Below are 57671 nucleotides of genomic sequence, written 5' to 3'. Positions count from 1 at the left end.
GGCGGTCAACCGGATTTCAATCCGTTTTTGGAATATTCGGTGCTTTGGATTGCAATTTATATTCTAGCATTTTTAGTGATAATGATAATCATTCAAACAATTGCGTATGCTGTAACAGCCCACTTTTTCCAGGTTTGTAAAAAAGCAGATACAGGAACTCCTGTGGAAATTGGAGGCTATTTTGTGTATTTAAAAAATCATTTCCAAAAGATACTTGTATTGTCGCTTGCTGCCTTTGGGATTACAATGTTAGCCGCTATTCTGTGTTATCTGCCAATCTTTTATGTAATGGTACCGCTGCAACTTATGTTTGTTATTTTCGCTTTTAACCCACAACTTTCTGTTTCTGAGATTGTAAAAGCAGGTTTCAAATTGGGCAATAAGTTTTGGCTAATTGCTTTTGGGTTGATTATTATTTCGTCAATGATTGCCCAATTGGGAATTATTTTATGTGGAATCGGGCTTTTGGCTACCGTCTTTTTTACACACATCCCGATGTATTATTTTTACAAGGAAACCATTGGTTTTGATGACGATTCACCAACAGATGTGCTTCCAAATTCCTTTTAGATTTGTCGAGTGAATTTGGCGTTTGCTGAGACTAATTTTAGTATGAAAAAGTTTCGTATTAAAAAATTCATATACTTTTGCAATCATAACAATATAGGATATGGCAAAGAATTTAGTGATAGTTGAGTCCCCGGCAAAAGCAAAAACCATTGAAAAATTTCTTGGTAAAGATTTCAAGGTTTCCTCCAGTTTTGGGCACATTGCAGATCTTCCGTCCAAGGAATTGGGCGTGGACGTGGAAGGGGATTTCACTCCTAAATATATAGTGAGCAGCGACAAGAAAAAGCTGGTGGCAGAATTAAAGGCACTTTCCAAAAATGCCGATATGGTCTGGCTAGCGAGTGATGAGGACCGCGAGGGAGAAGCCATTGCATGGCATTTGGCCGAAGAATTGAAGCTTGACAAAAACAAAACCAAGCGTATTGTTTTTCACGAAATTACCAAATCTGCCATTTTAAAAGCGATTGAAAACCCACGGCAGATTGATTATAATTTGGTAAACGCCCAACAAGCCCGTCGTGTTTTGGACCGTTTGGTTGGTTATGAGCTTTCGCCAGTTCTTTGGAAAAAAGTGAAAGGCGGACTTTCAGCAGGCCGTGTGCAATCTGTTGCAGTGCGATTGATAGTGGAGCGCGAGCGTGAAATTGAAGCTTTTAATCCAGTAGGTTCTTATAGGATAGATGCAGAATTTACAACGCTTGACGGCAGTAAATTCAAAGCGAAACTTCCAAAGAATTTTGATACGGAAGAAGAAGCGCGCGAGTTTCTTCGAAAGAATTTGGGCGCTAATTATAAAATTTCAGATTTAACTAAGAAACCCGCCAGCAAATCTCCGGCGGCGCCATTTACAACTTCAACATTACAACAGGAAGCAGCCCGAAAATTATATTTTTCCGTAGGAAAAACGATGACAATTGCACAGCGTCTTTACGAAGCTGGACTTATAACCTATATGCGTACCGATAGTGTGAATCTTTCTAACGACGCTAAAAATGCAGCACAGAAAGAAATTACTTCTTCCTACGGAAAAGAATATAGCAAACCACGTGATTATAAGGGGAAGAGCAAAGGTGCACAGGAGGCTCACGAGGCAATCCGTCCTACAGATATGAGCCAGCACAATATTACCGGTGATCATGACCAAGCGCGTTTGTATGATTTGATTTGGAAACGGACGCTGGCTTCGCAAATGAGCGATGCGCAATTGGAACGCACCAATGTTAAGATTGACGTGCTTTCCAAAGAAAAGGTTTCAGAAAATTTCACTGCAAACGGTGAAATGATAAAATTTGACGGTTTCCTAAAAGTGTATTTGGAAGGAACCGATTTTGAAGAGGAAGAGCAGGAAGGTATGTTGCCGAATATGAAAAATGGCGATTCACTTGAAAATAATTACATCACCGCAACCGAGCGTTTTACGCGTCCGCCGTATCGTTTTACGGAAGCTTCGTTGGTAAAACAGTTGGAAGAGCTTGGTATTGGTCGACCGTCAACCTATGCGCCCACTATTTCTACCATTATTAGCAGAAATTATGTTGAAAAGGGAACTGTGGAAGGTGTGGAGCGAAAATATCTTCAGTTAACGCTTCAAAAGGAAAACATAAAAGATAAAACCTTGACTGAAACCGTTGGTTCAGATAAAGGGAAGTTGGTGCCCACGGATATCGGGATGATCGTGAACGATTTTTTGGTGGATCATTTTGAAAATATCCTTGATTACAATTTCACTGCAAAAGTGGAGCAGGATTTTGACGACATAGCCGAAGGAAAAGAGGAATGGACAAAAATGATGAAAGATTTCTACGGAAAATTCCATCCTCGGGTTGAACACGTTGAAGAAAACGCCGACCGCGAAAGTGGTGAGCGCATTCTTGGCGAAGATCCAGAAACTGGAAAAACCGTTTTGGTCCGCCTTGGAAAATACGGCCCGATGGCACAAATTGGTGCCCCGGATGATGAAGAGAAAAAATTCGCAAGCCTTCGTCCCGACCAGCAATTGCACTTGGTTACTTTTGAAGAGGTGATGGATCTTTTTAAACTTCCGAAGACTTTGGGAATTTTTGAAAAAGAAGAAGTTGAGGTTAACAACGGCCGTTTTGGACCATATGTTCGCTTCGGGAAAACTTTTATTTCGCTTCCAAAAGGAATGGATCCGCTGGATGTGGATATGGCTTTTGCGAAAGAGTTGATTGAAGAAAAGAAAAAAGCCGATGCTCCTATATATATGTATGAGGATCTGCCAGTTCAAAAAGGGGTTGGCCGTTTTGGACCATTCATAAAATGGAACAATATGTTCATCAACGTGAATAAAAAGTATGATTTTGACAATCTTTCCAATGAAGATATTGAAGAGTTGATTGAAGACAAAAAACAAAAGGAAATTGATAAGCTAATCAACGAATGGCCCGAAGAGAAAATTCGCATCGAGAAAGCACGTTGGGGGCGTTTCAATCTTATAAAAGGAAAAACAAAAGTGGAATTGCCAAAAGGCACTGAAGCCGATAAAATAACTTTGGAAGAAGCAAAAGATTTGCTTGAAAAGAAAAGTCCGAAGAAGAAAACCACTGCAAAAAAGAAAACCACAACTAAGAAAAAAGCTACAGCCAAGAAAAAATAATGATAGAGTTTTTATCCCCAGTTTCAAAAAAGGTAATGGCAAACCGGGAAATTCTTCCGCCCGGAACTTTGGGAAAACAAATTGAAGCCCATTCCAAAAAAGGAGAATTACCGAATTTAAAAGATGTAAAATTTGCGCTCCTCGGAATTAAGGAAAATCGCGGCGATGTAGATTTTATTGGGGCAGATATTTCTTTTGATGCATATAGAAAAGCGCTTTATTCACTATACCCCGGAAATTGGAACGGAAAAATAATTGACCTTGGTGATATAGAAAAAGGCGAAACTGCAGAAGATACCCGTTTTGCCGCAAAGGAAGTTATTGCTGCGCTTTTGAAAAAAAACATTGTACCTCTTATTTTGGGAGGGAGCCAGGATTTGGCATATGCACAATATAGAGCAAATGATTCTTTGGATCAGATGGTAAATATGGTGAATGTTGACAATCGTTTTGACCTTGGAAATGCCGAATTGCCTATTTCAAATAAATCATACGTGGGAAAAATGGTTGTAGATAAGCCCTACAATCTTTTTAATTACAGTGTTTTGGGGTATCAGTCTTTTTTCAATGCGCCCCAGGAAATTGCTTTGATGGATAAATTGTTTTTTGATGCTTATAGATTAGGCGAAATTACTGCAGATATTACGATAGTTGAGCCCGTAATGCGCGATGCCGATATAGTTACATTGGACGTTACCGCAATAAAAAGCGCAGAATTAAGTTATAAAAACAACGAAAGCCCCAATGGTTTTGACGGACGCGAAATTTGTGCTATTTCGCGTTATGCAGGTATTAGCAATAAAGTTAAATCCTTTGGCGTTTATGAATTAAGCGATTCCATTGAAAGCAAAAGTGGATCAATGTTGGTTGCGCAAATACTATGGTATTTTATAGAAGGCTATAACTTTAGAGTTGAAGATGATGATTTTGACAATGAAACGCTCTTTACCTCCTATAAAGTTCCAGTGGAAGATGAGGTTCTGGAATTCAAAAAAAGTAATAAAACGGAGCGCTGGTGGATTGTTTTGCCATTTATTTCAAATGTTAATAATAAATTAAAAAGACGAACGTTATTACCTTGCACTTATGGCGAATATTTTGGTGCATGTAATCAGGAGATTCCTGAGCGGTGGTTAAAGGCCCGCCACAAGAATGAAGTATAATCAAATAAACCAAGTAAAAACGAGATTAAGGGTTTTTCAAAAAAAAATTGTTTTTTTGAAATTTTATAGATAGGTTTACGCCCTTGAATCTCGAAATTTAACCTAAATACCTATGAAGAAGTTTATTGCATTAACTGCGATTGTTGCCTTTTTGTTCAGTTGTAACTCCGGAGACCGGGGAGAACTGGTTGGGGCAAAAGGTAAAAAATGGTATCCTCAAAAGCCTTACGGAATGACGCTTATCCCAGGTGGATCCTTCATCATGGGTAAAAGTGATGACGATTTTGTTGCTGTAAATGATGCGCCAACAAAGACCGTTACCGTACGCTCGTTCTATATGGACGAAACCGAAATAACCAATGCGGAGTACCGCCAATTTGTAAATTGGGTACGCGATTCTACAGTAAGATTGCGCCTTGCAATTATGGCTGATGAAAATGGAGCAACTCCCGGGGATGGTGGAATTGGTGAATTTGCCTTCGTTGATCAAGAAAATGAAGAAATGACCCCATACCAGCAATATATGTATGATAATTATTTCGGCATGGGTGAAGATTATTACGCCGGAAGAAAATTAAACGACAAAGTTGATTTAATTTGGGACACTGCCGAATATCCAGACGAGTTCTATTCTGAAGTTATGGATACTATGTATATTCCTACTGAAGAAGCATATAACGGGCAGCGCACTATTGATGTTAGCAAATTGAATTTCCAATATACTTATATGGATATCCAGTCTGCCGCAAGAGATAAAACGAAGAGAAGAAAAGATTTCATTAAGAAGGAAGAGCTTAATATCTATCCAGATACAACTGTTTGGATTAAAGACTTTAACTATTCTTATAACGAGCCAATGCACAATGACTATTTCTGGCACGAAGCCTATGGAGATTATCCAGTGGTTGGTGTGAGCTGGAAACAAGCAAAAGCTTTCTGTGCTTGGAGAACACTTTACAAAAATTCTTACCAAAAATCTAAAAAACAAAATTTTGTTAACTCATTCCGTCTTCCGGGTGAAGCTGAATGGGAATATGCTGCACGAGGCGGTCTAGAATCCGCAACCTATCCTTGGGGTGGACCTTATGCTAAGAATGACCGCGGATGCTTTATGGCAAACTTTAAGCCTTTGCGCGGTGATTATGCAGCTGACCAAGCGCTTTATACCGTAGAAGCAGATGCTTACGAGCCCAATGACTATAATCTATATAACATGGCAGGAAACGTATCTGAATGGGTAGCTTCTTCCTATGACCCTGCTTCTTATGATTATACTTCCACAATGAACCCAAATGTTAATGACGAAGACAATATGCGCAAAGTTGTTCGTGGTGGTTCGTGGAAAGATGTGGCTTACTTTCTTCAAGTAAGTACACGTGACTATGAATATGCAGATTCTGCTAGAAGTTACATTGGCTTCAGAACTGTACAGGATTATATGGGAACAGATGTAACTCTTAACGATAAGCTGGGCGACGCACGTTAAAAAATAGCGAATAAACCAAATCAACCCTTAAACTAATTTAACCTTAACTAAAACTAAAAACTTCTCAACTTAAAAATTAACTAATTATGGCACAATCAAGATCATCAAAAAAACTTTTTAACATGGCCTATGGCCTTGGAGCATCCATTGTAATATTAGGAGCACTTTTCAAAATTCTTCACTGGGAACTAGGTCCTCTAAACGGCGGTATTCTTTTAGCAGTTGGACTTATTACAGAAGCAATTATTTTTGCTATTTCTGCTTTTGAACCGGTGGATGACGATTTGGATTGGTCATTGGTTTACCCAGAATTAGCTGGTGGAGTTGGACAGGACAGAAAGAAAAAAGAACCAGAAGATGCACAGGGTCTTTTATCTAAAAAACTAGACGAAATGCTTAAAGATGCTCGTATCGATTCAGAATTGATGAACAGCCTTACTACAAGCATCCGTTCATTTGAAGGAGCTACAAAAAGTATGGCGCCTACAGCAGAAGCTATGAACTCCACTAAAAAATACAGTGAAGAAATGGCACTTGCAGCAGCTCAAATGGATTCATTGAACAGTCTGTACAAAGTACAAATTGAATCAACAAGCCGTCAAGCAGAAGCAAACAAAGAAGTTGCTGAAAATGCGGAACAATTAAAACAACAAATGCAGCACTTGGCTACCAACCTTTCTTCATTGAACGGTGTTTACGGAGGTATGCTTTCTGCAATGACTAATAGAAACTAAGATAGGTTTTCACCTTAATTATTAATCTTTAAAAAGAATAAAAATGGCAGGAGGAAAACTATCCCCAAGGCAGAAGATGATTAACCTGATGTATCTGGTTTTCATCGCGATGCTTGCATTAAACATGTCCAAAGAAGTATTATCTGCTTTTGGATTATTGAATGAAAAAATAACAGATGCCAACGTGGCAACTACACAGCGCAACACCGCTTTTATGGAAGGTTTAGCTGTTAAAGCTTCTGAACAATCGGCACAGTATGCTGGTGTAAAAGCAAAAGCTGACGATATTTCTAAAGTTTCTGACGATTTAGATTTATATATTACTAATCTAAAATCGGCTTCAATTAAAGATATCGAAGATCCAAGGGATTATGAAGTAATGGACAAAGCTGATTTTTTTAACAATCTATTTTTTACCGGAGAAAATTATAAGCCAGAAGGTCAAGAATTTCTTGATAAGATAAATAATTATCGTACAGAAATGATTAAAATTTTGTCTGATACAACATTGACAAAATTTGCTGGTATTGAAGATGTGAAAAAATCCATTGAAACAAATTTTTCGACAGATGAAGTTACAAACAGAGACGGAAAAAAAGAAGAGTGGTTAAAATACAATTATGAAGGTTTTCCTTTGATAGCATCTTTAACTAAGCTTACCCAGATTCAAGCTGACATAAAGACTACCAAAAGTGAAGTTTTGCAAAAAATGTTAGCTGGCCAACAAGCTACTGCTATGTCTTTTACGCAATACAACACATTATTAGAAACTTCTAAAACTGCATACTATGCTGGTGAGGAATTTGATGGCGGTATTGTTCTTGGACGTAAAGATCCAAATACTAAGCCAAACCGTGTAGAGCTTACTTTAGATGGAAGAGCATTAAGTGAAGATCAATATGCTATTGAAAGTGGTAAAGTAATGCTTAAAATAAGCGCTGGTGCTCCTGGAGATCATAAAATTGAAGGGAATTTAATTTTCCTTGAAAATGAAAAAGAAACAAAAATTCCAGTTAGCTTAGGATTTTCAACAATATCAAAACCAAATTCAGCAGTAATTGCTGCAGATAAAATGAATGTAGTGTATCGCGGTGTAGACAACCCAATGACGGTTTCTATACCTGGTATTCCTGATAATAAAGTAAATGCATCCGCTCCAGGTCTTTCCAAGGTTTCTGGAAGTAAATATGTTATGCGACCAGGAGCTGGAAGAACAGTAACAATTACAGCAAGTGGAACTTTGCCTGATGGAACAGGAGTTAGAACTCCAGCTGAATTCCGTATTAAAGATATTCCACCACCAGTGGGAGCCATCCGTGGAGAAACTGGAATCGTTCGAATGGAACGAGGAGGTCTTGAAATTTCAACAATCTCTGCTGTATTGCAAGATTTTGATTTCGAACTGAATATTAACGTTACAGGATTCAGCTTTAAAGTTTCTGGACAACCAACGGTTAAAGTAAACGGAACAAAATTAGATTCAGCAGCTAAAGGTGCGCTAAGAAGAGCACAACGTGGAGATGCTGTTCAAATTTTTGATATAAATGCAAACCTTGCAGGAAATTCAGGTTATAAACTGAAAAAGATTTCTCCTGTAATTATTGAATTGACAAACTAGTATTCGTATAAAACCCTATCGGTATGAATTTTAAAAATGTTGTTTTATGTGTTTTCGGAATTGGAATGATTACTGGTGCTTCTGCACAGGTAAATATTCTAAATGCCAAAACCCCTGAGGATATAGGTAAAAAGACCGAAGCGCAAATTGCTTATGATAATGATGAGCCGTTGCCTTACGGCTACACGGACGAACGTGATGTGCTATGGTCCAAAACAACTTGGGAAATTATCGATCTTGATGAAAGAGTAAACTTCCCGTTGTACTATCCTATAGACACAAACAACATTGGGGCAGACAGACGTTCGCTTTATGACGTTTTGGTGAAAAACATCAAAAACGGAAAAATTGAAAACGTGTACGCAGATTCATATTTTACCGAAAAACGTACCTTAAAGGATATTGAGGCCTCACTGGTTTACAGTGATACTACAGATCTTGGTATTGAGCAATACAATGCCGAGGGAACAGTAGACCCGCAATACGTGCGTCGTTTTTCATTGGATGCAGGTGATATTGAAGAATGGCACATTAGAGGCTATTGGTATTTGGATAAGCGCCAAGGCGAGCTTAAATACAGAATGCTGGGTATTTGCCCAGTAGCAAATGAAGCGCGTTCCAAAGCATATCCAGAGGATGGTATTGATTCTAAAGTTGAATTATTTTGGGTTTGGTTCCCTGGAACCCGCGAAGTTTTGCACGAAGCCAAAGCTTTCAACCGAAAGAATACTTCCCAGCCAATTTCTTATGATCACTTGTTGAACTCACGCCGCTTTAACGCTGTTATTTACAAAGAAGACAACGTGCAAGGTGATAGAAACGTGAAAGATTACATCAATGACAACGCACTTATGCAACTGTTGGAATCTGATAGGATCAAAGAACAAATACGAAATATTGAAATAGATTTGTGGAATTATTAATCAGTTAATGAAAGCCACAATTTGAAGAAAACCCTTCAAGTTCCATTTCGGAAACTGAAGGGTTTTTTTATTACCGTGAAGACGGGAATATTTTAATTGAAAACAGTAAGGAATTTTGGATAATCCAAGTTTGAGAATGAAAAAGGTAGATTATATAATCATCGGTCTTGGTATTGCCGGCATCAGTTTCTGTGAGCAACTTCAAAAGCGCGGGAAGAGCTTTGTAGTAATCGATAATGGCGAAGAAGGTTCTACAGCGAAGTCTGGTGGTGTTTTTAACCCAACGGTGCTTAAACGCTTCACAGCGGCTTGGAATGCTTCTACTTTTTTTCCTGTGGCTGTTAATTTTTATAATCAACTTTCTGAAAAATTGCAGCAAAATATTTTTTCGGAAACGCCAATTCTCAGAATTTTTAAAAGTATTGAAGAACAAAACAATTGGACAGTCGCAAGCGATAAAAAGGAATTGCAAGGTTTTCTTTCTTCGAACTTTTTAAAAAATACAAATGCAGCCATTGAAGCACCTTTCGGTTTTGGAGCGGTTTTGGGAACAGCGCAGATTTATGCAGATAACTTACTTAAAGGATATCGAAATTATTTATTGAATCTTGAAGCACTGCTTTCTGAAAATTTTCAATACGGGTTAATTCAACAGAAAGAAAATAAGGTAGTTTATAAAAACTATTCGGCTAAAAAAATCATTTTTGCGGAAGGTTCAAAAGCAATTGACAATCCATTTTTTCCGAAACAGACAATTGTCGGAAACAAAGGCGAATACGTAATCATTAAAGCTTCTTCCCTAAAAGTGGAAACGCTTTTAAAAGGTTCCATGTACGTTATCCCGATGGGAAATGATGAATATAAAGTGGGCGCAACCTACAGTCGTGATGATTACAGCCTTAATTCAACGAAGGAAGCGAAAGAAGAAATCCTTTCAAAACTAAAAAGTTTTATTAATTGCCCTTTTGAAGTAGTTGGGCAAACCGCTGGAGTTCGGCCCACGACCAAGGACCATAGACCACTTTTGGGAAGTTTGGACGAAAACCCGAATCTTGTATTTTTCAACGGTTTGGGCTCACGCGGATTTTTGATGGCGCCGCTGCTTGCTGAAATTCTTTATGAAAATTTGGAAGAAGAAAAACCAATTCCAAAGGAAATGGACATTAAAAGAATGTTGTAATACTAGTTATTTCGCTTTGTTTTCGTCAAAGTCAACAAAAAAGTTAATCCATATATTTCGTGAAATCCTAACAATCAGCGGAAATAAAACAGCTAAAGTTAGAATGATGGCAAGAAAACTGTAATTTCTGTCCAGGCCAATAAAGAAATAAGAAATAATAAAAGCCGCTACTGCAATAGCCACACCCACGCCGTAACTTACGTACATAGCCCCAAAAAAGAAGGAAGGTTCTATTTTAAATTTTTTACCGCAATGACTGCAATGGTCGTGCATTTCCATCAATTTGGAAATTTTATAGGGATTGTTTTCTAAATACATATCGCCTTTATGGCACACAGGACATTTGCTTGTAAAAATACTGTAGAGTTTGGTGCCTTTAAGGAATTGCATAATGCGTTTTTTTAGCACCACAAAAATAAGCATCTTTGCAAAAATTTTAGCCCTTTTAAATGGTCAATATCCACAATCTTTCAGTTTCCTTTCAAGGTGACTATTTGTTCGAGAAAATCACTTTTCAATTAAAACCTGGTGATCGCGTAGGTTTGGTTGGAAAAAATGGCGCGGGCAAATCTACCTTGCTTAAAATTATTGCTGGTGAACAGGAATATGACACGGGCCAAATTGCAACCGATAAGGAAATTTCAATCGGTTTTCTGAAACAGGATATCGATTTTGAAAAAGGTCGCAGTGTTTTGGAAGAATCCTACGAAGCTTTCACTGAAATAAAAAAACTCGAAAAACAGCTTGCGGAAATTAACAGGCAATTGGCTGAGCGAACCGATTACGAAAGCGATGGTTACCACCAATTGATGGTCGATTTGAATGAAATCCAGCATCAATACGAAATTCACGGAGGCTACAATTATCAAGGCGAAACCGAACGAATTTTGCAAGGTTTAGGTTTTCAACGGGAAGATTTCACAAAACTTACCGAAACCTTTTCCGGCGGATGGCGTATGCGTATTGAATTGGCGAAACTCTTACTTCAAAACAACGATATTCTTTTGCTGGATGAGCCCACAAACCACTTGGATATTGAATCCATTCTATGGTTGGAAGAATTCCTGAAAGGATATGCCGGCGCTGTTGTAATCGTTTCCCACGATAAAATGTTTTTAGATAATGTGACCAATCGAACGATTGAAATCTCCCTTGGGAAGATTTATGATTTCAACAAACCATACACGCAGTATTTAGTGCTTCGAAATGAATTGCGCGAGCAGCAATTGGCTTCACAAAAAAACCAACAAAAACAGATTGAACAGACTGAGAAGCTCATTGATAAATTTCGCGCAAAGGCAAGTAAAGCTACAATGGCGCAGTCGCTTATAAAAAAGCTTGATAAAATTGACCGCATAGAAGTTGATGAAGACGATAATAGTGTAATGACCTTGCGTTTTCCTGTTTCAATTACTCCTGGAAAAGTAGTTATTGAAGCTGAAAATATTTCAAAAAGTTACGGCGATAAAAACGTTTTAAACGGCGTAGATCTTTTGGTTGAGCGTGAAAGCAAGATTGCTTTTGTGGGTCAAAACGGGCAGGGAAAATCTACTTTGGCGAAAATTATTGTCAAAGAAATAGAATACGGTGGAAAACTCGCTTTGGGCCACAATGTGCAGATTGGCTATTTTGCCCAAAATCAAGCAGATTATCTGGATGGCAGCAAAACCGTTCTTGATACAATGATAGATGCTGCCAACGAAAAAAACCGAAGCCGTGTGCGTGATATTCTGGGCTCTTTTCTTTTCCGAGGAGATGAAGTTGAAAAATATGTCCGCGTTTTGAGTGGGGGAGAGCGAAATCGTTTGGCCTTGGCAAAACTATTGTTGCAGCCATTCAACGTTTTGGTGATGGATGAGCCCACGAACCATTTGGATATAAAATCTAAAAACGTGCTGAAGGATGCTTTGAAAAGCTTTGAAGGTACTTTGCTGTTGGTTTCCCACGACCGTGATTTCCTTCAGGGTTTGACCAATAAAGTTTACGAGTTCAAAGATCATCATATAAAGGAATATTTGGGGGATATTGATTATTTTCTTGAACAACGAAATCTTCAAAACCTACGTGAAGCTGAAAAAAGAACAGTTGTTTCCGAAGTAAAGGAAAAAAGAAGTGCCGGCGAGGAATATGAAATTCAGAAAAAACTTAAATCAGTAAAAAATAAACTGAGCAATGTGGAATCTTCCATTTCTACTTTGGAAAAAGAGATTGCAACTATTGATACCGAACTGCTTATCAATTACGAAGAAACCATTGCAAAGCCCCATTTTTTCGACAAATATCAAGAAAAGAAAAAGAAGCTTAAAAAGCTAATGGAAGAATGGGAAATACTTCAGGAAAGTGTGGAATCCCTATCCTAACATACTAAAGTTTTATTCTTTTTTGGGCTATTTTCTTTTTTCTAAATAATACAGCTTATAATATTGTAAACCACAAACCACAAACCACAAACCACAAACCACAAACCACAAACCACAAACCACAAACCACAAACCACAAACCACAAGTATGTACGAACATTTTTTTCAATGTCCCCACTGTTGGGAAGAAATTTCGATGTTGTTGGATTCTTCCGTGCGGCACCAAAAATATATTGAGGATTGTGAGATTTGCTGTAACCCAATTGAACTGGACGTTTCTTTTGAAGATGGGGAACTTATTGGTTTTTCAGCTGATGGTATTGGACAATAACTTTTAATTTGTTAATTTTAACAAAACAAACTAATCCATATCCCCAATATGCTCTCCACTTTTAGTCTTGCTGATAATATTATAGGTTTTATTGTTGATGGCCCTTATGATGAACACGCTGTGGAAAAAATACAATCTGAGGTTAATGAAAAATTGGAGGTGTATGAAAAGGTGAGCCTATATATTGAAGATACCGTAAACGCTGATATTTCTTTGAAAGCGATACTGAAAAGCCTTCCCTTTAAAATTAAAACCGGAAATAGATTTGAAAGAGTGGCGGTAGTTACTGACCGGAAATGGCTTCAAGTAATTAGTAATCTTGAAAAATTGTTTTTCAACGCAGAACTTCGCCTTTTTTCATCCCAGCAAAGATTGGAGGCTATTCAATGGATTAGCCATTAATTTTTTCTTTCTACTAAAGCATCGTTTTAACAAGTGCGTTTTTCACACTAATCCATAAAAAATTGAATACAGATTTGGTCTGGTCGCGAGTAGCGTCTGCTTTGCCTTCCCGGTAATAATCATTTTGTTTTTTGCTGTCTTTCGAAATAAATATATCGGTAATTGTCGAAAGGAACTTGTTTTTCTTTTTTCCGTCCTTTTGTAATACTGTAACCTTAAAATCGGAATAGCTTATTTTCAGGGCTGTATTTGAAGCTTCACGATTGCCGTCTATCGTGAAAAAAGTTTTGTTTGTATTCCCTTCCAGCATTATGTTTAAATTCGGTTCAGTAAAACTGTTCATTTTATTCGCGTTTAGCGAGCCAACGTTAGCCTTAAAAATAAAGGCATCACTTTTATTTTGCACGTCAAAATTCCAATCGACAGAAAAGGGAGTGTTTTCCATAAAATCAGCGGTGATATTTAAAGAAGTTTTTTGCGGGCTTTTATAAGTGTTGCTCACATTTGAGATTGCTGCATCAAGATTTTTAAAATTTATGGAACCGCCCATGTTTTCTTCTTTTTGCCTTTCTTCATACTGTATGTTGCCATCTGAAATTTTTAAGGAATCCACGGTTAATTCAAAAGGCAAATCCCTTAGCATTTTGCTGTAGAGCAGTTTTATTTTTGGGTCGTCAGCCACTAATTTATCTCGGTAAACTTCTAATGAAGGCGCATTTAAAGAAACCATTTTGCTTTTTGCGAAAAACCGATTGTTGTTAAAGCCAAAATCGAAATCAGCAATGGAAAGTGATTTTAGCGTAAGATCGAAATGGTCGCGCTCTTTTGTTATGATTCTTGAAAGCTCCCTTTTGGAATATTTCGTTTTAAGCTTCAGGTTTTTAAAAATGGCGGTGTTGTTTTTTATTGAAAAATCTTCCACACTCAAATTTTCATACGGACTCACTTTTACAAAAACAGTATCGCTTTTGGCTTCAAAATCTTTATATTGAAAAGGAATTTTACGCAGAACCGTTCCATTATCCACTTTTATTCCGTCTATTTCAACGGTCAATCCTGTTGCATAAACTTTTGTGGAATCCTTTTCTTTTTCATAGATAACCAATCTTGTATTTTTAATTTGAACTCGGTCCACAAAAATTGGTTTGTAAATTCGGGCTACAGCCTTGCGAACAGTATCTTTTGAAGATTTCTGCCGGTCTTTATAATAAACAATTTTTGGGTTTTCCAATGAAATGTTTTCAACGTGAATTTCATTATTAAACAAATAATCCCAATATTTAATATCTGAAATTTTCAACTTTTCAACATTTATAAAAGTGTGCTTGACACTGTCTTCGCTGTTTTTAATAATTAGTGAAGCATTTGTAACAACCAGCGAACCGCCAAAGGATCCCACCGTTATATCATCATAAGAGCGGGCCATATTTTCAGGCAATCTTTCTTGGATGAATTTTTCAAGCTTGGATTTTAAAATGCTATTTATGGAAATAGCACCAATTATAAATACCGCGCCGATGGCGAGAATAATAAAAACTATTTTTCTGAAAGGTTTGTCCATAATTTAAAGATAGCTAAAGATAGCAATGCAAAAAAACACTTTAATGGGCACTTCACAAAAAATTTATGTTCTCTGGCTTGCGGGGTTCAAAATCCTTTGTATCTTTGCAGTCCAATATTTCTGTCGGCATTATGAACCGAAAGTTAAAAGCTAAGAATGAAATATTGAAAACCCATATCGCGGGATAGAGCAGTAGGTAGCTCGTCGGGCTCATAACCCGAAGGTCACAGGTTCGAGTCCTGTTCCCGCTACTAAGGTCAAAGTGCCAAAAACAAACGGCTAGGTTCATTCCTAACCGTTTTTTTTATGGATTTTTTTCTTGAATTTTTATTCCGACATGTATTGTGTTCCTGTATTTTCAGGATTTTTTAAATCAATCCAAAAAATGTCTGTCGGTTCAAATTCTTCCATCTGTCCATTTTTGTTTTTGTCCTGTTTAGCAATTATGTACATAAAATCATTTGCAGAGTCATATTCAGAACTCATTACTGAATAGTTTTTTGGAATTAGAGCCTTTTTGTTAAGACCATCAATGTCAAAATGATAGAATCTTCTCAAATCTTTTACATTTATAAATCCATCTTTGTTTGAGTCTTCATCATAAACAGAAACCATATAATATGTTCTATTTATTGGTTCAAAATTCAAAGTGTCTTTTGAGAAGGCTGGATAATAAAGTGTTTTTATCAAAACGGCTTTATCAAAAAGTTTATTCTCTATTTTAGTTTGGTTGTTGTAGTGAGAGATGTTCACAAAATTATATCCGTAAACAGCTTCAAAGCCCGGCATGAAATTATTGTTCCAATTATTTCCATCACTATAATCACTTTCCCAATTTACATAATAATCGTTTGAACCAATGAAAGGTCTTTTTTTCTTGTCGTAATTTACTTTGTAAATGGGCGTCAATCTATGTTCTGGGTTGCTTGTGAGTAGCACATTATTCGGTCTGGTTTCAAGTTTTAATGAATCGATATTCAGGCCAATAATTTTTTGACCATTCTCATCTTCGGTAATTTCACTTACTTGAAATCCTTTTTTCTCCATTTTATTATCCGAGCAACTTAATGTCAGGATTCCTAAAAATGCTATAATTAATATTCTGTACATATCGTTTTTATTCTTTAGACTTTTTATAAATTTCATTTAAATCACTTTCCATTAAACCTGAATACTTGAAATATTTGGGGATATACAAAATTGATTTAAAATAAATATCCCGCGCTTTTTCAGTATCTTTTTTATCAGCTATTGCTGAAAAGTATGCATTAATTGATTGATAAACATTTCCAATATGCACTTTTTTATACGATTCTGTTTTGTCATAACCAACCCAATCAAAATCTTCAAAATCAAAGGAGGTATATTCATAATAGGGCTTGCCATTAAAAGCCGGTAATTTATCTGCAAATTCTAATAGTTTTTCAGGCTTTTTAAGCACCTGCAAAACCATAAATCTCTGTGTCATTGCCCCTGTTAATGAAAAATATAATATTGCTTTTTCGGTTTCGTTTTTTAATCCGTAATCATTGATGTTAAAGTTATAATCACTTAAATCAGCATCATTGAAAACTTTTGCAATTCCACCTTGAATGCGATAATAGTAATTAGCTAAAAGCCACCTTTCATCAATTTCACTTTCCAATACTTCTTCTGCCACAATTTTATTGGGTCTTGGCTGTTTTTCCTTTGAAACTCTGTTGTAATGAATCTCTCGGATAACATACCAATATTTTAGTTCGAGATCACTCGGTTTTGATAAAAATTCCTTTGTCAAAAGTTTTTCGTCTTCTTCTCCAACGGCAATCAAAGCGTCAATTATATGATTGAGATTGGGGGTTCTCAATTTTTCTACAGAATTTTTAAATTCATCACCCGTTGCATTGACGTTTTTCGAATAAATCTCGCCAAGTTTTACGAGATTGTCAAAGTCTTTATTTTCAATTTGTCCGTGAATGAAAGCAGAAAACAGTAAAAAAATTAGAATTATAATTTTATTCATTCGAGTTTTTTATATGATTAAAAGTGTAAATTATTTCTGAGACAAACGTGCCAATACATTTTCCAGATTTGTCAATGTTGCATTAAATCCTTCTTTAAAGCCCATTTCAATCATCCGCTCCAAACGCGCAAGGGATTCATTATAAATAGTGATATTCACTTTAGTAATGCCGTTTAGTTCGCTGAAACTATAATCCCATTCAGAACCTGTAGATTCAGGATTTCCGTCTTCGTCCGCAAAAGCATTAAACATTTTAAAATTGGTTTTCGGACTAATGGAAGAATATTTCTGAAGTACCCAGCTCTCTTTGCCTTCGGGGCTTACCATAGCATAAAATCTTTTCCCGCCAACTTCAAAATTCATATACTTTGTTTTTGCAGTAAACGGTGCGGGAGCATTCCATTGGTCAAGAATTTCAGCTTTGGTAAATGCGTCCCATACAAGTGAAAGTTCAGCATCAAATTCCCTGGTTATGAATACCGTTTTTGCTGTTTTGTCAACGGTAAAATCAAATTGCAAATTGTTGTTCATTTTTTCTGATTTTTAAGTTTTGTTAATACTTTGTCAAGTTGATTAAATTGGGTTTCCCAAATGTTTCTGAATTGTTCAAGCCATTGATCTATTTCCTTCATTTTTTCAATTTCAAGCGAGTAATAAATTTCCCTCCCTTGTTGTTCCTGTTTTACCAATTCACATTCGGTAAGTATGCGAAGGTGTTTTGAAACGGCTTGTCTGCTGGTGTTGAAATTTTCCGCAATAGCGTTAGGGGTCATTGCCTGCAATGCAATCAAAGCAATAATTCCCCGTCTTGTTGGATCTGCAATTGCTTGAAAAATGTCTCTTCTCATTTTGCGTGTAATAATTTATGAAACTGTTTGGTTGCAAATATAAGCGCAACTATTTGGTTTCACAAATTTTTCTTTGAAATATTTAGAATTATGATGAATGGGTTTTTATTATTTTAAAATTATTAGTCTTTAGTTGAATTTAAATTTCTATTAATTTTTTTTCTAATTTTAAGCACTTCATAATTGTTCAATTTAACAACATTTTTACATCTGGTTTACTACCTTCGCCTCACTTCTTTAAGATTTTTATTAATGAAATGCCCATTATAAATTATAAACCAAATGAAGATGTATAGTAAGGCATTCCATCTTCCAATTTTTAAAAATATTTTTTGCAGATGAAATATTTCAAAAACAGCACGCTTCTATCGCTGTTCCTTTTAATCTTCACAGTAGCTGTTAATGCTCAGGAAGTAAAGACAGACAACCAACATCTTTTCGACAACTTTTCATACAGACAGGGCAATGTTTACCGAACCGCTTCTGGAAAACCTGGGCCAGAATATTGGCAGAATTCCGCAGATTACAATTTGGAAGCAACCTTGGATGATAAAACCCATACCGTTTCCGGGAATGTAAGCATTCACTACACAAACAATAGTCCTGAAACCTTGGATTTTATTTGGCTGTACTTGGAACAAGATCGTTTCACTGAAAATTCCCGCGGAACTTTAACAACACCCGTTCAGGGAAATCGCTACAATGGTGACGTGGAAGGCGGTTTTGAATTAAGTAACGTTTCAGCAAAAACAAAAACCGGGACTTCTTCAAAATATTTAATTACAGATACCCGTATGCAACTTTGGCTGGATAAGCCTTTGGCTGCAAAAGGTGGTGAAGTTGACATTAAAATGAATTTCAAATTTAAGGTTCCCGTTGAAGGAATGGACCGAATGGGAAGACTGGAAGTGAAAGACGGAACCATTTACGCAATAGCGCAGTGGTATCCGCGTGTTGCGGTTTTTGACGATGTGGTAGGTTGGAATACAGATCCCTATTTGGGCGCGGGCGAATTTTATTGCGAATACGGAAATTATGACGTGAAAATTACTGCTCCTGCAAACCAAACCGTAATTTGCTCTGGAAAACTTGAAAACCCAAACGAAGTGTTGACCAAAACCCAGCAAGACCGTTGGGCGCAAGCCGCTAAAAGTGACAAAACGGTTTATATTATAAAGCCTGAAGAAGTGGGTAAACCTGAGGCGCATGCTAAAGCCAACGGAACGCTAACGTGGCATTTCAAAATGGAGAACACCCGCGATGTAGCTTGGGCTGCTTCAAAAGCATTTATTTGGGATGCTGCAAAAATCAATCTTCCCGAAGGGAAAACTGGAATGGCACAATCGGTTTACCCCAAGGAAAGTGGCGGACAAACAGCTTGGTCGCGTTCCACGGAATTTACTAAAGCTTCCATAGAATTTTATTCAAAAACCTATTTTGCATTTCCGTATCAAAATGCAATTAATGTTGCTGCTAGCGTAGGGGGAATGGAGTATCCGGGTGTAAGTTTTTGCCATTATCAAAGTAAGGGAGCAGACCTTTGGGATGTTACCGATCACGAATTTGGCCACAACTGGTTCCCGATGATTGTTGGCAGCAACGAACGTCGCTATCCGTGGATGGACGAGGGTTTTAATACCTTTATAAACCATTACAGCACTGCTGCTTTCAATAATGGTGAATTTCCAACGACTGAAGATAATCCGAAAAATTTGGTTCGCTATTTATCCTTTGACCAACGGGAAAGTATAGATACCTATCCCGATGTTGCCCATCCATTTAATCTTGCTTATACGGCATATTATAAGCCAGCAGCTGGGCTTTATTTGCTTCGCGAATACATTTTGGGGCCTGAACGTTTTGACAATGCTTTTAAAAGCTATATCCACACTTGGGCTTACAAACATCCACAACCGAATGATTTTTTCAATCATATTGAAAATGTTGCGGGCGAAGATCTTTCCTGGTTTTGGAAAGGCTGGTTTTATGGCAATGGAAACATAGATTTGGGGATTTCGGAAGTAAAACCATCTCAGGGAAATTATTTGATTACGGTTGAAAACGATGGACAAATTCCAATGCCTGTAGAATTGCAAGTAATTTATACAGACAATACAACCGAAAATATTAAACTTCCCGTTGAAATTTGGCAACGCGGCAATAGCTGGCAGCATCTTTTAAGAACTGCCAAACAAGTGCAGCGAGTGGTTTTGGATCCTAACAAAATGTTACCGGACGTAAATCCATTGAACGATACTTGGAATAAACTTTAATGTCTGTTCGAGCGCAGTCGAGAACTAATAGGTTTCGACTGCGCTCAACCTGACAACCTTAAACTTAGCAACCTCCCAAATGTACTTCTGGGTATTTACTCACATCAATAGTAGCATCCTTGCTTTTTCGCACTAACTCAATCGCCTCATCTGTGGTGTATTTATGTGGGCCTATATAAAAAGTAGCTCCCCGTTTCCCCAATTCCTTTACATATTCCACAGGATCGGCAATTGGTGCCGGTGGCGCCTCGGCTGCCATATATAAGTTTCCGTTTTCAGCTGATGGTGCTTTTGTTTCTTTTTCCATATAGTCTTTAAAACTTGACACGGGTTTTTCAGATAAAATTACTTTTCCTTTTCCTTCATTTTTGAAGACATTCATCGTTAATCCTTTATTATTTTTAAGTATATCTTCAGCTTCATCTAAAGTAATTATCTTGTTTTTGTAATAAATAGTTACATCCTGCAAACTTTTATTCTGTTGTGGAGTTGAATTTTCTTGAATGTGTTCTGGTGGTGATGGGGGTATTGGTGGAATATCACTTTTCTCACCTTTTCTCACTCTTGGAGCATCTGGAGCGGGAGGCGGCGGAATACACTCAGGAAATGGCTCAGCACTTGCTTTCTGCTCCTCAGTCATTTTTTTATAAATAGTTTCCAATCGTTCCAAATCATTCTTTTTGATAATCCGTTTTTCAATATCCACCGCATTGTATTTTTTTGCCAGTTTGTTGTATTCGGCAATTTCGGCTTTGGTGGCTTTTTGATGGCTTAATTCAGTTGTTTCTTTGTTCTTTTGAATAACTTCCTTCGTGCTAAATCCATAAATTAATACCGATAGCAATGGTAAAATCAATAAGCTTCTAAGCCAAATGGCTCTTTTTGAAGTGTGTGTTTTCATAATTGTAAATCGTTTTTTGATTGATGAATAATTCAGTGAATGTGCCAGTGAAGGCGTAGCCGCATTTGATGAGAATGCTAGTAATATTTTTTGATAGTCAGAGGTTTCAGCGCCAGCGTTTAAAACGGCACGGTCTGCCAAAAATTCATGGTTCAGCTTGATGCTTCTTTTTATGAAAAAGAACAACGGATTGAACCAAAATACAATTTGTAAAAGTTCTACAAAAAGGATGTCCACACTATGCTTTTGGCGGGCATGCGTTTCTTCGTGAAATATAACTTCCTGCGGAATTTCGTGGTTTTCAAATTGCTTTTTGTTCAGAAATATATAGTTGAAAAATGTATGCGGAATTATAGTTTCCTTTAAAAGCACATTTATAAAAGGGGTGTTTTTATATTTCGGATTTTTCCGAATTTGTTGAATTAAACTGAATAGATTCCTGAAAAATTTTATGCTGAAAAACAAAACACCCAATGCGTAAATCGTCCATAAAACAAACGGCCAATAATTGACGGTTTTTTCAACTTCAGCATGATTTAGTTGCGGAATTACTTCTGAATAAATAGGAACAATTGACGAAACTTCTACATAACTCGTAAAGGTTATAAGCGGAATTAAAAAAGAAGCCAATAAACTTCCAAATAAATAAAAACGCTTAAAATTGTGAATGGAGGTCTGTTCCAAAATCAGCTTGTAAAAAGCGAAAAACAACACAAGGCAGGCGGCAGATTTTAAAAGATATAGTTCCATAATCATTTCTTTTTAATTTCTGAATCTATCAATGTTTTAAGGTCTTCCAGCTCTTTTTTGGAAAGATTGGTTTCTTCGGTAAAAAACGAAGCAAATTGCGACGGACTGTTATTGAAGAAATTTTTAATCAACCCATTTACGTGTTTTGAAAAGTAATCCTTCTTTTTCACCAATGGGAAATATTCACGAGAGCGCCCAATTTGTTCATAATCCACAAAATTTTTATCCTGCATCCGCTTTAAAAGCGTGGCGACTGTAGTTGTTGCTGGCTTTGGGTCAGGATACGCATCAATTAAATCTTTCATAAAAGCGCGTTCCTGCTTCCACAAAATCTGCATTAATTGTTCTTCGGAATTAGATAAAGTCATCATTAAAAATATTTATGCTCTACAAACGTAGAATAAATATTTTAATTCTACAAATGTAGAGGTCAGAAAATTCCAAATAGCAAATTCAAAATTCCAAACTTGTCTTGCTGAGCGCAGTCGAAGCGCTCGACTTAACTCAAAGCAGAATAGTTTATATTTGCACAAATTTTAAAAAAATGATTTCTGAAAAAGAATTACAACAGCGAAGCGATAACAAATGTGAACTTTGCGGTTCCGAGGAAAATTTAAGTGTTTATGAAGTACCAAACTCGCCTACCGATGTTGCTGAGGTAAGCATTTTAATTTGCAATACTTGTAATGAGCAAATTGAAGACCCCGAAAAAGTAGAGCCAAACCATTGGCGTTGTTTAAATGACAGTATGTGGAGCACCGTTCCGGCTGTTCAGGTTATGGCGTGGCGCATGTTGAACAGATTGAAAGCTGAAGGTTGGCCGCAGGATTTGCTGGATATGATGTACCTAGATGAAGAAACTGCAGCGTGGGCAAAAGCCGGTCTTGCTGAAAATACAGGTAAAGCAATAGTACATCGCGATAGCAATGGCGTTATTTTGGAAGCGGGTGACTCTGTGGTTTTGATTAAAGACTTAAAGGTAAAAGGTAGCAGTATGGTTGCCAAACAGGGAACGGCAGTTCGCAGAATTTCCTTAGATCACGAAAACGAAAAATATATTGAAGGGAAAGTTGACGGACAACAGATTGTGATCATTACTGATTTTGTGAAGAAAATATAATGTCAGTTCGAGCGCAGTCGAGAACTAAGAATTCTCGGCTACGCTCAATCTGAAACTTACTTGCTCATTTCAGTAAAAAAATGATAAAACTGCGGAATGGTTTCAATTCCTTTTAAATAGTTCCAAACCCCGAAATGCTCGTTGGGCGAATGGATAGCGTCACTGTCCAAGCCGAAACCCATCAAGATTGTTTTGCTTTTAAGCTCTTTTTCAAACAAAGCCACAATTGGAATACTTCCACCGCTACGTTGCGGAATTGGGGTTTTTCCAAAAGTTTCCTCATATGCTTTTTCAGCAGCTTTATAACCCAAACTATCAATTGGTGTAACGTAAGCCTGCCCGCCATGATGCGGTTTTACTTTTACGCGAACGCCTTCCGGAGCAATACTTTCAAAATGGTTTTTGAAAAGTTCCGTAATCTTTTTCCAATCTTGGTTAGGTACCAATCGCATACTTATTTTAGCAAAAGCTTTACTCGCAATAACTGTTTTTGCACCTTCACCAATATAGCCGCCCCAAATTCCGTTTACGTCCAAAGTTGGACGAATAGAATTCCTTTCATTAGTTGAATATCCCTTTTCACCATAAACAGCGTCAATATCCAATGCCTTTTCATAATCCTTTAAATTGAAAGGAGCTTCTGCCATTTTCTCGCGCTCCTTTTTAGAAAGATTTTGAACATCATCATAAAACCCAGGAATGGTTATGTGATTGTTTTTATCGTGAAGCGAGGCAATCATTTTGGTCAAAATATTTATTGGGTTTGCCACTGCGCCTCCGTACAATCCACTGTGTAGATCGCGGTTGGGGCCCGTAACTTCAACTTCTACATAACTCAAGCCGCGAAGTCCCGTTGTGATTGACGGCACATCTTTCGCAATCATTCCCGTGTCACTTATCAATATTACATCGTTGGCGAGTTTTTTTCTGTTTTTGGTAACGAACCATTCCAAACTGCTACTGCCAACTTCCTCTTCGCCTTCAATCATAAATTTTACGTTGCAAGGCAGTTGGTTGGTTGATGTCATATATTCCAAAGCCTTTACGTGCATATACATTTGGCCTTTATCGTCACAACTTCCGCGGGCGAAAATGGCGCCTTCAGGGTGCAATTTTGTTTTTTTGATTACGGGTTCAAACGGCGGACTGTCCCATAAATCCAGCGGATCTGGTGGTTGCACGTCGTAATGTCCGTAAACTAATATGGTTGGCAATTTTTTATCGATCATTTTTTCGCCGTAAACAATTGGATAACCGGGCGTTTCGCAGATTTCAACAGAATCACAACCTGCTTTTGCAAGTTGTTTTTTTACTGCTTCAGCAGTTTTTAAAACGTCTTTTTTATAGGCTGAATCGGCGCTGATGGAAGGTATTTTTAATAGTTCAACCAATTCATCAAGGAATCGTTCCTTGTTTTTTTCAATGTAAGATTTTGCACTTTTCATAAAGTATTTCAATTTTTTCTAAAAGTACTAAAAATGCCGTAATTTGGCAGGTGAACGAACGCTTTCATTTTATGGAAAATGCTTTTTTAAAATTGCCTTTTCACTTTTCTGAAGAAAAACTTTTGGACGATTTGGCAATTTGTAAAAAATATAATTTCACTTCCCACTTCAATAAAAATGATTATTCCGGCAATTGGACTTCCATCGCTTTACGTTCTCAAAACGGTGAAATGAACAATATTTTCGCGCTTCCGCAGAATGGGGAAAAATATAAAGACACGGAACTGCTTCAAAAATGTGCTTATTTTAAAGAAGTCATTGATTTTTTTGAATGTGAAAAAGAATCCATTCGGCTTTTAAACTTAAAACCGGGCAGCATTATTAAAGAGCACACAGATTATAATTTGGGGTATGAAGATGGTATTTTCAGAATCCACATTCCAATTATTACGAATGAAGAAGTTCATTTTTTTATCGATTCAAAAGAAGTGAAAATGCTTCCCACAGAATGTTGGTACGGTAATTTCAATCTGCCTCACAGTGTTCGAAACGATGGAAAAGCCGATAGAATTCATTTGGTAATGGACTGTATTCGCAATGATTGGTCGGATAATTTATTTGCGGAATGCGGTTATAATTTTGAAGCTGAAAAGGCAGCGCCCGAATATTCCCGCGAAACAAAATTGCAAATGATAGAACAATTGAAACTGATGGGTACTGAGACTTCCAAAGCGATGATTGCAAAATTACAAAGTGAAATTTAATGGAAAAGGGAAAAGAACGTGATTTGGTTTTGAAGCAGATTTTTCAGTTTTTTGATGAAATTTCCATTCAGTATAATTTCACTGAAATTGAAACAGAAACCTTTTTGCCCGGTATTCAGATTAAAAATGGAAGCTTGCAAATTGATTTAAAAAATCTGAAATATCCCGGCGATTTGCTCCACGAAGCAGGACATATTGCCGTGTCACTTTCCGCGGAACGTGAGATCCTTAATGATAATGTTATTGAAAACAATAGCGAAAAAGCGGGGGAGGAAATGGCGGTTTTGCTTTGGTCGTTTGCCGCTGCACGGAAAATAGGATTGCCCACAGAAATTGTTTTTCACGAAGCTGGTTACAAAGGCGAAGCGAAATGGCTTACCGAACAATTTGAAAGTGAAAACTATATTGGGCTTCCGTTATTGCAATGGATGGGATTGACTGATATAGAGGGCGAAAATGCCTTTCCAAAGATGAAGTCTTGGCTTCGGGAATAGTGCTTCAAAAAAATTTTGAAATAAGTTAGCAATCATTTGTAAGTATTATTTATATTTGCACTCCTTTTACAATATGTCCTAAGTGTTGTAAAGGATTTTGATGCAGGCGTGGTGGAATTGGTAGACACGCTAGACTTAGGATCTAGTGCCGTGAGGTGTGAGAGTTCGAGTCTCTCCGCCTGTACAAATAAAAAAAAGCTGACTTTTACGAGTCAGCTTTTTTGTTTTTAAAAAAGATTTGGTTCTGAGAGTTCTCCCGAAGCCTCGGGGTCTCCGCCTATACAGAGTAAAAAGCTCTTCAGAAATGAAGGGCTTTTTATTGATTCTCTTTTCCGTTTTCGATCAATTCTTCAACTTCCTCTTTCTCATCCCCGTTTAGTTTTGGATTTTCCGGGGTTTTGACTTTTTTTTTATGAAAAATCTCATAATACATCGCAAAATGGTCGCTTCCAAAGTCTTTGGAGCGAACCATTTTTTCAACATATAAATCTCGGGTATGAAAAAGATGGTCCAAAGGAAACCTTAAAAAGAAATAACCTGCATGATAAGTTGAAAAGAAACCACGACCTACGCGTGGGTCAATCATTCCCGTCATTTTTTTAAATAACCTTGTAGTCCGGCTCCAAACCACATCATTCATATCTCCACAAACTACGGTGGGCTTATCTAGCTTTCTAATTCTTTTCCCGGTAAGCATCAATTCGGCATCGCGTTCTTTTGATGTTTCATTTTCGGTTGGGCTGGGCGGCGCGGGATGTAAACAACAAAAGAAAATAGGCTGTTGCCCTTCAATTGGGAAATCGAAAAATATGGAAGGTTTGTCATCTTCAATTTGGTATTTAACCTCAACATTTTCAAGTTCTTTCTTAGAATAAAGATGCATTCCATAAAAATTTTCCAAAGGCACTTTTACAGTGAAAGGATACTCTTTTTCAATTTCTGAAAGACAATTTTCCCAGTCTTTGTTGGATTCCATTGTTAAAACCAAATCTGGGTCAAAGCGTTTCACTTCATTTAAAAAATCTGGATAGCACGAATTGGTTTGAAGTACGTTTCCCGCCAAAATTGAAACATTGCCGTCACTCGCAGCGTGTGATCTTCTTCTAGGAAAAAGGGAACTGTATGGAAATACTTTATAAAGTTGATACAATATGGTTGCAATCAGCGCCACAAGTAATATCCAGCTAAAAGCGGTAAAGTTTTCTTCAAAATAAAGAAACAGTCCCAGTAAAATAAACTGAATAAACAACGATTGAAGCCTTACAAAATCCGCAGTTCTAAAAAACCAATGCGGATTTCCGGTAGCAGGGAAAAAGGGGCTGATGATAAAAAATAGTATCAGAATGTATAAAACCATTTTTCAAAGTTAGTTTTTTTCAAAATGCTAAAGCATACAAATATCTTTTTTGCTTAAACACATATTCCTACTTTTACGGCTTCAAAAAAACAAACTCATGAAAAAAATTATCCTCAGTACTTTATTAGTCTTTTTAACTTTCACAATTGCAATTGCGCAGGATTACACCACCCCAAATACGGGTGTAACTTGGACGCTGGCCGATATTGCGGCAGCCAGCCCAACAACCATCACTATTTCGGGAAATGATTATACCCTTTTGGGAAATCTCACTATTTCAGAAAATGATACTGTAATTATAGATTCCGATTTAACGCTCTTAATTGATACTGACAAATTGATCACTGTTTTTGGTGCATTTACGATAAATTCAAACGCGGTAACCATTACGGCTTTGGATGAAAATGCCCCTTACGAAGGTTTCCTTTTTGAGGAATTTTCAACTATAGATATCAGTAATACAACTATTGAATACGGCGGCGGACTTCGGGTTTTGACGGAAACTTTTTCGATAGATAATTGTACGCTGACAAATAATGTTTCTGGCGCAACTACAAGTGCAGTTATCCAACTTTCCCGAGGACTGCCTCAAATCACAAATAACACTATTTCTTTCAATGAAAATCCTGCAATCGGTTCTGCAGCAAATTCAGTTGTTTCAGCCTATATTTTCAATAATATGATTGAGGGTAATAACCAAGCCAATAGCAACCGTCCGCAAATAAATTTGGGTACAACCTTGGCTAATGAACCTTTGGAAATTATTCAAAATACAATCATCGGCGATCCTGCTTTGGAACAAGCCGGCGGTATTGCCATAGCTAACTTTGTTGGCGGCAATGTAAATGTGGTTATAGACAATAACATTATTCGCGGTAATCGCTATGGAATTACCATTCTTGGAACCAATGATTCTGCGGAAATCACTAATAATGTCATTGAAGACAACAATATCCAAGGTGATCCTAATCTTGGTGGGAGCGGGATTAACCTTAATAGTTCATCGGTAAGTGCAGACGTTATTGTCTCTGGAAATGAAATACGAAGAAACCTATGGGGAATTACGCTACAAGGCTCGGCTTCCGTAAATCTTGGAGATGATTCAAACAATCCTGGGCTAAATGTTTTTGCTGAAAACGAAAACGGGGGTGTAGTTTATGCGCTATATAACAATACTGCAAATACAATTTCAGCAAAACACAATTGCTGGATTGAAAACCAACAAAGCACAGAGCAGCAAGTGGAAGATGTTATTTTTCACATAGTTGACAATCCAGCTTTGGGAGAAGTTATTTTTGATCCATTTGAATGTGGCGTTTTGGGCGTTGCGGATAACACCATTGAAAACTTCAGTTTTTATCCAAATCCTGTGAAAAACGAAATCAATTTCAATAATATTTATTCTTTTGAAAAGGTTGCGGTCTATGGAATTCAGGGCAATTTGATTTCTTCGGAAATTATTTCTGAAGGGCAAAACACTTTGCATATAAATCTTCCTTCAGGTTTGTATTTTGTGAATTTCAGCAACGATGTGCAAACCGTAACTAAGAAAATGATAGTGGAATAGAACAAATGTCTGGTCAAGCGCACTCGAGACCTCCTTTTTCCAGGTAAAAGTTCTCGACTTCGCTCGAACGGACAAGTTTTTAAAATGCCTTGGCTTTATTGTCAAGGTATTTTTTATTGGTTTAAAGATCGAAATTCCTTTGTTAAAACCTTAATTTTGCACTTTCAAAAAATTCAAAAAAGAAACACGTGAAAATTCAGAATAAAGCTACGCTGGAATTGAGTAAAGAGGAAATGAAAACCTATGGTTATGAAGTGGTTGATGCCATTGTAGAACACTTTGCAACGCAGAATGAAAAACTCCCTGTGGTTTCGGGTTCAAGGGAAGAAATGGAAACTTTGTTTCTTGAAGATGCCCCAGAAAAAGCAAGCGATCCACAAAAAATTTTAAAGTTTGTTTTGGACGAAGTGATGACCAAAAGTAACATCGTTTCACACCCAAAATCATATTCTTTCGTTCCCGGACCCAGCAATTATATTAGCGCGATGGCAGATAGTTTGGCTTCTGGCTTCAATATATTTTCAGGGGGTTGGGCGGCTTCTCCGGCTGCTGCCGAAATGGAAATCGTAACGATGAACTGGCTTTTAAAAATGTTCGGTTTTCCGCAGAAAAAAGGCGGAGGAATTTTTACAAGTGGCGGTTCTATGGCGAATTTGACTGCTTTGGTGACCGCTCGAAAAGTGAAATGTGGCGACGATTTTAGCAATGCGGTGATCTATCTTTCAGACCAAGCGCATTCTTCAAATATAAAGGCAATCCGCGTTCTCGGTTTTCGAAAAGAGCAAATTCGTGTGATTCCAACGGACAGCGAATTCAAGTTTTCATTGAATAAATTGAAAAACGCAATCGCAAAAGATAGACTTGAAGGCTTGCAGCCTTTTTGCTTGATTGCAACTGCTGGAACAACAAACACCGGCACGGTTGATCCGCTTTCCGATATCGCGAAAATCTGTAAAAAAGAAGATATTTGGTTCCACATTGATGGGGCTTACGGCGGTTTTGCAATCCTTTCCGAAAACGGAAAACAACTTTTAAAAGGAATTGAAAAAGCAGATTCACTAACCGTTGACCCGCATAAATGGTTTTTTCAACCTTATGAAATTGGCTGTCTTTTGATTAAAAACCATAAGTGGTTGAAGGGAACTTTCACCGAAAAGCCTGAATATCTTCGCGATATTGAAGGCAATACTTCCAAAATAAATTTTTACGACCACGGCATTGAGTTGACGCGCCGTTTCCGGGCATTGAAGTTTTACATGTCAGTAAAAACCTTTGGAATGGGTGAATTCCGAAAAGCAATTACCTATAACGTAAAACTTGCAGAAGCGACGGAAAGTTTTCTTCGGAAAAGCTCAAATTGGGAAGTTATTTCTCCCGCAACTTTGGCGGTCATCAACTTTAGATATAACCCAATTGGCAACAAACTTTCAGAGAAAAAACTGGATGCGTTGAACCAACGCATTTCACAAAATGTTGTGGATTCAAAACAAGCGTTGCTTGTAACTACTGTACTTAACGGACAAGTTGTTTTAAGAATGTGTTTGATAAATCCGCGAACAACACTTGATGATGTAAAGGAAACCATCACTCTCTGCGAATCATTTGCGGAAGAAAAAGTCCTGGCTTGAAACAGGCCGATGTCATAATAATTGGCGGCGGTGCTGCAGGGTTTTTCACGGCAATAAATGCTGCTGAAAAAAATCCGAAACTTAAAATTATAATTCTCGAACGTGGAAAGGAAGTGCTCACCAAAGTAAAAGTTTCCGGCGGCGGAAGGTGCAACGTAACCCACGCCGAATTTCTTCCGAAGGAATTGACGCAAAATTATCCGCGTGGCGAAAAGGAACTTTTGGGTCCGTTTCATACTTTTATGACGGGCGATACCATTGAATGGTTTGAAAAACGCGGCGTGGAACTTAAAATAGAGGAAGACGGCAGAATGTTTCCAGTTTCGGATTCTTCGCAAACGATAATCAATTGTTTTCTTTTTGAAGCGAAAAAATTTGGGATTGATATTCTTCTTAATCAATCTGTAAAAAAGATTCAAAAAGAAGCAGATCATTTCATAATCAATACAACCACAGATACTTATTCAGCAGAAAAAATTGTGGTCGCTACCGGCAGCAATCCGAAGATTTGGCAATTGCTGGAAGGTTTGGGACATACCATTATTCCTGCTGTTCCTTCGCTTTTTACGTTTAATATTAAGGATTCGCGAATTATTGATTTGCCTGGTTTAAGTACTGATGCTTCTGTGAAAGTGCTGGATGAGAAGGGGAAAACGGTTTTGGAAAGTAGCGGTCCATTATTGATTACCCATTGGGGGATGAGCGGTCCCGCCATATTAAAACTTTCGGCTTGGGGTGCTCGTGTTTTGGAGCCTTTAAACTATCATTTTAAGATTGAGGTGAATTGGTTGAACACGCTTTCCGAAGAAGAAGTTTTGGATGCTTTGAAAGAATTAAAACTTTTGCAGGGAAAACAAACCATTTATAAATACGCCCAGTTCGATTTGCCAAAACGTCTCTGGCAAAGTATCATTAAATCTTCGGGGATTGATGAACGGCTCACTTGGGCCGATGCCACTCGCGAAAACCTTCAGAATATAGCAAACCAATTGACGGGCGGAATTTTCGAGGTTGCAGGAAAGAGTACTTTTAAGGAAGAATTTGTGACGGCAGGCGGCGTGGATTTAAAGGAAGTGAACTTTAAAACCTTTGAAAGCCGAATTTGCAAAAACGTTTATTTCGCTGGAGAAGTGCTTAATATTGATGCAATTACCGGTGGCTTTAATTTTCAGAATGCTTGGACGGGTGGGTTTATTGTTGCGCAAAATCTGTAAATATTCTATTGTATTTTATTCTCTATTTGTATATATTTGGTATATATAATCTATATACAATGGGAAAGACAAAAAAATTGATCGAGCTAGATGATAAGGCGATTGCAATTCTTGAAGTGCAGGCAAAACTTCAAAAACGTTCCTTAAAGAATTATCTTGAATTTATGATTGAAGATAGGGCGCTTCACTTTGCGGAACCTTCCGAAGAATACAAAGCGATGATGGATGATATGCTGGAAAGGCAAAAGAATGGGACATTAGAAACAATTCCATATTCTGAAATCCGAAAAAAGTATGGATTTTAATTTAGAATTTTCTCGGGAGGCGGATATTGAATTTAATACTATTGATTGTTTTTTTTGTGCCATAGGTGTAGGTGCAAGATTTCATAAGGATTTTCATTTGCAGATGATGCGGATACAATCCAATCCATTCCAGTTTCAAGTGCGTTATGGAGATATTCGGATTGTTCACTTAAAAGATTTTAAATATTCGATTCATTATAACGTTGTGAATGAAACAATAACCGTATTGAGAATTTTAAATCAACACCAATCCTATTAATATGCAAACCTACATCGCCCTGTTGCGCGGAATAAACGTGGGCAACAAACAGATGAAAATGACGGACCTAAAACTTCTTGTGGAGGAGTTGGGGTTTGCTGATGTTGTTACTTATATACAGAGCGGAAACGTTGTTTTTGCTTCGGAATCTAAAAACGGTTTAACTGAAAAAATCAGCAAGGGCATACAGAAATCGTTCGGTTTTGAAGTTCCCGTATTGGTAAAAACAGTTTCTGAAATTGAAAGGATTCTTGCGGCCTGTCCATTTTCCGAAGAAAAGAAAAAGGCTTCCTATTTTATCTTGCTCAATGAACCGCCCGCAAAAAATTTGACAGAAAAAGTTAGCCAAGAGACGTACCCCGGCGAAGAATTCAATATTACTGAAAATTGCGTGTATCTTTTTGCTTCCAAAGGATATGGCGTTGCCAAATGCAACAACAACTTTTTTGAGAAAAAGCTGAAAGTTGAAGCCACCACCCGAAACTACCGCACCCTCGCGAAACTTATTGAACTCGCAAAATAATTTTTGCTATTAAACCTTTGAAAGCGCGGAACCTTTGTGGGCGGCTATATGGTCTGTCTTGTCGCTTTTTATTTCGTACTGTGGGTCGTCCTTGCTCGCATGGTGTGTATAACCTTTGTATTGAAAATCTGAATGGTGTACTTTTATAATTTTTCCACTTACGTGGCCTGCTTCGGAATTCCATTTAACGTGGTCGCCTACTTTAAAATCTTTCATTGCAATTATTTTTTAGATTAGTTTTTCTTTTAACCTAAAGATAAATATTTGTTGAAAATTATAGAAATCAAAACTATTCAAAAATTGATTTGGAATAATTTACTCAGCCTTCATATTCGTGATATTCAGTTATCGTCCAGAAATAACCGTCGGGATCCCGTAGTGAAAATTCCTTTTTTGTGGAGTTTGGGTTTAGGTGAATTTCTTCTTCAATGGAAGTACCGGTTTTGTCAGCGTTTTTACGAATTTTCTCCATATTGTCGGTCTTAAAATAAAGTAGTAACCCATTGCCGGGAGTAATTGAAGGATTAATCATAGTAGGATGTTCGTGAGCGCCCCATTTGTGCAGGCAGATAAAAACTTCATCCTTTTCAGAAACTAAAACCGCAAATTCATCGCCGCCGTGCTTTCTCTTACAACCAAAAACGGATTGATACCACTGCGAGCTGGCTTCTACATCTTTTACGGCTATTATGGGATCAATTTTTATCATTTTTTGAAGTTTTTTTTTATTCTTTGCTTCCCAAGCCGCATATCTGCTCGCCGAGAAAGCATTTCCTTTTTTTTCTATTCTATTGTAAAACTTAAAGTTGTGTCCCGAAAACATTATCAAACAGAAAATTATTTTTTTGAAGTTTAAAGCTACAAAAAAGATTTATTGCCTCTATTTTAAACAGTCTAACTGAATTTCTTTATTCTTCCACTGTATCCAATATTCCTGCAGACCTTCTGAAGTTGTTTTTAATTCGCTTATATCAAGATTTTCACCTTCCAATAAAACCTTAGCTAATTGGTTTTTTCTTGAAGCCAATGCAGGAGTGTGGTTCCAGCCGCCCACATGGTCAAAAGATGTATAGGCTTGACAAGGTTTTTCAACAGTTTTGAAGGGAATGGTTAAAGTGTATGTAACATTTCCCGAGCCCATGCCTTTTGTAGACATTTCAATGTTTTGGAAATCTACTTTGGAATATTTTTCTTCTTTGTAAAGTTGCTTTAATTGGTTACCAACTTCAGCAGACATTTTGTTTGAGAATTGATGTGCCACATCTGAACCATTTGTGAATTCGGGCCCAATGTAAGTTCCATGACAACTGTTGTCTGTGCAGATTATTTCGTTCTGCTTTTGAAGAAGGGCGGTGGGGTTCCCGTTGTTATTTTTACATGAAAAGAAAGAGCCAATAATCAGGATGATAAATATATGTTGTTGAAGCATGTTAAAATAATTTCTGAAGCAACTTTATTGAATATCAAATGCAATTGGAAATTTAAAGTAAACCTCGGCTGCTTCGCCTTTATGCATTGCCGGGGTAAATGTAGGGAGTGCTTGAATTACTTCTACCGCATTTTGATTCATTATTTCCGGTGCTCCGGAAGCACTTACATTTTTTGGCTTTCCTTCTTTATCTATAGTAAAAGTAACATCTATTCTAAAAAAACCAGTTAAGCCCAATTCTGAAACAAGATTTGTATTAAGTTTTCTATTTACGTGATTAAGAATGAAATCCAGGGTGCATTTTTTTTGCTTTTCAACTTTCCACTTTACTTTACAGTCTGGCGCGAGAGGTGGAACTTCCACAATCTGAAACGGTATAGGTTCATTTACTGTTGTTTCTGTAGAAATTTCCATTTCAGCAGTTTGTGCGAAACTTATTGTAGTTAGTATAAAAGCAAATAAAAGGGTGATTTTGGTTTTCATATTTTTAAATTGAATAAAATTTAAACTCATTCTTCTCTGTCAATTTTTCTTTTATTTTTCCAAAACTGCAGGTTAAAACCCCAAACGATAAATAAGATGGTCAATATTGAAATTATAATTTCTATAGCCCCCATTCTTTCCCTGAAAATGAAGTTGATGCCAACATAAACGATTGCTATTATAAATACAGTACTGAGTGTAGCATTTTTTTTTAAAAAGTTTATGAGTTTGTCCATACGTGAGTTTCATTAATGTGATTAAAACTACAAAATTTTTCACCTAAACCAATGATGACATTTCCATCCAACCCGCGATGTATGGTTATAATCCTTTAAAAACCATAAATCATGAAAAAAATTATCTTTCTTTTTGCTTTCAGTTTTATACTGACTTCTAATGCTGCCAAGGCACAGGATTTTAGAAATCCAGCAACAGATGTTTACGTAATGGAAACGTTTACCAATCCCGGCCAGTTTGGCACCATTCCACTTGCGGGGCCTTATTTTCCACTTGGTACTGTGATTACAAGTAACGCCTTTACGATGCTGGGAGGCGATTACAACAACGCCGGGGTGATGTATACTTTTATATTCCAATCCCCAGATTTTGTTTTGGGAATTATTGACCTTAATACTGGGGCTGTGAATTATGCGGCCACGGTTTCGGGGATTGTGGGCGGTCAGTTTATGAACCAATTATCTTATAATTATACCAACGATACTTTTTACGCCATAAGCTCAGATCCCAATAACGAGAATGGGTCACATTTTTATTCGCTTAATCTCACTACGGGCGTATTGACCGAAATAGGCACAGGTACGGGAATCCCAAACGTTGTGGCAATGGAAATTGATAACAACGGAATAGTATATGCTGCTGACGCGGTTTCTGGCGATCTTTTTACAATTGACATTGCCACGGGTGTGGGCACTAGCGTAGGAAATATGTACCCCGGCGGACTTTACCCGGTGCGCAGTGGGTTTTCCGTGGACCATAGTACAAATGTACTCTACGCAGTGCTTCAGAACAGAAATGGGGTAATCTGGTCTTATTTCAATACGGTAAATACAAGTACCGGCACCGTTACCGAACTCGGTTTTGGCGGTTCCAGAAAATACAGCTTGTTTGTCATTAAGGAAAACTCTCTTGGGGTGGAAGACCAGAATTTGCAATCTTTCTCCGTGTATCCAAATCCTGCCTCTAAAGTAATTAAAATTGATACCCCACAAGGTTTACAAATAAAAGGTGCGAGCCTTTTTGATATGTTGGGAAGGAATACTGGGACAACGCTTGAAAATGGTGAAATGAATATTGAAAATCTTGCAAAAGGAATGTATATACTTCAGCTAGAAACTGAAAAAGGCACTATGACAAAAAAGATAGTAAAAGAGTAGTTTTAGGTTTATATGTGTGAGGGGAAAAAGCTCCCGGGATGTTGTGACTCGGGGGCTTTTTTATTCAAAAAATAAATACATACCCCTTTCGTCATTATGGATTACGGGTTCCAAACGGTAGGCGGTTTTCATGTTTTCTTGGGTAAGCACTTCCGTTTTTGTACCTGCGGACAGAAGTTCGCCGTTATTTAAAAGAACCAAATGATCTGCAAACTTTGCGGCGAGATTAAGGTCGTGAACCACACCAACAATTACCAAATCCTGTTGTTTTAAAAGTTCACGTAGTTTGTGCATAAACTGAAACTGGTAATGCACATCCAAAAAAGTTAACGGCTCGTCCAAAAACAAATATCTACAACCATTTTCAGAAGGATACCATATTTGCGAAACCACACGCGCAAAGTGAACACGTTGTTTTTCTCCGCCGCTCAGGGTTAGGTAATCACGCTCTGCCATTCCTTCAACATCAAAAAAATGCATTGCTTCTTCAACGGCCTGCTCATCTTTTGCTGTTGGATTTACTGAGAAATGTGGGTAACGGCCCATCATTACTACTTCTTTTACTTTTAGGGGAAAAGCGAGCTCTGTGTTTTGGGAAAGTACTGCTCGTACTTTGGCGAGTTCTGCTACAGAAGCTTTTCTGATGTCAATGCCTTCATAAAAAACAGAACCTTCCTGTGGTTTCAGTTGGTTGCAAATTACTTTTACAAGCGTAGATTTTCCCGCGCCATTTGGCCCGAGGATAAGGTTTATCTTTCCTGCTTCAAAGTTTACTGAAATATTCTTCAGAATTGTTTTGCTTCCTATTCGGTATGTTATGTTGTTTGCTTGAATCATTCTTATTTTGTCAGGTCGAGCACAGTCGAGACCTTTCTCTTTTGAAATTTAATTGACTTCTCGACTGCGCTTGAAGGGACATGTTTATATATTTAAAAAAAGTAATTTTTCCGTTGCAACAAAAAGATAAAAATCGGCACACCAACCACTGATGTTACAATACCTATAGGCAGTTCCGCAGGGCGCAAAACCATTCTTGAAATTAAGTCTGCCACACACAAAAGTATTCCGCCAAGTATTGCACTATTCCGAATAAGGAAACGGTTGTCGCTGCCGTTAATAATTCTTAAAAGATGCGGTACTATTAAGCCCACAAAACTGATAACCCCTACAAAAGCCGTTGCCACAGCTACCATAATTACGTTGATGAGCAAGACTTTCCATTTAAGGCTTTTTATATTTACACCGAGAAATTGAGCTTCTTCTTCGCCAATCATCAGCGCATTTAAATGTTTTGCATAGCGAAGGGAAATTAAAATGGTTCCAACAGTAGAGATTCCAACGATTAAAACGGAAGTCCAATTGGCACCGCTCAAGGTTCCGAGATTCCAAAAAACAATGGAACGCGCTTGTGGATCGCGGGCTATGTAACTTAAAAATCCAACGCCGCTTAAAAAGAGTGCATTTATGGCAATTCCCGTAAGCAATAAAGCTACAATGGAACTTTTGCCACTATTGCGCGATTGCGAAAGAAAAAACACCAAACTTGTTGATAGCAATGCTCCCAAACAAGCAGCTAAAGGAAGTGTCCATTTTCCAACACTAAATCCAAAAGTAGCTCCCAAAGCGAAATACAAAGCCGCCCCAAAAGCCGCGCCGCACGAAGTACCAATAAGCCCGGGCTCTACAATGGGATTTCGAAAAAGAGCTTGTAATAAAGTTCCGCCAACTGCTAAACTTGCACCCACAAAAATGCAGAGTATTGCTCGCGGTAAACGTATTTCCATAAAAATACGTTCGGTTAGATCCATACTTTCGGGTTCGGTAAAGAATTTTCTGCAAGAAGAAAATATCTCTTCCAACGAAATGGAAACAGCGCCATACCGAATGGAGAAAAAAGTGATTATCACCAAAAGGATCAACAGAATTGGAAATGTTCCTTTATAGTTGCTTTTTTTCTTCACCTTCGTGTATTAAATTTTGTAATTCAATAATATTCTTCCCAGTTCTTGGCCCTAAATAAACCATATCGTGTTCCTCAACACGGTAAACTTTTCCTTCCTTAAAAGCTCGAGTGCTTGAAATTCCAGGAAGTGTTCCCACTCCTTCTGTTGAACCTAATTTATCGTAACCAAAATCTGTCAGCAAGATTACATCTGGGTCGCTTTGCGCAACCACTTCGGGTGAAAATTGTATCATGCCGCGTTCGCCATCAACGGCCATTTCGCCGCCAGCCCAATCAATCAATTTTCCGGCGGTACTGTTTTTGGTCATTACCAAATAAATATTGTTTGCCTGTCCAAAATGTATTACCAAAACCTTTGGTTTCTTTTCATACCAAAGCGCTTGTTGTTTGGCGTAATTCATATCTGCATCCAATTTTTTGCAGAGTTCCTCGGCTTTTTTTTCTTTGTGAAAATAGTTGCCCATTTCGCGAATCAACGAATCTGTTCCTGCAATGGTGTTTTCATATTGCCCGAATTGTTTCATCGGAATTTTTAAATCCTTTAACTGTGTAACCACATGTTCTGGCCCAATGTTGTTGTCTTCCAAAATCAAGGTTGGTTTCATGGAAAGAATGGGTTCCGCGGCAAGCGCACGGTGATAGCCTATTGTTGGCAAATCTTTTATTTCGGGAGGGTAGGTGCTGGAGACATCAACGGCAACTATATTTTCTTCCGCTCCAAGCGCATAAATTATCTCGCTGTATTGTTTTGAGATACAAACAATGCGCTCTTCATTATCTTTCTTTTTGTCTTCGTTTCCAAATCTTCCGCAGGAAACGAGGGACAATACGCAGATGATGGATAGGATTGTTTTCTTCATTTTTTCTAAATTAAAAATATTTTGATTTGTCAGTTCGAGCGCAGTCGAGAACTACCCATTTGGTTTCGACTGCGCTCAACCTGATATTTGAACTTTTAAAAATTATATTTCAAATTAAGTCCACCATAAAAAACGGTATCCAAAGGCGCAGGAATGTATGCATCATCCAATTGGTTTAAGAAAAGCATAATGTAATATTTTTCGCCTGTAATGTTATCAGCGCCTGCATAAGCATCAAGGTCAAAATGGCCGAAACTTATTCTGTAACCAAGTTTTGCATTCAGTAAACTGTAGCTGTCCGCTACATTTAAACCATCTGAAGTAAACGGAACTGGGTCGTGATAAGCATAGTTAACAGTTCCATATAGGCCAAGATTGGTGTTGAAATCAACCCCAGCATTTACAACCCATGGAGCAACGCCTGCAACGGCTTTTCCACTATAATCTGCAGTTACCAATTCACCTTCTCTTGAAACGGATTGATATACAAAATCTTCATATTTAAAGTCAGAATAGGCAACGTTAACATAGGGGCTCACATTTTCGAAGAAACCAGTTGCAGACTCATAAGCGGTATATTTTACCAATGCTTCTAAGCCTTTATTGTTCAATTCGCCGCCGTTCGCTATGTATGAGTAAAGCGTTGTGCCATCGCCAGCAGGAACTGCAACGGAGGTGAATTTATTTTTGAACTTCGCTTGAAACAAAGCAACTTCATAATGCAATTTGCTGTCCAATAGATTTCCTTTCGAACCGATTTCAAACTGATCTCCTTCTTCTGGCTCCAAACCTGTATTTAAATCGCCAGTAGTTCCAATAATTACGTTACCGCTAACGGGCGCTTTGTAGCCCTTGCTATAAGAAGCATATACTGAAATATTATCGTTAAAGATTTTGTTCACCGCGAAATGTGGCGAAAACAAATCTTCATAATTTGCTGAAATTATTTGTGGCTTTCCACTCGTAGGATCGAAGGCGCGGTCTTCAAGATCAAGGTTCATAGAACTTTTTCCAACTCCGGCGGTGAAGGAAATATCATAAGGCATTTTCAAAATCCATTCGGTGAATAACGATTTGTTCTTCGATTTTGAATATTGGTTGCTTCGCACAGCGCCAATGATGTTATAACCTTCAGGATCGTTTGGATTTTCAACCATTCCGTAGCTAATGGATTGTGAACGTTGCTCTTGAAATTCAAGACCAGCAACTCCCGAAAGACTGAAGTCTTCACTTAAGTCAAAATTAAGATCAAAAGTTACACGAGTTCCATAATTAATTGGGTCTTTATCTGTCCAACCACCCGCAGAACTAGCATTGGTATTTAAACCTGAACCGTAAACCGTGGTTGTATTTGAAAGCCATTTTGTAAAATCGTATTTATGGCTTAAACCTGCACGGAAGCTTATCACTTCACTATGGGCGTTGTTTTTTATGTAACGCGCGTTTCCACTGTAATCCAAGGTGTCGTATTGGCCAATGGTAAGCTCGCCACCGCGTTCGTCGTAACTATTGCTAAACCCGAAATAGGTGCTAACTGATTGCTTTTCACTTGGGTGAAAATCCAAAACGGCATTCAAAAAGTCTTTGGTGGATGCATTGTGGTCCAAATATCCATCAGAAATTTGGTGGCCGTAGTTCAACAAAACCGATGATTTTTCAAGGCCCATTTGCAACTGGGTGGTAAAACGCGCCAAACCATAGCTTCCAACAGTCACTTTTTCACCTAAAGAAGATTGACCTTTTTCTGGGCGAATAGTTGTCAGGTTTACAACCCCTGCAATAGCAAAGCCATATAAGGAACCTGCTGGACCTTTAATTACATCAACACTTCCTACGGAGCCGAAATCGATATCATCCAGCATTGTAATTCCTTCCGCATCGGTAAGCGGAATATTGTTGTAATACACTTTGTAGCCTTGACCGTCAAAGTTGTTGGTCGCGCCTTTAAAGCCTACGCCATTTCCATAACCACGAATGTTGAATTGTTGTCCAGAGGAAACCCCTCTTCGGGTCATAATCACCCCGGGAACGTTTGCGTTTATAGCATCGTCTAGGTATAATCCTGTGCCTCGTTTCAACTCTTTTTCTTCAAGATGGATTACGGACAGGGGTTTGTCAAGCACCTTTTTATTGTTGTCTAAAGTTCCGCTAAGCTGTACTTCATCCAGCGCGTTTACAGAAGTTTTTAAACCAATATTCAAAAATTCCGAACAGTTTTTAACATTAATGCTGGTTGTTTCAAAACCAATATAACTGATGTTGATCGTTTGGTTTCCAGAACAAGGAACTGTAAAGTTTCCGCTAGCATCTGTGCTGGAAACCTCTGCGCCGTTCATTTCTATTTTGGCCCCGACCAAAGGGGTGTTGTTGGCTGCATCATATATTTTTCCAGAAAGTTTGTCTTGACCAAATACAGATACAGTAATAAGCAGTCCCAAAAGGGACAAATAAAGTTTTGTCATTTTTTAAAAGTTTTATAATTGGGAAATGTGCTACCCAGCGCTATAAATTCGCCGAAAGCATTAAGGGAAGCGGAATCGCTTCAAAATAAATTATAAAACCTGTTTGGGTGGAGGGCTCGAGATTTCGAGTGAAAGCGATGCATAATTTTCGTGATACACATAATTGGGGCGTATCACTTTATTTGAAAAAGCCACTTCTTCTTTCTGTGGAAGCGGGTTTATTTTCTGAAGAAACTTTACGGTTTTTACGGAATTGGTCCGGTTGTTTTTATCCTTGCGTTTTTTCTGAAGCTCTTTGTTGTATTTGGCGATCAAATTGGTTTCCTGGCTGTCTGAAATGCAATGGTAAACTTTGGTGTTTTCATTCAAAATTTCAACGTGAACAATATCGTACATTGTTCCTTTATAGCTGAATTCTTCACGGTCTTTCCAGATAAGTTGGTTTTCATTTTCGGAAGAAACGGTAATGCGCGTCAAATCTTTTTCAGAAATACCTTTCTTTATTTGATGGATTATTTCCCTTCGGATTTGATGTTGCTGGATTTTAAAGATAACATAAGACCCTCCAAGGTTGAAGCTGAAAATAAAAAGTAGAAAAAAGGCGGTAGCATTTTTCAATGCGTTCTATGTTTTTATTAATGTCGGCTAATTTAAATAAAAATAATAAAGCAGTCGTCTTTACGGCTAATTTATTGGGATGGCATAACATTCGTTTGGGCAAATAATTATTTAAAAAGGTTTTATTTAAAAATACAATTTCTTTAATTGTGAAGAATTTTGTTAACGCCCTGTTAAAGCAGTCTCTTTGCGTGCTGACGCCGTTTTTATTGTCTAAATTTAATGTTCAAAATTCACATTGTCATGCAGCAAGATATTTACAACCTCAAAAAAACACTCGAGACTTCCAAAGAAAAACTTACCTATTACAGTCTTCCCGAACTTGAAAAGCAAGGCCATAATATAAAAAAGATGCCTTTCTCCATTAGAATTCTTCTTGAAAACGCACTTCGTAATTATGACGATTTTTCAGTAACAAAAGATCATTTAGAATCTATTCTGAATTGGAAACCAAAACAGAGCGAGGACGATATCGCTTTCAAACCAGCCCGAGTGTTGATGCAAGATTTCACAGGTGTTCCCGCAGTTGTTGACATTGCTTCATTGCGTTCTGAAATGGCGAGAAAAGGAGGTGATGCCTCAAAAATAAATCCACTGATTCCGGTAGATTTGGTGATAGACCACAGTGTGCAGGTAGATTATTTTGCCGCCCAATACGCCTATCAACAAAACATGGAAGAGGAGTATAAGCGCAACAAGGAGCGTTATACTTTTTTGAAATGGGCGCAGAAATCTTTTAATAATTTCAGCGTCGTTCCTCCCGGAATGGGCATTTGTCACCAAGTAAACCTCGAATATTTTTCAAAAGGAGCCATTGCCCGCGACGGCATGGTTTTTCCAGATACTTTGGTGGGAACCGATAGCCACACCCCGATGGTAAACGGAATTGGCGTAGTAGCTTGGGGCGTTGGCGGAATTGAAGCCGAAGCCGCAATTCTCGGTCAACCTATATATTTTATAAGTCCTGAAGTAATTGGATTGAAACTTACGGGGAAACTTCCCGTGGGAACAACGGCAACAGATTTGGTTTTAACCATCGCCAACTTGTTGCGAAAATACGGCGTAGTTGGGAAATTTGTTGAGGTTTTCGGCCCTGGTTTGGACAATCTTTCGGTGCCGGATAGAGCAACTATTGGCAATATGTCGCCGGAATTTGGTTGTACTATAACCTATTTCCCTATTGACAATAAAACCTTGGAATATATGCGAAGCAGCAACCGAAGTGAGGAACAAATCCAATTGGTTGAAGATTATTGCAAAGCAAATATGTTATGGCGAAAAGACGAAGACGAAATAAACTATACAGATATTTTGGAACTGGATATTTCAACCATTCAACCTAGCGTTGCTGGCCCAAAACGCCCACAGGATAAAATATTACTGAAAGACTTAAAGAATAAGTTTATTGAATTGGAACATAGTTCTTTCGGCAGAAAATATATAGAACCTTCTGAAAGGGAAGAAGCCATTGTCCGTTGGAAGGAGGAAGGTGGAAGCCAGCCCGCAAAACAGCCGCACGACCCAGCTCCCGATGTAGAAATTGAGGCAAAAATGAAAAACGGTTTTAAAACCGTTTGGATTTCACACGGCAATGAAAAGTTCATGGTTTCAGATGGTGCCGTTGCAATTGCTGCAATTACTTCCTGCACCAATACTTCCAACCCTTTTGTGATGATTGGCGCGGGACTTGTTGCCAAAAAGGCCAGAGAACACGGAATTGACGTAAAACCTTGGGTAAAAACATCACTTGCTCCAGGTTCAAAAGTGGTTACGGATTATCTTGAAAAAGCAGATTTATTGAAGGATTTGGAGGCATTGCAGTTCCATTTGGTGGGTTATGGTTGTACTTCCTGTATTGGAAACTCAGGGCCACTTCCTCCAGAAATTTCAAAAGCGGTTGAAGAAAATGATTTAATAGTAACTTCAGTACTTTCAGGAAACAGAAACTTTGAAGCGCGAATCCATCCACAGGTAAAAATGAATTTTTTGATGTCGCCAATGTTGGTCGTGGCTTTTGCTCTTGTGGGAAGAGTGGATATTGATCTTACTACCGAGCCATTGAGTAACGATCGAAACGGAAAGCCTGTATATTTAAAGGATATTTGGCCAACGGATGATGAAATCCACGAGGTGATGAAAAAAGTTTTGACGCCAAAAGATTTCAAAAAGAACTATGACGAAATATTCGACGGTAATGAAATTTGGCGAAATCTTGAAGTGCCGGATGACAAAATTTACAAATGGGATGACGATTCCACTTATATAAAAGAAGTTCCATTTTTCCGTGATCTTTCCGACGAACCGAAGGAACTGAAAAATATTAAAGGAGCACGAGCACTTTTGGTTTTGGGAGATAGTATTACAACTGATCATATTTCGCCAGCGGGAGCTTTTGCTGAAGATTCCGCTGCAGGACAATATTTGAAATCGAGAGGTGTAGAAAAGAAAAATTTCAACAGTTACGGTTCGCGCCGTGGGAATGACGAAGTGATGGTTCGCGGAACTTTTGCGAATGTCCGCATCAAAAACCAATTGGCAGAACAAGAAGGCGGATACACAACTTATCTCCCAACAGGTGAGGAAATGACCGTTTATGAAGCAGCCCAAAAATATATAAACGACAAAACCCCGCTTATAGTGCTAACAGGAAAGGAATACGGAAGCGGTTCCTCTCGTGATTGGGCTGCAAAAGGAACTTTTCTTTTGGGAATAAAAGCCGTTTTGGCAGAAAGCTATGAACGTATCCATAGAAGTAATTTGATTATGATGGGTGTGCTGCCACTTCAATATTTGGAAGGTGAAAGTGCAAAATCACACGGCCTGACAGGAAATGAACATTTCAATATTACCGGAATTGAAAATGATTTAACTCCTTCAAAAAAAGTAACTGTGACTGCCAAAAACAAGGATGGCAAGGAAATTGAATTCAAGGCAATCGCACGCTTGGATTCACCCATTGAGGTTGCATATTATCAACACGAGGGGATTCTTCAATATGTGTTGCGTCAATTTTTGAAAAAATAAAATAGGGAATAGGAATTAGCGAAGAGCGAAGAGTGAATGGAAATTAACCCATCAGAAATATTTAATTTTTATAATTTGAAACCTGAAACAATTTGATCCTAATAGTCAGTCCAAAACTTCTCCGAAAAAACTTCACAGGAATGACGCTTTGGCCTTTTATAGTTTTAAAGCATCACGGTCAAAAGGAGGATGTTGTTTTTTTAAATCACGAACAAATTCACCTTCGCCAACAGGCAGAATTATTGGTTGTTTTTTTCTATTTATTTTACGGACTTGAATTTTTGCTTCGATTAATTCAATATCAAGATCGCCATAAAGCTTACAGGAATATTTCCTTTGAAAGAGAAGCATATCACTTCGAAAACGATTTAGAATATTTAAAAAACAGAAAGAAGTATGGATTTTTTAAATTTCTGTCAGTCTGAGCGCAGTCGAAGACCAATCAAAAAATAAATAATAGCAATAAAGAATTAATAATAAATATGAGCATCCTCTTTTCCCCACTAAAAATAAAAAACACAACTTTCAAAAACCGAATGGTCGTTTCGCCTATGTGCATGTACAGCAGCGTTGATGGCTTTGCGAATGATTTTCATCTTGTGCATTTGGGAAGTCGCGCCGTTGGTGGTTCAGCACTGATAATTCAGGAAGCAACTGCCGTTTCGCCTGAAGGAAGAATTACGCACGGCGATATGGGGATTTGGAAAGATGAACATATAGAAAAGTCGAAACAAATAGTAGATTTCGTTCATTCCCAAAACGCGTTAATTGGAATTCAACTCGCACACGCAGGTAGAAAAGCAAGCTATCAATTACCAAAGGATGGCGCTAGAAAAATTGCTCCTCATGCTGAAAACGGTTGGCAAACTGTTTCCGCTTCGGCTTTGCCATTTCGTGAGGGAGAACCTGCTCCGGTTTCCATGGATTTAGAAGCAATTGAAAAAGTGAAAAAAGATTATGCCGAAGCAACTATTCGCGCAGAAAAAGCAGGTTATGATGTGGTTGAAATCCACGCGGCACACGGTTATTTGTTTCATCAATTTTATTCGTCTTTGGCAAATGAGCGAACGGATGAATACGGTGGAAGTTTTGAAAATAGAATTCGGTTTTTGCTGGAAGTAACGGAAGTAGTTCGCAAAGAATGGCCCAAAGAAAAACCTTTATTTGTTAGAATTTCAGCAACCGATTGGACCGAAGGCGGTTGGACTATTGAAGATTCCGTAAAGCTTTCAATTAAGCTAAAGGAATTGGGCGTTGATTTAATCGACACCTCTTCCGGCGGAAATGTTCCAAAAGCAACCATTCCGAGTGAACCGGGTTATCAAGTTCCTTTTGCGGCAAAGATTAAAAAAGAAGCGAATATTTTAACCGGCGCCGTTGGGCAAATTACAACCGCCAAGCAATCCGAAGAGATTTTAAAACAAGGAAAAGCAGATTTAATTCTTTATGCACGGGAAAGTTTAAGACAACCGTATTTTGCTTTGCACGCTGCAAAAGAGTTAAATGTAGATGTGGAATGGCCACTACAGTACCAACGTGCTAAAATATAAAATGTCACACTGAGCGCAGTCGAAGTGCTTTATTGTTATAAAATTCCAAATTCCAAAAAAATCCAAAAATCCAAAATTCCAACAATCCATGTTACCTTCGCAAAAAAATAAAGAAATGCTAAAAGCTGTACTTTTTGATATGGATGGGGTTATTGTAGACACCGAACCATTGCACCGAAAAGCTTACTTCAAAATGTTTGATGATGTGAAAATTGATGTGAGCCAAGCAATGTATGATTCCTTTACAGGACAGGCAACATTGCCTATTTGCAGAACACTTTGTGAGCATTTCAATCTTTCTGAAACTCCAGAACATCTGGTTTCAACAAAAAGAAAACACTTTAAATATCTTTTTGAAAATGATTCAGATCTCGATCTTTTGGAAGGTGTACGCGAATTAATAAAAGATTATCACGCCAATGGCCTTACTTTGGTTTTGGCTTCTTCGGCATCTATGCCAAACATCAACCGTATTTTTGAGCGTTTCGACCTCAACAAATATTTTAAGGCGAAAATAAGCGGCGCCGATTTAAAAGCTTCAAAGCCACACCCAGAAATTTTCCTTAAAGCGGCTGAACTTGCAGAGGAACACACAGACCATTGCATGGTGATTGAAGATTCCACCAACGGAATTGAAGCTGCCAAAGCCGCAAATATTTATTGCGTAGGTTTTAAAAGCCCACATTCCGTAAATCAGGATTACAGCAAAGCGGATAGGGTAATCACGAGTTTTGGTGAAATTGCGTTTTCGAATCTAACGAATTTTTAGGTAATTAGTTCCTCCCCTTTGAAGGGGAGGCTAGGAGGGGATGTTTTCATCTCCAATCAGAGAAAATATTGTCTTTCGGTGATTTTTTCTTAATAGCTTTTATTCTATGGGCTGTCAGCCGAATAGGTTCTTCAAAATAAACCACATTCCGCTCCCCATGCTTTTTAAGATGACTGCGAATTATCGCGTGAGTATGGTAACTCGCCTGCTGAAGTTTCAAAAAAGGTTCGTAATCTTCAATATTGCAAATAGCTTCACTACGGTCAAAAAAACCGAAACCTTTGTATTGTCCTTCCGCAACCAAAACAAAAGCTATTTCACCCTGCGTTCTTCCTTTTCCTTGAATGGCAAAACTTAGTTTGTTCTCCTTTAAAGATTGAATGGCAGCCTGTACTTTTAGATTATATGCCGCAACGGTTTCGGTTTCTTCACAAATGCCTTCACAATTCTTGATGCGGTAGTGGGAGCATTTTTCAGAAGTGCTCTGTAAGGTGCAAAACCGCGGACATAATTTAAAAGTCTCACATATTTCCTCCAGCTTTTCAATGGCTTCGGTCTTGTTGTAAAACGTGCCCACTGAATCGTGCAGCACCTTTGTTTTTCCCAAAGCAAGTTGGATAATGCCGCGCTGGTTTACATAACTTATGATTTGATAGGTGGTGGCAGGCCATTTCTGCGCCCGGTTGAATTTTGGGTAATGCTTTCTGATATGTTCAGATTCCACTAAAAGCGCCAACAATTCATTCCCCGTAAGTTCATAATCTATAAAATGCGTTTCTTGCCCAAGTTGATATTCCTTTGTTTTCTTATCATAAAAATGGCTCAATACCCGCTTTTTAATATTCTTGGCCTTTCCCGCATAAATAACTTGATGCTTTTGGTTTTTGAAAAGATAGATACCAGCTTCTTCTGGCAGTTCGTTTATCTGTTCTGTAGGAATATGCGGTGGTAACGTTGCCTGTTTGGAACGCGGGTTCAAAAAGGAATTAATAGTGCTGAAATCTTCATCCAACGAAAGCAATCGTTGAAAGAGAATTACCGTGGCATCCACATCGCCCTCCGCACGGTGGCGGTTGAGGTGCGGAATGTTGATGGTGTTGCAAAGCCTTCCCAAACTATAGGACAAATGCCCCGGAATCAATTTGCGCGAAAGGCGGACGGTACAAAGTTTCTTTCGGTTGTAATGCTGCCCCAAAAGCCGAAACTCGCCCCTAATAACATTATAATCAAAGCTAACGTTGTGCGCTACAAAAATAGCGTCCTTTGTAAATTCCTCTATTTTTTCGGCAATTTCAAAAAAACGGGGAGCGTTTGCTACCATTTCGTTGTCAATACCGGTAAGCGTTGTAATATGAAACGGAATGTCTCGCTCGGGATTTACAAGTGTGGTGTATTTATCAATTACTTCGCCATCTTTCAAAAGAGCAATGCAGATTTCAGTAATGCGATTTCCTGAAATGCCACCACCAGTAGTTTCTACGTCTATAATTGCGAAAAGTTGTGAATGCATCTATTTTTTGCTGGGAAAACAAATGTAGGGAAACAAATCCAATTATTAGGAATATTTCCTTTTAAATGGAAATATTCCACAATACTATACTTTGTATAGGTATACCAACCAATTTGTTTTTACTTATTTCCCTTCTACAACAAAGTTAAAAATCCTCTCCCTTCTCCTGATTAAAGTATTTACAATTATATTTATACCCCCAAACCTACGTATGAAAAAAGTAATTTCTCTAGTTCTATTCCTTTGCCTTTTTTTAAGTATTCAAGCGCAAAACACTGAGATAGAAAAACTTAAGCAACAAATAGAAAAAAGCATTCGCTCAAATCCAGATTCTGCTAAAGTTTATATGTTTCGTCTTTTGCAGTATTCCTCACAACTTCCTGATACTTTAGTGGGCAAAACATACAGCAATATAGGCATACAGTACAATAGATTGGCTGTTCCCGATTCTGCGGAATTCTACATGAAAAAAGCATTGGAGTACACTGAAGAATTTCCATTGGAACATGCCAAAATGTATCTTAATCTGGCAATTAACTATCGCATGGTAGCTCGTTATCAGGAGTCTTTGGAAGCACTGGATAGTGCAATACAATTTTATAAAAAGGCAGGTAACCGAGTAGGAGAAGGAGTGGCCTATGGTGAAATAGGTTCCAACTACAATTATATGATGAACAGCGAAAAAGCACTGGAAAATCTTAAAAAAGCCATTGCCATTCTAACTGAAGCTGGAAACAAGAGAGAGCTGTATATAGTGAAGCAAAAACTGGCAAACCTATATTATAATAACACAGATTATGCCTTTGCCAAGGATATATATGAAGAAGTGCTGCCAATATTTGCAAAAAGTAAAGGCCCAAATTATTACTATACATTGCTCTCTTATGCTGATTGTCTCATTCAGCTAGAAGAGAATTATAAAGGTGCTGAAGAAGCGCTGAAAGAAGCAGAAAACGGTCTTCGGGAGATTAATAATATGGAGTATATGTGGTTAAGCGTAAGTAACTTGGCACAGGTTTATGAAGCTACCGGTAGAACACAGCAAGCCCAAGATGCTTTTCAAAAAGCCTATGAAGGCTCTTTTCAGCTAAACTCAACTAGGTTTATGGAGATAAGTGTTCGCTATCTCGAGTTTTTAAATAACCATAAACAATACAGCCAGGCGCTAACTGTGATAAACAGGGTAAAGTCTAATGCAAAAAAGCCAGGGTTAAAAATGAATGCCGATAACGAAATAGATTTTTTAAAGCAAGCTGTCGCTACTTATAGTCAAAAAGGCATGGTCGAAAATTCATTGCAATCTTTTGAAAGAATGGATTTTTTAAAGGACTCAATAAACGCAGCTATCAATAAGGCAAAGGCACTGGAGCTTCAGGAAACATATCAAAATGGAATACAACGGGAGAAGAATATTGTGCTGAAAAAAAATAATGAACTGTTGGTTGAAAACAACAATAAAAAGGACAATATCCTTCTGCTGAGTATCCTTATTTTTATGCTTATTCTTGCTATTGGTTTTGTTCTCTTTAAATCAAATAGAAACAAACTTAAACTGCAACAAGAACTTGTCTCCAGCTTGGAAATCTCCAAAAAAGCATTAGAAGAGAAAAACACTTTGGAAGGCGAACTACGCATAGAGCGGGAGAGAACCCTCGCCAATAAGGAAAAGGAATTAGTACAGGTGTCTTTGGAAATGTCCGACCTTCAAAATAGATTGATGGAATTATTGGACAGTCGAGAAAACCCAGTTAGTTCCCAGGTACTGGCTGAAAAAATAAAGGATATCTTGGGTCAAAATAATTACTGGAAATACTTTAAAGGCAAATTTGTAGAGGTGCATCCTGTTTTTGCATTAAAGCTCTCGGAAATGTTTCCAAATTTATCTGATAATGATATAGCTTTCTGTTGCATGTTAAAACTCCAACTTTCCATTCAGGAAATAGCATCCCTTATGGGCATAACCAATGAACAGGTGGACTCAAAAAAAGCAACCCTCCGCAGAAAAATGGGATTGGGGGATGATATACTCTCCTTCGAAAAATTAATAGATCATTTGGAATAATACCACCCTAAATCCCTACGATGTCGTGCTAGGCCTACCGAAGCAAATGTCATGCTGAGCCTGTCGAAACATCAGTGTACGAAAGATATAAATCACAAATCCTCATCCCTTCAAAAAAATCACATTCTAATTGTACCTTTGCGCACCATTTGCCAAAAAACCAATCTCATTAAGTGAAAAAATCCTATAAAATAGCTGCCACCATAGGCTTTGCCTCAAAAGGTGTAATCTATTTGGTAATAGGCATCCTTTCCTTTTTGGCAGCGCTTAATATGGGCGGTGAAAGTTCGGGCACTAACCAAGCCCTTGCATTTCTTAAAAAGCAACCCTTTGGTCAAGTACTCCTGATGCTTTTGGGTGTAGGGCTGCTCTTTTATTCGTTTTGGATGTTTGTTCAAAGCATAAATGACCCTGAAGATTTAGGCAACAGCAGAAATGCAAAACTGCGCCGTTTCGGGCTTTTCACCACAGGACTGGTCTATACCTTCGTTGCGCTTCTCGCTTTCTTCCACGTTTTCACCTACATACCCGAAGGGAATTCCGGCACTCGCTATCTAAACTTCTTGGGCTCCTCCACCTTGTCCATTATTTTTATTGTCGTGGGTATTATATTGGCCATTCAATCGGTCGTTTTAATTGTTGGGGTTTTTAAAGGAGGGCTGCTGGATCAATTTAATTTGGAAGGCCATAAATACCACCCCTTCATCCGGCTTATTGGCCAATTCGGTTTTTATGCCCGTGCTTTTGTGGTAGTTATTATTGCTTATTTCTTTTTACGTGCAGGTATTTATACTGGCAACCACGACATAAAAGGCATACAGGATGCTTTCTCGTTTTTGGACCAATCTCTCGTTGGTAGAATTTTAATGGCGTTTACTGCCGCGGGCTTTATTGCTTATGGCGCTTTCTATGTGTTGCTTACGAGGTACAGAAGTTTTGAAGGGAAATAAGATTTTTGATTATCACTTCTTCACCCCATAACCCTTATCTGCCGTCCGCGTGTCGCAGAAGCTTTAGCGGAGGCACAAGCCTTTTCAGCAGAGCTGGGGACAACCGATAACCGAGAACTCAGAACCGAAAAGAAATATTAGTCTAACAATCCAACAATCCAAAATACTACCGTAAAATAAACCCATAGAAGCGAAAACCCTATATGCACAACGCTCTCAAAACGCTTGCCTTTCCAAAGCTCTTTTGAATATACAAAGAATTGAAAAAACAATCGTAATCCCCAAAACACACCCAAGCCCAAACACATTCTATGTCCCAATTCCGAAGTAACCAATAAACCAGCCGAGGAAACGCAAAGCACCCCCATCAAAAAGACTACCAGTGCTACAAAAAAAGTATGCACATACATCATCTGCCTGTTTATAAGGCTCATTCCACCCAGCTCCTTCGCCCAGTTAAAATACTTCGGAAAGCGAACGTGGACTACCGAAAGCAGTATTAAAATAATTCCTATTATTTTAAGATGAAGTTCCATTGGGCTCAAGTATAAAAGTGGATATAAAAGGCGTGCATTTAAATTGAGAAGAGACCCTAAACCCGGAAGTTTTAAAAAGTTTCTTCCAAGAAGCTTTGCTGTAAAAGTGAAAAAAGCCAACCGTATAGGCCATAAAATTTGGAACATCCCGAAGGTGCTCGGTAACCACTACCTTTCCATTAATTGAAACAATTCTTCGCAATTCCTTAAAAAACAGCTCCCGCTCTTTAGGGTCACGTATTTCATGCGCTGCAAAAATCAGGAAAACAGAATATGCACTTTGGTCTTCAAGCGGGATGGTGGTAGTGGTGATCTGTTGGGTGCCGGGATAAGGCGGATAATCCTTTCGGGCTCTTTTGATGGAGACTTCGGGGTGCTTTTCGGGATTATAGAAATCCAAAACGGTCAATTTGCTTTGGGGAAACTTTTGATGTAAAATTTCACTGGTCTCATCAAACCCAGCGTGTATGTTTACGATGCTATTTCCTTCTGCAGGAATAAATTCATTCATCCATTTAAAGTAGTACAACCCAGAGAAATCATAAATGTAGCAGGACACACTTAAAGAAACCAAGGTCACTACAGCAATCACTATCGCTATGGCAAAAGCCATCCAGGCAAAAGAATTTTGGAAAAAGAATCCTAAAAAAAATAATACCCCCACTGTGGCAAGCGCCAAAACATAAAAGTGCCAATTAAACCGAACAATATTTGTTACGCCCTGAAAAGGTTTTCTTAAGGTTGCCATAGTTCCTTCCTTCCTTTTTTCCACCGATAGGGAATGTTTTTAATGATAAAGGCATTGGCAAGCACCATTCCTTCCAGTTGTAGCGAATCCAAAAAATCACTGTGTTGCGCCAGCACTTTTACAGGCTGTGGCTTCCAGGCTGTCCGCACCCCTTCAATAATCAAGACTTCCTGAATTTCGGGAGTATAGGTAAATGTAAAGGGCAAGGGGCCGGCAAACTTGCGCGCTTCCTTCCAGTTTTCAAAAGGAGAGTTTTCGGGCAGGGGCACTTCCGTTGTTTCGGTTGATACCACTACCTTCAGTCCAGATTTTTTGGAATCAATTTGTAACTGTTTGTCGGTTTCCGTTACGGTTATATCTGTAGTGGAATAGTTGTAATGGGTGAAAAAATTCCCAAAAAACTCCATCTTCCGTTTGTTGGTTTCAGACTTCAATATGTAAAGTCCGCGATATTTCTTACCTATTGCGTTGGTGTAGCGTACAAAAACTCTATAGCCCGTTAGGAAAAAATCATTGCCCAAATATTCCGGAAACCCTTTGGGGCGTAAGTTTTTGGTCTGCACCATGGCCAAGGCCACAAAGCCCCAAGTGTCATCAAAAGTTTCCACCTCCACACATTCGGGCACCAAATGCACTAATTGCTCTTTGGGCACGGCAAAGGTAAGCACCAGTGAGCTTTCAAAAAAAGCCTCCACGGCAAAGGGATGGTCTTTTAAAAAGGAAAACATATTACGCCAGGCGTTTTTTTAGAGGGTATAGATTGGTGTAATTTACTAAAATATACAAGAAATGCTCTGATATTGATGCCGGATTAAAAAAATGTTAGCTATATAATATAATCTCACTTAATCAAAGCTTGCCGTTTTATATCATTTTTCCAAATAAAAAGAAGTTCCTAGTTTAATATATTTGTAATTATTGTGTAACACAAATGTGCTATTTAAAGTCTTAAAGGAGGTTTACGCTAGAAATAAAACATCCTATTTTACCTCTAAATAATGAAGGCGATTTATTACCTCTTGTTTTTGTTGCTATTGGTTTTAATGCCATTTCAACTTTTTGCTCAATCCGAAACCCAAGAAATGGTCGCGGATCGAATCAATCTTGGGGTAAAGTATTTGGCCGAAAAAGAACATATTAAATCTATTGAAGAGCTCATTGGAGCAAAGGAAATCGCAATTCGCAATGATTGGTATCTCAAGGCATTTAATGCCACCTTGAATATTGGCACCAACTATTATTTAATGTTGGATTATGGCGAGGCATTTCAGTATTATCTACAGGCCTATGACATTGCCATAAAACACCTTGGGCCGCGCCAAGAAATGGCAGTGTTCAATAACATTGGCGTTTTATATGTAGAGGAAAAGGATTTCCTTAAGGCAGAAGAATCTTTTTTAAAAGCTTATGAAATTGCGAAGAAACTTGATGATAACCAACAGATAGGCACCTATGGCATTAACTTGGCTTTAGTGCTTCACAAACTGGGAAAGGTGGATCTTGCCAGTCGTTATATTGAGGAAGCACTGCCATTATTAATAAATATGCCTAATGTTTCATTATTGGCAAGAATAGCAAAGACGGAAAACCTCCTCCTGCAACATCAATACTTTGCGGCCGAAAAATTGGCCTTGGAAGTTCTCCCACAGCTGGAGAATCTTTCCCTTTTGAAGGAACAGATTACCGTGAACGATAAAATAACGCTACTGCTAATCTTAACTAAAATATATGAAGAACAAAATCAGTTCAAGACGGCTCAGGATTACGCCTTGCTTGCACGCTCCCTTCAGGATAATGTAGAAGAGCGTATTGAAGTCTATGATAGGCTAGCCACTCTTTACGGGAAAACCGATGATTTTAAGACGGCAATGGCCTATAAGGACTCAGTAATTATATCTACAGATTCGCTGTATGCTATTAAAAACAGTGCTTTGTTTAAAAGTGAAAAGGTAAAATTCCAAATCAAGAATTACCAACACGAACTAATGGAAAGCAAAAAGGCCTTAAAAAGCGAAAAGCAGTTTTTCTATTTACTCATTACGGCTGTTGTAATTTTTATGGGTTTTTTAATTTGGATGTATAAAAATAATTCCCTTAAACATAAGCAACGAAAACGGATTATCGAGTTGGAACTGGAGAAGGAAAAAAGCGATCATTTATTATTGGAAGAACAGCACCGTGAAAAGGAAGCAACAGCGTTATTGGAAAAGGAGCGTCTTAAAAACGAACTGGAGGTTAAAAATCGTGAATTGACAGCAAAAGCCATGTATATGGCGAGTAAAAATGAATTGATTGAGGAAGTTCTTCAATCGCTATTACAAAATACTGAAATCACAACCAATACCTCCTTAAAAAGCCAAATTAACGATTTGAAAAAGCATTTAAAGAAGGATGCCCAATGGGACAGTTTTTTTGTGCACTTTGAAGAATTGAACCAGGGCTTTTTGGATAGGTTAAGGGCAAAACATCCGCAATTAACTTCCAATGATATCCGCTTTTTGACTTTCCTTTATATGAATTTGAGTTATAAGGAAATTGCTTCCCTATTAAATATCACCCCCCAATCCTGTCGCAAAAGAAAGGAACGTATTTCAAAGAAGATGGATGTGCCCGACAATCTTCCCCTTCACACCTACTTGGCTTCCATTTAAGGGTATGTCACTTAATTAATTGGCACATGTCACAAAATGTCCAACTGTTTTTTTAGTCTTAAAATGCAGTTGTAACTATTTTTAGGGCAGCATTAAAAAAGAAAGATTCAAAAAAGTTTTAGTGAATCCTCTTTGTTTTTCTTTTTAAACAATACTAATTCTAAAATTTATACAATGACAAAAACCAACATTACAAAAAATCTCTTTATCCTTTTCTGCTTATTGGGTGTTACCGGCCTAAGAGCGCAATACAGCCAAGAGGCGAAAGTAGTTAGCGAAAATCGTGAGGATCGCGCAGAATATGGAACCTCTGTTGCAATTCTTGATACCTATGCTGTAGTGGGAACCTCTCGGGAGAATTTTGCTTCGGGTGCAGCCTACGTGTATCATAAAGATGCTGCTGGCGATTGGTCTTTTCAACAAAGTTTCACTGCCCCGGATCCAAATATGGGTGCTGAATATGGAGGAGGAGCTAAATTAACAGACAACCTTATGGTAATCGCTGCTGGGAGAGCAAATGTTTCTGGCTTGGACAGGACCGGAGCTTTATATGTTTATCAGCTTAACGGTTCTACCTGGGAATACGATACCAAACTTATTGCCAGTGATTATAGTGCAGAAGCCAAAATGGGAATGAATCCTACTTCTCTTGACGTGGAAGGGACTACCATTGTTGTTGGCGCTCCTGGGGAAGATGTATGGACCGGAAGTGTCTATGTTTTTGAAAAATCTGGCAGCACCTGGAATGAGGTTCAAAAAATAATGAGTCCGAACCCGCAGCAAAATGATATTTTTGGAATAGGAGTAGCCATTGCTGGTGATTATATGGTAATAGGAGCAAGTGAGGAAGATAATACTAAGGGAGCGGCCCATATATACATGAAAAATAGCAGTGGAGTATGGGAACACGTACAGCGAATAATTGCTTCCGATGCTATGGGGCAAGCTTATTTTGGCACCTCGGTCTCCATATCCAATACAAGTATTGCGGTAGGAGCCTACGGCCATGCGGGCGGGGAGGGTGCCACCTATATTTTTGAGGATGACGGCACTGGCAATTGGACCGAAACCCAAAAAATTACTGCTTCTTCCCCTTCCTTAGAAGCAAATTTTGGCTGGAATTGCCTTCTCCAAAACAACCATTTAGTTGTGAGTGCTCCGCACCCTTACGGGTCGGAAAAAGGAGAGGTTTACGTGTATGAAAAGACTGGTGGACTCTTTGCTGAAATCCAAAAAGTAGAGAGCAATGACCTGGCACCTGAGGATTTTTACGGCTGGAATGTTGAAATGGATGCAAATCAATTGATTGTGGGTGCACCTTGGGAAGATGAGGATGCCGCAGGAGGAGACACAGTGGACCGTGCGGGGTCTGCTTATATTTTTCAAAACCCATTACTATCCGTTGGTGACTTTCAAGACAATGCTTCGGTGAGTGTTTATCCCAACCCAACAAATAAATTTATAACTATAAGTTCAAGTAGAGTTATAACCAAACTAACACTCGTAAACCAATTGGGGGCAGTGCTGTTAGAAAACAATGCAATAAACACTAATACGCACAGTCTGGACCTTTCCCAATATGCAGATGGCATCTATTTTCTAAGTATTGGAATGGACAACGGACAAACAATGGTAAAAAAGATTATGGTGGAATAACTAAATTCTGGATATTAATTGAAAACCCCCAGAGTATATTCTTTTGGGGGTTTTTGCTTTAAATTGTTTCACTTTCAGTTCGTGGGTCTTTTAAAAAGGAAAATAAACTAATACGCTCGTTTTTTAAGAAGGAATTGGTTTGCATAAATTACCAAAATAAAAAGGAACGCAAACACCCCGTTCCATTTCCCCCCAAGCAGGATGTGGGGCGCATAAATGGCCTCCAAAATATTCATACTGGCTATTATAACAATCTGGGTGATTGCATTAAGTTTTCGTTTATACCTGCTGACTATCCACAAAGCCATACCCGTTTCGGCAAGGCCGATTGCTATGGTTAACGGGCGGCCATTATACACTTGCAATATGGTTTCTACTATTTCTTGGTGGCGGGGCACAAGATTAAAGACCTTGCAAAAGAGGCCGTTTACTAGCCATACTAGGGCGATGAGGTAGTTAAGGTTTTTATTAAGCACGTTTTTTTTTATAAAGCTATTGAATGTCTTTTAAATATTCTTCTAAATACAAGAGCAAATTGACTTCTCTCAGGGTGACAGTTGTTGGTTGTCGGTTGTCTGTTGTCTGTTGTCCCCACCTACGCTATACACCTA

54 protein-coding genes and 2 tRNA genes (1 of these 56 running past the window's edge) are annotated in these 57671 nt (G+C 38.1%); 31 read left to right on the top strand and 25 right to left on the bottom strand.

Annotated features, from left to right (window positions below; genetic code table 11):
• From A7A78_RS06000 to A7A78_RS05965, 8 genes are all read left to right on the top strand, one after another.
• Positions 1-570, top strand: the 3' portion of a protein-coding gene (locus A7A78_RS06000; RefSeq protein ID WP_068761540.1) for a hypothetical protein. Its footprint begins 201 nt before the window's first position; 570 of the gene's 771 nt are visible here — the last part of the coding sequence; the start codon falls outside the window, past its left edge; it ends in the stop codon at positions 568-570.
• Between the two features lie 100 nt (positions 571-670).
• Complete coding sequence (gene topA / locus A7A78_RS05995) at positions 671-3187, top strand: type I DNA topoisomerase (RefSeq protein WP_068761539.1); 2517 nt, start codon at positions 671-673, stop codon at positions 3185-3187.
• Between the two features lie 35 nt (positions 3188-3222).
• Positions 3223-4350 (top strand): formimidoylglutamase, encoded by a 1128-nt coding sequence (locus A7A78_RS05990; protein WP_242649253.1) that lies wholly within the window; start codon positions 3223-3225, stop codon positions 4348-4350.
• Positions 4351-4462: 112 nt separating this feature from the next.
• On the top strand, positions 4463-5836 hold the full coding sequence (porK, locus tag A7A78_RS05985; RefSeq protein WP_068761537.1) for a T9SS ring complex lipoprotein PorK/GldK: 1374 nt from the start codon (positions 4463-4465) through the stop codon (positions 5834-5836).
• 86 nt (positions 5837-5922) lie between these two features.
• Positions 5923-6570: a type IX secretion system motor protein PorL/GldL gene (gene porL, locus A7A78_RS05980; protein WP_068761536.1), complete on the top strand. Its 648-nt coding sequence runs from the start codon at positions 5923-5925 to the stop codon at positions 6568-6570.
• 43 nt (positions 6571-6613) lie between these two features.
• The gene (gene porM, locus A7A78_RS05975; protein ID WP_068761535.1) at positions 6614-8188 is read left to right on the top strand and encodes a type IX secretion system motor protein PorM/GldM; all 1575 of its coding nucleotides are present in this window, start codon (positions 6614-6616) and stop codon (positions 8186-8188) included.
• Between the two features lie 23 nt (positions 8189-8211).
• On the top strand, positions 8212-9111 hold the full coding sequence (gene porN, locus A7A78_RS05970; RefSeq protein ID WP_068761534.1) for a type IX secretion system ring subunit PorN/GldN: 900 nt from the start codon (positions 8212-8214) through the stop codon (positions 9109-9111).
• Positions 9112-9247: 136 nt separating this feature from the next.
• Positions 9248-10291 carry an NAD(P)/FAD-dependent oxidoreductase gene (locus tag A7A78_RS05965; protein WP_068761533.1) on the top strand — a complete coding sequence of 348 codons (1044 nt, stop codon included), beginning with the start codon at positions 9248-9250 and terminating at the stop codon, positions 10289-10291.
• A gap of 6 nt (positions 10292-10297) precedes the next feature.
• On the opposite strand, the gene A7A78_RS05960 is transcribed toward A7A78_RS05965, so the two are convergent.
• Positions 10298-10681 (bottom strand): DUF983 domain-containing protein, encoded by a 384-nt coding sequence (locus A7A78_RS05960; protein WP_068761583.1) that lies wholly within the window; start codon positions 10679-10681, stop codon positions 10298-10300.
• Between the two features lie 59 nt (positions 10682-10740).
• Between A7A78_RS05960 and A7A78_RS05955 the strand changes: the two genes are divergently transcribed.
• The 3 genes from A7A78_RS05955 to A7A78_RS05945 all read left to right on the top strand — a co-directional run bounded on the left by A7A78_RS05955 (position 10741) and on the right by A7A78_RS05945 (position 13384).
• Positions 10741-12651 (top strand): ABC-F family ATP-binding cassette domain-containing protein, encoded by a 1911-nt coding sequence (locus A7A78_RS05955; protein ID WP_068761532.1) that lies wholly within the window; start codon positions 10741-10743, stop codon positions 12649-12651.
• A gap of 148 nt (positions 12652-12799) precedes the next feature.
• Positions 12800-12982: a CPXCG motif-containing cysteine-rich protein gene (locus A7A78_RS05950; RefSeq protein WP_068761531.1), complete on the top strand. Its 183-nt coding sequence runs from the start codon at positions 12800-12802 to the stop codon at positions 12980-12982.
• Between the two features lie 48 nt (positions 12983-13030).
• Positions 13031-13384 carry a SpoIIAA family protein gene (locus A7A78_RS05945; RefSeq protein ID WP_068761530.1) on the top strand — a complete coding sequence of 118 codons (354 nt, stop codon included), beginning with the start codon at positions 13031-13033 and terminating at the stop codon, positions 13382-13384.
• Between the two features lie 13 nt (positions 13385-13397).
• On the opposite strand, the gene A7A78_RS05940 is transcribed toward A7A78_RS05945, so the two are convergent.
• Positions 13398-14945 (bottom strand): AsmA family protein, encoded by a 1548-nt coding sequence (locus tag A7A78_RS05940; RefSeq protein WP_068761529.1) that lies wholly within the window; start codon positions 14943-14945, stop codon positions 13398-13400.
• Positions 14946-15123: 178 nt separating this feature from the next.
• On the opposite strand from A7A78_RS05940, the gene A7A78_RS05935 reads away from it, so the two are divergent.
• Positions 15124-15196, top strand: a tRNA-Met gene (locus A7A78_RS05935).
• A 76-nt stretch (positions 15197-15272) separates the two neighbouring features.
• On the opposite strand, the gene A7A78_RS05930 is transcribed toward A7A78_RS05935, so the two are convergent.
• The 4 genes from A7A78_RS05930 to A7A78_RS05915 are packed head-to-tail and all read right to left on the bottom strand — an operon-like array spanning position 15273 to position 17795.
• Complete coding sequence (locus A7A78_RS05930) at positions 15273-16055, bottom strand: hypothetical protein (protein ID WP_068761582.1); 783 nt, start codon at positions 16053-16055, stop codon at positions 15273-15275.
• A gap of 7 nt (positions 16056-16062) precedes the next feature.
• Positions 16063-16947 (bottom strand): hypothetical protein, encoded by an 885-nt coding sequence (locus tag A7A78_RS05925; RefSeq protein ID WP_068761528.1) that lies wholly within the window; start codon positions 16945-16947, stop codon positions 16063-16065.
• Between the two features lie 30 nt (positions 16948-16977).
• A complete protein-coding gene (locus A7A78_RS05920) occupies positions 16978-17478 on the bottom strand; it encodes an SRPBCC family protein (RefSeq protein ID WP_068761527.1) in 501 nt (166 codons plus the stop codon).
• Positions 17475-17795, bottom strand: a complete 321-nt coding sequence (locus A7A78_RS05915; RefSeq protein WP_068761526.1) for an ArsR/SmtB family transcription factor — start codon at positions 17793-17795, stop codon at positions 17475-17477. The genes A7A78_RS05920 and A7A78_RS05915 overlap by 4 nt, the downstream gene beginning before the upstream one ends.
• 338 nt (positions 17796-18133) lie before the next feature.
• On the opposite strand from A7A78_RS05915, the gene A7A78_RS05910 reads away from it, so the two are divergent.
• Positions 18134-20068 (top strand): M1 family metallopeptidase, encoded by a 1935-nt coding sequence (locus tag A7A78_RS05910; protein WP_068761525.1) that lies wholly within the window; start codon positions 18134-18136, stop codon positions 20066-20068.
• Positions 20069-20132: 64 nt separating this feature from the next.
• On the opposite strand, the gene A7A78_RS05905 is transcribed toward A7A78_RS05910, so the two are convergent.
• Together A7A78_RS05905 and A7A78_RS05900 are read right to left on the bottom strand one after the other, a co-directional pair.
• Complete coding sequence (locus A7A78_RS05905; protein WP_068761581.1) at positions 20133-21719, bottom strand: M56 family metallopeptidase; 1587 nt, start codon at positions 21717-21719, stop codon at positions 20133-20135.
• Positions 21720-21721: 2 nt separating this feature from the next.
• The gene (locus A7A78_RS05900) at positions 21722-22087 is read right to left on the bottom strand and encodes a BlaI/MecI/CopY family transcriptional regulator (protein ID WP_068761524.1); all 366 of its coding nucleotides are present in this window, start codon (positions 22085-22087) and stop codon (positions 21722-21724) included.
• A gap of 176 nt (positions 22088-22263) precedes the next feature.
• Between A7A78_RS05900 and A7A78_RS05895 the strand changes: the two genes are divergently transcribed.
• A complete protein-coding gene (locus A7A78_RS05895; protein ID WP_068761523.1) occupies positions 22264-22839 on the top strand; it encodes a PhnA domain-containing protein in 576 nt (191 codons plus the stop codon).
• A 56-nt stretch (positions 22840-22895) separates the two neighbouring features.
• Here A7A78_RS05895 and A7A78_RS05890 read toward each other — a convergent pair whose 3' ends face one another.
• Entirely contained in the window at positions 22896-24284 is a 1389-nt protein-coding gene (locus tag A7A78_RS05890; RefSeq protein ID WP_068761522.1) for a dipeptidase, read from the bottom strand.
• Between the two features lie 71 nt (positions 24285-24355).
• Here A7A78_RS05890 and A7A78_RS05885 point away from each other — a divergent pair, with 71 nt between their 5' ends.
• The 3 genes from A7A78_RS05885 to A7A78_RS05875 all read left to right on the top strand — a co-directional run bounded on the left by A7A78_RS05885 (position 24356) and on the right by A7A78_RS05875 (position 25726).
• Positions 24356-25048, top strand: a complete 693-nt coding sequence (locus A7A78_RS05885; RefSeq protein ID WP_068761521.1) for an aspartyl/asparaginyl beta-hydroxylase domain-containing protein — start codon at positions 24356-24358, stop codon at positions 25046-25048.
• Positions 25048-25542, top strand: a complete 495-nt coding sequence (locus A7A78_RS05880; RefSeq protein WP_068761520.1) for a hypothetical protein — start codon at positions 25048-25050, stop codon at positions 25540-25542. The genes A7A78_RS05885 and A7A78_RS05880 overlap by 1 nt, the downstream gene beginning before the upstream one ends.
• A 102-nt stretch (positions 25543-25644) precedes the next feature.
• A tRNA-Leu gene (locus A7A78_RS05875) sits at positions 25645-25726 on the top strand.
• 132 nt (positions 25727-25858) lie between these two features.
• On the opposite strand, the gene A7A78_RS05870 is transcribed toward A7A78_RS05875, so the two are convergent.
• Positions 25859-26899, bottom strand: a complete 1041-nt coding sequence (locus A7A78_RS05870) for an endonuclease/exonuclease/phosphatase family protein (protein ID WP_068761519.1) — start codon at positions 26897-26899, stop codon at positions 25859-25861.
• A gap of 97 nt (positions 26900-26996) precedes the next feature.
• On the opposite strand from A7A78_RS05870, the gene A7A78_RS05865 reads away from it, so the two are divergent.
• The 6 genes from A7A78_RS05865 to A7A78_RS05840 all read left to right on the top strand — a co-directional run bounded on the left by A7A78_RS05865 (position 26997) and on the right by A7A78_RS05840 (position 32395).
• Complete coding sequence (locus tag A7A78_RS05865) at positions 26997-28466, top strand: T9SS type A sorting domain-containing protein (RefSeq protein WP_068761518.1); 1470 nt, start codon at positions 26997-26999, stop codon at positions 28464-28466.
• Between the two features lie 233 nt (positions 28467-28699).
• Positions 28700-30094: a pyridoxal phosphate-dependent decarboxylase family protein gene (locus tag A7A78_RS05860; protein WP_068761580.1), complete on the top strand. Its 1395-nt coding sequence runs from the start codon at positions 28700-28702 to the stop codon at positions 30092-30094.
• The gene (locus A7A78_RS05855; protein WP_068761517.1) at positions 30091-31308 is read left to right on the top strand and encodes a BaiN/RdsA family NAD(P)/FAD-dependent oxidoreductase; all 1218 of its coding nucleotides are present in this window, start codon (positions 30091-30093) and stop codon (positions 31306-31308) included. The genes A7A78_RS05860 and A7A78_RS05855 overlap by 4 nt, the downstream gene beginning before the upstream one ends.
• Before the next feature lie 59 nt (positions 31309-31367).
• A complete protein-coding gene (locus tag A7A78_RS05850; RefSeq protein ID WP_068761516.1) occupies positions 31368-31613 on the top strand; it encodes a hypothetical protein in 246 nt (81 codons plus the stop codon).
• Positions 31603-31872, top strand: coding sequence for a type II toxin-antitoxin system RelE/ParE family toxin (locus tag A7A78_RS15085; protein WP_068761515.1), 270 nt, complete (start codon positions 31603-31605; stop codon positions 31870-31872). The genes A7A78_RS05850 and A7A78_RS15085 overlap by 11 nt, the downstream gene beginning before the upstream one ends.
• Before the next feature lies 1 nt (position 31873).
• Complete coding sequence (locus A7A78_RS05840; RefSeq protein ID WP_068761514.1) at positions 31874-32395, top strand: DUF1697 domain-containing protein; 522 nt, start codon at positions 31874-31876, stop codon at positions 32393-32395.
• Between the two features lie 9 nt (positions 32396-32404).
• Here the strand turns inward: A7A78_RS05840 and A7A78_RS05835 are convergent, their stop codons facing one another.
• The 4 genes from A7A78_RS05835 to A7A78_RS05820 all read right to left on the bottom strand — a co-directional run bounded on the left by A7A78_RS05835 (position 32405) and on the right by A7A78_RS05820 (position 34307).
• Positions 32405-32611 carry a hypervirulence associated TUDOR domain-containing protein gene (locus A7A78_RS05835; RefSeq protein WP_068761513.1) on the bottom strand — a complete coding sequence of 69 codons (207 nt, stop codon included), beginning with the start codon at positions 32609-32611 and terminating at the stop codon, positions 32405-32407.
• A 103-nt stretch (positions 32612-32714) separates the two neighbouring features.
• Positions 32715-33104 carry a VOC family protein gene (locus A7A78_RS05830; protein WP_068761579.1) on the bottom strand — a complete coding sequence of 130 codons (390 nt, stop codon included), beginning with the start codon at positions 33102-33104 and terminating at the stop codon, positions 32715-32717.
• A 171-nt stretch (positions 33105-33275) separates the two neighbouring features.
• Complete coding sequence (locus tag A7A78_RS05825; RefSeq protein WP_068761512.1) at positions 33276-33824, bottom strand: hypothetical protein; 549 nt, start codon at positions 33822-33824, stop codon at positions 33276-33278.
• Positions 33825-33848: 24 nt separating this feature from the next.
• On the bottom strand, positions 33849-34307 hold the full coding sequence (locus A7A78_RS05820) for an energy transducer TonB (RefSeq protein WP_165593550.1): 459 nt from the start codon (positions 34305-34307) through the stop codon (positions 33849-33851).
• 347 nt (positions 34308-34654) lie between these two features.
• On the opposite strand from A7A78_RS05820, the gene A7A78_RS05810 reads away from it, so the two are divergent.
• Positions 34655-35701: a T9SS type A sorting domain-containing protein gene (locus A7A78_RS05810; protein ID WP_068761509.1), complete on the top strand. Its 1047-nt coding sequence runs from the start codon at positions 34655-34657 to the stop codon at positions 35699-35701.
• 60 nt (positions 35702-35761) lie between these two features.
• Here the strand turns inward: A7A78_RS05810 and A7A78_RS05805 are convergent, their stop codons facing one another.
• From A7A78_RS05805 to A7A78_RS05785, 5 genes are all read right to left on the bottom strand, one after another.
• Positions 35762-36538 carry a heme ABC transporter ATP-binding protein gene (locus tag A7A78_RS05805; RefSeq protein ID WP_068761508.1) on the bottom strand — a complete coding sequence of 259 codons (777 nt, stop codon included), beginning with the start codon at positions 36536-36538 and terminating at the stop codon, positions 35762-35764.
• A 92-nt stretch (positions 36539-36630) separates the two neighbouring features.
• A complete protein-coding gene (locus A7A78_RS05800) occupies positions 36631-37662 on the bottom strand; it encodes a FecCD family ABC transporter permease (protein ID WP_094746050.1) in 1032 nt (343 codons plus the stop codon).
• Positions 37640-38524, bottom strand: coding sequence for a heme/hemin ABC transporter substrate-binding protein (locus A7A78_RS05795; RefSeq protein WP_068761507.1), 885 nt, complete (start codon positions 38522-38524; stop codon positions 37640-37642). Before A7A78_RS05795 ends, A7A78_RS05800 begins: the two co-directional genes overlap by 23 nt.
• A 95-nt stretch (positions 38525-38619) precedes the next feature.
• Positions 38620-40986 (bottom strand): TonB-dependent receptor, encoded by a 2367-nt coding sequence (locus A7A78_RS05790; RefSeq protein ID WP_068761506.1) that lies wholly within the window; start codon positions 40984-40986, stop codon positions 38620-38622.
• A gap of 90 nt (positions 40987-41076) precedes the next feature.
• Positions 41077-41604 (bottom strand): hypothetical protein, encoded by a 528-nt coding sequence (locus A7A78_RS05785; RefSeq protein ID WP_068761505.1) that lies wholly within the window; start codon positions 41602-41604, stop codon positions 41077-41079.
• Between the two features lie 243 nt (positions 41605-41847).
• Between A7A78_RS05785 and acnA the strand changes: the two genes are divergently transcribed.
• Complete coding sequence (acnA, locus tag A7A78_RS05780; protein WP_068761577.1) at positions 41848-44628, top strand: aconitate hydratase AcnA; 2781 nt, start codon at positions 41848-41850, stop codon at positions 44626-44628.
• A gap of 156 nt (positions 44629-44784) precedes the next feature.
• Here the strand turns inward: acnA and A7A78_RS15345 are convergent, their stop codons facing one another.
• Entirely contained in the window at positions 44785-44979 is a 195-nt protein-coding gene (locus tag A7A78_RS15345) for a hypothetical protein (RefSeq protein ID WP_165593549.1), read from the bottom strand.
• Positions 44980-45110: 131 nt separating this feature from the next.
• Here A7A78_RS15345 and A7A78_RS05770 point away from each other — a divergent pair, with 131 nt between their 5' ends.
• The gene (locus tag A7A78_RS05770; protein WP_068761503.1) at positions 45111-46178 is read left to right on the top strand and encodes an NADH:flavin oxidoreductase/NADH oxidase; all 1068 of its coding nucleotides are present in this window, start codon (positions 45111-45113) and stop codon (positions 46176-46178) included.
• Between the two features lie 115 nt (positions 46179-46293).
• Positions 46294-46947, top strand: coding sequence for an HAD family hydrolase (locus A7A78_RS05765; protein ID WP_068761576.1), 654 nt, complete (start codon positions 46294-46296; stop codon positions 46945-46947).
• Between the two features lie 46 nt (positions 46948-46993).
• Here the strand turns inward: A7A78_RS05765 and A7A78_RS05760 are convergent, their stop codons facing one another.
• Complete coding sequence (locus A7A78_RS05760; RefSeq protein ID WP_068761502.1) at positions 46994-48457, bottom strand: exonuclease domain-containing protein; 1464 nt, start codon at positions 48455-48457, stop codon at positions 46994-46996.
• A gap of 211 nt (positions 48458-48668) precedes the next feature.
• Here A7A78_RS05760 and A7A78_RS05755 point away from each other — a divergent pair, with 211 nt between their 5' ends.
• Both A7A78_RS05755 and A7A78_RS05750 read left to right on the top strand, forming a co-directional pair.
• Positions 48669-50519: a tetratricopeptide repeat protein gene (locus tag A7A78_RS05755; protein WP_068761501.1), complete on the top strand. Its 1851-nt coding sequence runs from the start codon at positions 48669-48671 to the stop codon at positions 50517-50519.
• A 173-nt stretch (positions 50520-50692) separates the two neighbouring features.
• On the top strand, positions 50693-51469 hold the full coding sequence (locus A7A78_RS05750; RefSeq protein WP_068761500.1) for a DUF1206 domain-containing protein: 777 nt from the start codon (positions 50693-50695) through the stop codon (positions 51467-51469).
• A 137-nt stretch (positions 51470-51606) separates the two neighbouring features.
• On the opposite strand, the gene A7A78_RS05745 is transcribed toward A7A78_RS05750, so the two are convergent.
• From A7A78_RS05745 to A7A78_RS05735, 3 genes are read right to left on the bottom strand one after another with little or no spacing between them, the layout of a single operon-like run.
• Entirely contained in the window at positions 51607-52005 is a 399-nt protein-coding gene (locus A7A78_RS05745) for a hypothetical protein (protein WP_068761499.1), read from the bottom strand.
• Positions 51989-52753, bottom strand: coding sequence for a class I SAM-dependent methyltransferase (locus A7A78_RS05740; RefSeq protein WP_068761575.1), 765 nt, complete (start codon positions 52751-52753; stop codon positions 51989-51991). The genes A7A78_RS05745 and A7A78_RS05740 overlap by 17 nt, the downstream gene beginning before the upstream one ends.
• A complete protein-coding gene (locus A7A78_RS05735; protein ID WP_068761498.1) occupies positions 52741-53481 on the bottom strand; it encodes a DUF2071 domain-containing protein in 741 nt (246 codons plus the stop codon). The genes A7A78_RS05740 and A7A78_RS05735 overlap by 13 nt, the downstream gene beginning before the upstream one ends.
• Positions 53482-53751: 270 nt before the next feature.
• Here A7A78_RS05735 and A7A78_RS05730 point away from each other — a divergent pair, with 270 nt between their 5' ends.
• Together A7A78_RS05730 and A7A78_RS05725 are read left to right on the top strand one after the other, a co-directional pair.
• A complete protein-coding gene (locus tag A7A78_RS05730; protein WP_068761497.1) occupies positions 53752-55404 on the top strand; it encodes a tetratricopeptide repeat protein in 1653 nt (550 codons plus the stop codon).
• 174 nt (positions 55405-55578) lie between these two features.
• A complete protein-coding gene (locus A7A78_RS05725) occupies positions 55579-57060 on the top strand; it encodes a T9SS type A sorting domain-containing protein (protein ID WP_068761496.1) in 1482 nt (493 codons plus the stop codon).
• Between the two features lie 107 nt (positions 57061-57167).
• Here the strand turns inward: A7A78_RS05725 and A7A78_RS05720 are convergent, their stop codons facing one another.
• Positions 57168-57536, bottom strand: coding sequence for a DoxX-like family protein (locus A7A78_RS05720; RefSeq protein ID WP_278184086.1), 369 nt, complete (start codon positions 57534-57536; stop codon positions 57168-57170).
• Positions 57537-57671 lie beyond the last annotated feature (135 nt).

This window comes from Aequorivita soesokkakensis (genome assembly GCF_001641085.1).
GTDB classification, from domain to species: domain Bacteria; phylum Bacteroidota; class Bacteroidia; order Flavobacteriales; family Flavobacteriaceae; genus Aequorivita; species Aequorivita soesokkakensis.
Note: the sequence above shows the minus strand (reverse complement) of the source record. Positions and strands in the feature narration are given on the sequence as shown.

Bases quoted from the DNA above. Each gene is read 5' to 3' on its own strand.
- topA (WP_068761539.1), top strand. From the start codon at position 671: ATGGCAAAGAATTTAGTGATAGTTGAGTCCCCGGCAAAAGCAAAAACC.
- A7A78_RS05990 (WP_242649253.1), top strand. From the start codon at position 3,223: ATGGCAAACCGGGAAATTCTTCCGCCCGGAACTTTGGGAAAACAAATT.
- porK (WP_068761537.1), top strand. From the start codon at position 4,463: ATGAAGAAGTTTATTGCATTAACTGCGATTGTTGCCTTTTTGTTCAGT.
- porL (WP_068761536.1), top strand. From the start codon at position 5,923: ATGGCACAATCAAGATCATCAAAAAAACTTTTTAACATGGCCTATGGC.
- porM (WP_068761535.1), top strand. From the start codon at position 6,614: ATGGCAGGAGGAAAACTATCCCCAAGGCAGAAGATGATTAACCTGATG.
- porN (WP_068761534.1), top strand. From the start codon at position 8,212: ATGAATTTTAAAAATGTTGTTTTATGTGTTTTCGGAATTGGAATGATT.
- A7A78_RS05965 (WP_068761533.1), top strand. From the start codon at position 9,248: ATGAAAAAGGTAGATTATATAATCATCGGTCTTGGTATTGCCGGCATC.
- A7A78_RS05960 (WP_068761583.1), bottom strand. From the start codon at position 10,681: ATGCAATTCCTTAAAGGCACCAAACTCTACAGTATTTTTACAAGCAAA.
- A7A78_RS05955 (WP_068761532.1), top strand. From the start codon at position 10,741: ATGGTCAATATCCACAATCTTTCAGTTTCCTTTCAAGGTGACTATTTG.
- A7A78_RS05950 (WP_068761531.1), top strand. From the start codon at position 12,800: ATGTACGAACATTTTTTTCAATGTCCCCACTGTTGGGAAGAAATTTCG.
- A7A78_RS05945 (WP_068761530.1), top strand. From the start codon at position 13,031: ATGCTCTCCACTTTTAGTCTTGCTGATAATATTATAGGTTTTATTGTT.
- A7A78_RS05940 (WP_068761529.1), bottom strand. From the start codon at position 14,945: ATGGACAAACCTTTCAGAAAAATAGTTTTTATTATTCTCGCCATCGGC.
- A7A78_RS05930 (WP_068761582.1), bottom strand. From the start codon at position 16,055: ATGTACAGAATATTAATTATAGCATTTTTAGGAATCCTGACATTAAGT.
- A7A78_RS05925 (WP_068761528.1), bottom strand. From the start codon at position 16,947: ATGAATAAAATTATAATTCTAATTTTTTTACTGTTTTCTGCTTTCATT.
- A7A78_RS05920 (WP_068761527.1), bottom strand. From the start codon at position 17,478: ATGAACAACAATTTGCAATTTGATTTTACCGTTGACAAAACAGCAAAA.
- A7A78_RS05915 (WP_068761526.1), bottom strand. From the start codon at position 17,795: ATGAGAAGAGACATTTTTCAAGCAATTGCAGATCCAACAAGACGGGGA.
- A7A78_RS05910 (WP_068761525.1), top strand. From the start codon at position 18,134: ATGAAATATTTCAAAAACAGCACGCTTCTATCGCTGTTCCTTTTAATC.
- A7A78_RS05905 (WP_068761581.1), bottom strand. From the start codon at position 21,719: ATGGAACTATATCTTTTAAAATCTGCCGCCTGCCTTGTGTTGTTTTTC.
- A7A78_RS05900 (WP_068761524.1), bottom strand. From the start codon at position 22,087: ATGACTTTATCTAATTCCGAAGAACAATTAATGCAGATTTTGTGGAAG.
- A7A78_RS05895 (WP_068761523.1), top strand. From the start codon at position 22,264: ATGATTTCTGAAAAAGAATTACAACAGCGAAGCGATAACAAATGTGAA.
- A7A78_RS05890 (WP_068761522.1), bottom strand. From the start codon at position 24,284: ATGAAAAGTGCAAAATCTTACATTGAAAAAAACAAGGAACGATTCCTT.
- A7A78_RS05885 (WP_068761521.1), top strand. From the start codon at position 24,356: ATGGAAAATGCTTTTTTAAAATTGCCTTTTCACTTTTCTGAAGAAAAA.
- A7A78_RS05880 (WP_068761520.1), top strand. From the start codon at position 25,048: ATGGAAAAGGGAAAAGAACGTGATTTGGTTTTGAAGCAGATTTTTCAG.
- A7A78_RS05870 (WP_068761519.1), bottom strand. From the start codon at position 26,899: ATGGTTTTATACATTCTGATACTATTTTTTATCATCAGCCCCTTTTTC.
- A7A78_RS05865 (WP_068761518.1), top strand. From the start codon at position 26,997: ATGAAAAAAATTATCCTCAGTACTTTATTAGTCTTTTTAACTTTCACA.
- A7A78_RS05860 (WP_068761580.1), top strand. From the start codon at position 28,700: ATGAAAACCTATGGTTATGAAGTGGTTGATGCCATTGTAGAACACTTT.
- A7A78_RS05850 (WP_068761516.1), top strand. From the start codon at position 31,368: ATGGGAAAGACAAAAAAATTGATCGAGCTAGATGATAAGGCGATTGCA.
- A7A78_RS15085 (WP_068761515.1), top strand. From the start codon at position 31,603: ATGGATTTTAATTTAGAATTTTCTCGGGAGGCGGATATTGAATTTAAT.
- A7A78_RS05840 (WP_068761514.1), top strand. From the start codon at position 31,874: ATGCAAACCTACATCGCCCTGTTGCGCGGAATAAACGTGGGCAACAAA.
- A7A78_RS05835 (WP_068761513.1), bottom strand. From the start codon at position 32,611: ATGAAAGATTTTAAAGTAGGCGACCACGTTAAATGGAATTCCGAAGCA.
- A7A78_RS05830 (WP_068761579.1), bottom strand. From the start codon at position 33,104: ATGATAAAAATTGATCCCATAATAGCCGTAAAAGATGTAGAAGCCAGC.
- A7A78_RS05825 (WP_068761512.1), bottom strand. From the start codon at position 33,824: ATGCTTCAACAACATATATTTATCATCCTGATTATTGGCTCTTTCTTT.
- A7A78_RS05820 (WP_165593550.1), bottom strand. From the start codon at position 34,307: ATGAAAACCAAAATCACCCTTTTATTTGCTTTTATACTAACTACAATA.
- A7A78_RS05810 (WP_068761509.1), top strand. From the start codon at position 34,655: ATGAAAAAAATTATCTTTCTTTTTGCTTTCAGTTTTATACTGACTTCT.
- A7A78_RS05805 (WP_068761508.1), bottom strand. From the start codon at position 36,538: ATGATTCAAGCAAACAACATAACATACCGAATAGGAAGCAAAACAATT.
- A7A78_RS05795 (WP_068761507.1), bottom strand. From the start codon at position 38,524: ATGAAGAAAACAATCCTATCCATCATCTGCGTATTGTCCCTCGTTTCC.
- A7A78_RS05790 (WP_068761506.1), bottom strand. From the start codon at position 40,986: ATGACAAAACTTTATTTGTCCCTTTTGGGACTGCTTATTACTGTATCT.
- acnA (WP_068761577.1), top strand. From the start codon at position 41,848: ATGCAGCAAGATATTTACAACCTCAAAAAAACACTCGAGACTTCCAAA.
- A7A78_RS15345 (WP_165593549.1), bottom strand. From the start codon at position 44,979: ATGCTTCTCTTTCAAAGGAAATATTCCTGTAAGCTTTATGGCGATCTT.
- A7A78_RS05770 (WP_068761503.1), top strand. From the start codon at position 45,111: ATGAGCATCCTCTTTTCCCCACTAAAAATAAAAAACACAACTTTCAAA.
- A7A78_RS05765 (WP_068761576.1), top strand. From the start codon at position 46,294: ATGCTAAAAGCTGTACTTTTTGATATGGATGGGGTTATTGTAGACACC.
- A7A78_RS05760 (WP_068761502.1), bottom strand. From the start codon at position 48,457: ATGCATTCACAACTTTTCGCAATTATAGACGTAGAAACTACTGGTGGT.
- A7A78_RS05755 (WP_068761501.1), top strand. From the start codon at position 48,669: ATGAAAAAAGTAATTTCTCTAGTTCTATTCCTTTGCCTTTTTTTAAGT.
- A7A78_RS05745 (WP_068761499.1), bottom strand. From the start codon at position 52,005: ATGGAACTTCATCTTAAAATAATAGGAATTATTTTAATACTGCTTTCG.
- A7A78_RS05740 (WP_068761575.1), bottom strand. From the start codon at position 52,753: ATGGCAACCTTAAGAAAACCTTTTCAGGGCGTAACAAATATTGTTCGG.
- A7A78_RS05735 (WP_068761498.1), bottom strand. From the start codon at position 53,481: ATGTTTTCCTTTTTAAAAGACCATCCCTTTGCCGTGGAGGCTTTTTTT.
- A7A78_RS05730 (WP_068761497.1), top strand. From the start codon at position 53,752: ATGAAGGCGATTTATTACCTCTTGTTTTTGTTGCTATTGGTTTTAATG.
- A7A78_RS05725 (WP_068761496.1), top strand. From the start codon at position 55,579: ATGACAAAAACCAACATTACAAAAAATCTCTTTATCCTTTTCTGCTTA.